A 57,671-nucleotide genomic window follows, 5' to 3' on the forward strand; every position below is an offset into this window, starting at 1 on the left:
TGATTATAGGGCTTGAAATTGATTTGTTTCATGCTTTTAAGATACTAAATATCAGGCACATGAACAAACTAACTCAGCTGTAATCAATTGATTATGAACGAAAAAAGAGGGAATCCGTTTTTGGACACCCTCTTTTTTGTACGTTTAAATTTCGTTCTTATTGTCACTACTTGTCCAGATTTATCGGGATGGAACTCGCCAAAACCGATCATACTCCTGAGCGCGAAGCAATTTTCATAGCTCGTTTCGTATAATAAAAATCCTTTCTATAGCATCTTACGAAAAAGCTCCCACAAAACAATACCAGCACTAACCGACACATTAAAAGAATGCTTGGTACCATACTGTGGAATTTCAATGCAAGCATCGCTTATATCGATTACTTTCTGCTGCACACCCTTCACTTCATTCCCTAACACAATAGCAATCTTCTGCCCATTTTCTGGCGCAAAATCAAGCAACGAAGTGCTATTTTCAACTTGCTCCAAACAACATACGGTCCACCCTTCATTTTGTAGAGCTCGAACGGCTTCTTCAGTATTTTCAGAATAGGACCAGTCTACAGATTCTTCGGCACCCAATGCTGTTTTATGAATTTCTTTATTAGGTGGAGTGGCTGTAATACCGCATAAAATAATTTTCTCAACCTTCAAGGCATCAGAAGTTCTAAATACTGAACCAACATTATTTAGGCTTCGTACATTGTCCATCACAACAGCAATAGGCAGTTGAGTAGCATTTTTATATTCTTCAACAGTTAATCGATTGAGTTCGCTCGTTCTTAATTTTCTCATTCTGCTTATTTTTTACAACAAAAATAGCACTATTCCTGTTTTTATAGGTAATTGAATAATAATCGTACCCAACATTGGATTACTAAATCCCAAAAAATTATGAATATACACGAATATCAAGGAAAGGAGATCCTTAAATCTTTTGGAGTAGCCATACAAGAAGGCATTGTTGCCGACTCTCCAGACAAAGCTATTGAAGCTGCTAAACAACTGAACAAAGACACAGGAACAGAGTGGTGGGTTGTTAAAGCTCAAATTCATGCTGGAGGCCGTGGTAAAGGTGGTGGTGTTAAACTGGCAAAATCATTAGATGAAGTAAAACAAAGAGCCACTGACATTATAGGGATGAACCTAGTAACTCATCAAACAGGGCCGTCGGGTAAATTAGTGAGTAAAGTACTTATTGCACAAGACGTGTATTATCCTGGTGAAACAGAAACGGATGAATTTTACATGAGCGTTTTATTAAACCGAGAAACGGGACGCAACATCATCATGTATTCGACAGAAGGAGGAATGGACATTGAAGAGGTTGCAGAGAAAACACCTCATCTTATTCACAAAGAAGAAGTAGATGCAGGCATTGGGCTCCAAGGATTTCAAGCTAGAAAAATTGCTTTTAACCTGGGACTTTCTGGTAAGGCATTTAAAGAAATGACCAAGTTTGTGACTGCTTTGTATAAAGCATATGTATCAACAGACTCATCCATGTTTGAAATTAACCCTGTTTTAAAAACATCTGATAATAAAATATTGGCCGTTGATGCCAAAGTAGATATTGATGACAATGCCCTTTTCCGTCATCCTGCTTATGCAGCAATGCGAGATCTTGCTGAGGAAGATCCTGCTGAAACAGAAGCAAGTAAAAGCAACCTTAACTTTGTTAAGCTGGATGGTAATGTGGGATGTATGGTAAATGGTGCTGGTTTAGCAATGGCTACCATGGACATCATCAAACTGTCGGGTGGAGAGCCAGCTAACTTCCTAGACGTAGGAGGTGGTGCCAACGCAACAACCGTTGAAGCTGGACTTAAAATCATCTTAAATGACCCTAATGTAAAGGCTATTCTTATTAATATTTTTGGAGGTATTGTTCGATGCGATCGTGTAGCCAATGGTGTGGTTGAAGCATACAAAAATATTGGCGAGATCAATATCCCAATTATCGTAAGATTACAAGGAACCAATGCCGAAGGCGGTAAGAAGATTATAGATGAATCAGGCCTTAAGGTATTCTCTGCTATTACGCTTAAAGAAGCATCTGACTTGGTTCAGGAAATAGTGAACTAACAATTTAATACATAAAACAAAGAGGGCTTATTTGTTGAAATAAGCCCTCTTTAATATTTTAAAAAGTGAGAATTACCACTTAACAGGTTTACGTCGAATTGGCATACTCATACATCGAGCACCACCACCACCTCGCGACAATTCTGAGCCACCAATGGTTACCACATACTTTTCGTATTCACTTAAATTAATTTTTCCATCAATAACATCGTTGGCTTTAATAATTTCAAAGCCATTCTTATTCATTTCCTCCATGGTATATACATTACGTGCATAACCCAACACTTTTCCTGGGCCCATGGCAAAAAAGTTAGCCCCACTATGCCATTGTTCACGCTCTTGTGTCCAAATATCACTTGATCCGCCACAACAGATTGGCTTCATATCCATTCCTAATCCTTTAAGGCAAGAAACCAAGTTCTCTTTTTTCTCAATAGATTGAACTTCACCATTGTCTATCGTTATTAAAATAGTGCTATAGCGACTATCTTTCATAATTAGTGGTTCGTATACCATACAAGCATCCTTATCTAGGAATGTAAACACCATATCCAAGTGAATGAATGATTCTGGTGTATCAGGCAATTCTTGCACCACAACATAATGACGCTCTTTTTTATGCTTCAATTGATTAACTATGAAATCAATTCCTTGAGATGAAGTTCTGGCACTGCTTCCAATCACCAAAATGTCTTCACGAGCAATTTGAACATCTCCTCCCTCTATCATGGTTTCAGTTCCCACGTTATAGAAATTCAAAGGATTGACAGTTTGCGTTTTAAAACGAGCTGAATGATTAAAGATTGCCTCCATAACAATGGCCTCACGCTCACGCACCTTATTCGCCATTTTCGAAATCAAAACCTTATCGTACATCGTTACACTGGCATCTCTTGTGAAAAAGAAGTTATGTAAGGGACGTAAAGAGTATCGATCATCAGACAAAAAAGTCGTAAGTGAGTCTGTTTTCAGGTTAACACCTTCAATCAGTTGACGAGCTAATTCTGGAGCCGGAAGATCAAGTAAATCTTCCTTGATGTTTAAAACCTGCTCATAAGTGCAAATTTTTTCAATGAGACTTAACTTGATTTTAGGCTGCTCTAAAATTTCAGCTAAAAGATTTTTAACCTGAAACGTTTGTGTTACCTTATCTAACACACCTGAAAATTGTCTATACTCCTCTACTGCAACCGACAGGTTCAGAATATCACTATATAAAGCACGCTCCGCATTTGAAGGTGTCATATTCTCCACTTCCTTACCCGGTGTGTGTAATATTACACCTTCTAATTCTCCAATTTCGGAGAAAACACCTGTATCTATGGTTTTAATCATGGACAAATTGGTTTAATTTATTTGGTTATTCTTCTTGCCGCAAATTTAAAAACCAAATGCAATTAAAAAAATGATAGAAGACACTTCTTTAAATTCTTTAAAATAAGTTCGGTATCTATGATGAAAACAATGAAAAACTCATTGCCGGTGGCAAAGGTAATTCCTGCTCAACTTTATCTTTATTCCACCTTTCCATAAGGGCTTTTTGATAAGTCTTGGCACGCTCCTGATCATTAACAAATACGGCAGCCTTTAGGCTTTCATCCATATAGTACAAAAAGCGAGTAATGGCTCCGTGATGCTCTTCAACCTCAGTATCAACTCCGGGCACAACATCTTCGTAGGCTCCGGAGAAAAGGTATAAACCAAACACTTCTGTTTTTAATCGATAAGGTGGTAAAGTATGCGCCTGTGGCTTTTTAAGAATATTATATGCAGCCAATGCTCCCTGGTGTTCAGCTGCATGCCATAAACCAGTTACAACTCCTCTCGCATGCTGAGCAACATCTCCAGCGGCTAAAATATCTTTATTACTGGTTTGCATATATTCATCCACCACAATACCATGTTCTACTTCCAAACCAGCCTTTTTGCCCAAATCAATATTTGGCACTGCCCCTGTACATGCAACAATCACATCAAATTGATAAACCTGGCCTTGAAGATTAACCTTGTAAGCTCCATCAATATGTTGTATGGAGGAAACTGATACGCCTGATAGAAACTCAACTCCCTTTTGCAGCATGGCATCTTTCAGAGTAGCACTTATTTTTGGGGGAAATAATTTCTGCAAAGGTAATTTCATTCTACTTGCCAAAATTACTTTCTTCCCTTTACGTATGAGCTGGTCAGCAGTTTCAATACCTTCAACCCCTCCTCCAATTATTAAAAAACGATCTTTAGTTCCACTTTTTTCTAAGACACGCTCCACATCATGAGCATTCTGAACACCATGAATTTCCTTTTTCTCAACACCGCTGATTTGAGGTATTACGGACACTGCTCCGGTAGAAATGAGCAGTTTATCATAGCTATACTCCACATTATTTCGTGTGCGTATTTTTTTAACTTCCTGATCAACATCAATCACTCTATCATAAATCAAGTCAACATTATTTTCTGAGTACCATTTCTCATCAGCAATTTTAAATTCATCCTTATCAAAACCACGCACCATATTTTTATTAATTTTTGTACGCTTGTAAGGCAGGCGATCCTCACCATTAATGAGCAATACTTTTCGCTTATCACCATGTGACCTCAAGGTTCGGATAAAACTAATTGATGTAATACTCGCTCCTACGGCTATTATTGGGTAATTATTATATGACATATCTCAATATTTATGGACTATTAAAAAACGATTATTAATATCTTTGCAGCTATTATTGAATTATAACAATCCGAATACAATTGGGTTGAGTTTGTTTGAAAAGAATGAAGAAGTATTTAACAATCTCCTTATTGTTTTTATTGGCTGCCAACGGTTTATTTGCACAGGTAGATTTAGATTTAGGACTTTTAGATGGAGATGGGGAACTCCGCACAATATATGTACAACGCCACCGCCTGAATGACCAATACATTGTAAACCTCGATTTAGGGGCATACATTGGTTTGGGTAATAATATTTGGACACGTTGGGGGTACAGAGGAAGTATACTGCGGAATATTAATGATTTCTACAAGGTTGATTTGGGTTTTATGTATAATCGCGTTCATCTGTTCGACGAAATTGACGATGGTGAAACAAAGGAAAAGTTCGATCTAACCAGTCATGAGTTGCGCCCACACCAAACGCTTCATGTCAATTATCCGCGTTTTCAGTCTTCTGTTTTAAAACACCGCTTTCGTTTGGAAGAGCGCTTTTTTACCTATTCCGATAGTGATTATAGAAAATCAAAAGTTAGACTGCGATACAGGGTAATGCATAGTGCCCGTTTCGATGGCAAAACAATTACACCCAAATCACTATTTTATAGAGCATCGGCTGAATTTAATTTTAATATTTACCAGGAGGCAGAAGATGTATTTTGGGTTAGAGGCAGATACACGCTTGGACTTGGTTATCAATTTAGTGCAAAACTTAGTGCCGACATGAACTACTTTTACGAGCATACAAAAGTTGGAAAAGATTACGATCAAATTGTAACACACATATTCCATTTTGCCGTTAGGCACACAATTAATTGGAACAAATAAGCAGTAATATCGCTGTTAAAAAAAATGCTGTTATTTTAGCACTAAATTTAGAGGTATGAACAAACCTGGTACACAAAAAGCGATTACAAAATTCTTATTGCATCTTCACCCGCCTAAGGTAAATGCGCAATCTATTAAGTACACCCGTACATTTGGCCTTGGAGGTATTGCTGCACTGCTTTTCGTACTGCTTTTTATAACAGGCATGTTGTTACGCTTTGTTTATGTTCCATCGGAGAAAGGAGCTTATGATTCTATCCTTTACTTGCAACAAGAAGTTATTTTTGGCCAATTATTACGTAACATGCACTATTGGTGCGGTATGCTATTGGTCATTGTTTCATTTTTGCATGTCATAAGGGTATTCTATAGTCAATCCATTTTCAATGAGCGACGAAAGAATTGGCTGTATGGCTTGTTAATCATGTTCTTAGTAATCATGTCTAACTTTACAGGCTATTTGCTGCCTTGGGATCAATTGGCATATTGGGCTGTTACCATAATGACCAACATGCTGAGCTACATACCTCTCATTGGTGATCCACTTGCTAATTTGGTGCGAGGCGGTGCCGAAGTAAATGAAGGTACGCTACTCAGGTTTTATCATTTTCACACTGGTTTATTACCATTGTTGATGGTATTTCTAATGAGTATCCATTTTTGGTTAGTTCGAAAAGCAAAAGGTGTAACCGTTGCCGATTCATCAAAAAAAGAGATGGTACCTACCACCCCTCAATTAGTTTATAAAGAAATTGTTGTAGCTCTCTCTCTTATTTTAATACTCATACTATTCTCAATGCTGATTGATGCTCCCCTACTAGAAAAAGCGAATCCTCTGGAGAGCCCTAACCCGAGCAAAGCTCCTTGGTATTTCATGGGTTTTCAGGAGTTATTACTACACATGCACCCAAGTTTTGGGATCTTTATTGTTCCGGTTATAGTAACAGCTTTTCTGATCTACATTCCGTTTGTAAAAGATTTACAGGTGAATGTGGGAGTTTGGTTTAACACCAGTGTTGGAAAAAAAGTAACAATTTGGTCGGCCATATACTCTACAGTTTTTACAATGCTCATTATTGTTTCAACGGAGTACCTCTTAAAGTTTCAAAGTTGGATGCCCGATGCACCCGTTTTAATTACCACTGGCCTATTACCACTACTACTTTACGTGTTACCAACTTTTGGTTTTATTTTAATGATGAAAAAACACCTAAAAGCTGGCAAACTAGAGTTAATTATTGGTTTAGTAAGCATATTGCTAACTGGTTATCTGGTAATGACTGTTGTAGGAAGTTTAATGAGAGGTGAAGGCATGCATTTATTTGCATAAGCATACTATATATGGATATTATAAAAAAAATAACTCGTCGAAGCTTCATTAAGAAAGCAATAATTACCCTTGTTTCTTTGGAGTTAGTATATGTGTTTGTCAACCTGCTTAAAAAAGGGGGAGAAACAAAAGTGTCGAGCAATTTATTTGCTGCTGGCGACATTGATCTATTCGAAAAAGGAAGAGTGTATCCGTTTAGTACCGAACGTTTTTATTTATCCCGATTGGATGATGGTGGTTTTTTAGCAATCTCCACTAAGTGTACCCATTTAGGATGTACTGTACAGTTTAAAAACTCCGATAACAAATTCCTTTGTCCATGTCATGCATCAGCATTTAACAAGCATGGCGAGGTACTAGCTCCTCCAGCAACAAGCGCACTGGACCTTTACAATATCACCATCGAAAATGGAGAAATATTTGTAGATACTGCTACTCCTGTAAAACGAGCAAAATATAATAGCTCACAAATAACCTATGCTTAAGATGATTAACACTCAAAAATACAACAACCTTATGCTGGCATTGGTGGGAGCTCTTATCTTGCTATTTCCAGCTTACCTGCTAATCAAAACCTACTCAGATACAGACACAAGTACAGCCAATGCTGAACCTCAATTTGTTGGAGGCGACACTTGTATTGAGTGTCACTTGCCTGAATACAACGATTGGAAAGGATCGCACCACGATAGAGCCATGGACGAAGCCAATGACTCAACGGTATTAGCTAACTTCAACAATGTTACCATTGAGGGCAATGGCATGACACATCGTGCCTTTATGCAAGATGGTAAGTTTATGGTGAATACGGATGGTGAAAATGGCACCATGGAAGATTTTGAAATTAAATATGTGTTTGGTTTTACGCCTCTTCAACAGTTTTTAGTGGAGTTTGATGGCGGCCGACTACAAACTCTACCTTTAACATGGAATACGCTTGATAGCGTTTGGTACCATATGGCAGATTCAACCTATGCCGATCAGGACATACACCACAACAACTGGTTGCACTGGACCAACCAGGCGCAAAACTGGAACAGCATGTGTGCCGATTGCCATTCAACTAACCTGCAGAAAAATTACGATCCACATACCGACACTTACAACACCACCTGGTCAGAAATTGACGTGAGCTGCGAGGCCTGTCATGGACCATCGTCGAACCACCTTACTTGGGCTGCACTGCCGGAATATGCCCGTGATGATTTTGAAAACTACGGCTTACCCGTTAAAACAAGTGGTATTAACAATGAACAATATGTAGATAACTGTGCCCGATGTCATTCGCGAAGAAGTTCCTTAAGTGATTTTGATTACAGCACCCAAAATATTCACAACCACATTATCCCCAATTTGCCGGATATACCAACCTGGCACTTAGATGGACAGATACAGGATGAAGATTACGTGTATGCCTCCTTTATCCAAAGTAAAATGTATACCAAGGAGCGAGAGGTACAGTGTAACGACTGCCACAATGTGCACAGTGGTCAACTATTATTTGGCGATGACTACAACAAATTGTGTCTTCAGTGCCACACCGCAGATGTATACGAAACCCCTGACCACCATTTCCATAAGACGGAAGGCATGCCAGGCGACGCTGTTATTTCAGATTCAGGAGTTAAATTTGATGTAGGATCTGGAACACTTTGCATTAATTGCCACATGCACGGACAATATTATATGGGTGTTGATTATCGTCGTGATCATAGTTTTAGAGTCCCTCGCCCCGATTTATCCATTAAATATGATGTACCCAACGCCTGTAATCAATGCCATGCCGACAAGAGCAATCAGTGGTCGGAAAACTACATTACCAAATGGTACGGGGAAAGTAGAACCTATCATTTTGCCCAGGCCTTTGATGATGCTCGCAATGGCGAAGCACATGCCTTAGGTCGTTTAAAAGGCATTATTAATGATGAATTGTATCCGCATAGCATACGTGCATTATCCATTCAGTACTTGGGTAACTTCTTTCAAGACTCATTGAAACACGAGGTGGAAAGCTATTTAAGCAACCTATACCCCGATATGCGCGTGGCGGCTATCAGATCTATTCAAGTGGCAGGTGAAGAAGACATCAATCTACTTTATCCAATGCTGGTTGACGATACAAAAGCGGTAAGAACAGAGGCAGCTCGTATCCTATCTAGTTTGGGACTAGAGCAAATACCTCAGAAACACCAAAAGGCTTTTGACATAGCCATTTCGGAATATGAGCAGATACTTTTGTACAATGCCGACTTCCCAATTGGTAAATTTAATCTGGCCAATTTCTATTACAACAAAGCAGAATACGGTCCGGCAGAGCAATTTTACCTTAAAGCTCTTAAGCAGGATGAAGAGTTACACTTTGTGAAATTAAACTTAGCTTACCTGTACAACCGCATTCAGAAAAATGACAAGGCGGCCTTACTTTTCGAAGACTACCTGAAACACGAGCCCACAGATGCACAAGCCAGGTATTCATACGGTTTATTACTTTCAGAAATGAAAAAGTATGATGCGTCTTTAAAACAACTGATAAGATCTCATAATTTGCAGCCAGAACGTGCTCGGGTAGCGCATAATATTGCTATGATGTTCGAATTCCAAGGGGATAAGGCTAACACCGAATTGTACTTAAAAAAGGAAATTGCAATTGTTAATGACTACAACAGTAATGCTGAATTACTTCGTTTTTACCTAAGCAACAAGATGACTGCTAAAGCTAAACCTTTGGCTATTCAAATGAACAAAACATTCCCTGACGTCGCTGAATTAAAACAGGTAATCGAACAATTAAAATAAGAAGCGTTTTGTACTTACTACGCTTTAAGCCTTTTACCACACAGGTTAGTATAGCTATTGCAATACTAACCCGTGTGTGCAAATAATCATGTTTTCGCCTCTTTAAAAAAGATATATTTGTCTCCTAATAAGTGTAGAACCATCACTTATAACCTGTCCCAATCAGGAAACCTTATTAGAGTAAAAACAAATAATATAAAATGCGCGTAGGCACTAGTATAAGTCTTACGCCAGGCGAAAATTGAATACATGAAAAAGTTACTATTTTTTGTATTTGCTTTATTTGTAATAAGCAGTACATCGAATGCACAGTACGACCTAAATGCTCCTGTGCCAGTTGACCCATCAATTAAAACAGGGGTGTTAGATAACGGTTTAACGTACTACATCCGTCATAATCAAGAACCAAAAGAGCGTGCTAGCTTTTACATCATTCAAAATGTTGGTGGTATTCTTGAGGATGATTCACAAGATGGATTAGCTCACTTTCTTGAGCACATGGCCTTTAACGGCACCGAGAATTTTCCTGGTAAAGGAGTTATCTCTACTTTAGAAAAGCATGGTATTGCTTTTGGTCGCAACATTAACGCCTACACTGCTCAGGACGAAACTGTTTATAACATTTCAAATGTTCCTGTAGCGCCTAATGGACTAATGGATACCTGCTTACTAATCTTACACGATTGGTCGAATTATTTATCGCTTGAGGAAGCAGAAATTGATTCTGAGAGAGGGGTAATTTCAGAAGAATGGCGTACACGTCGTGATGCCAGCTTTAGAACACGCAACCAAACAATGCCTGCATTGCTTAATAATTCGAAGTATGGCGAGCGCGATGTAATTGGAGAACTGGATGTTATCAAAGGTTTTGAATACGATGAGTTACGTCGTTTTTACCACGACTGGTACCGCACAGATTTGCAAGCGATTGCCATTGTTGGTGATTTTGACGCAGCAGAAATGGAGCAAAAGGTAATTAAATTATTTTCAAAAATACCTGCTGTTGATAATCCTAAAGAACGCTACGAAGTAAAAGTTGAGCCTAAAGCAGAAACAACTTTTAAACTTGCGTTAGACAAAGAAAGTACACGATCTAGTGTATCAATGTATGTACGTCACGAAGCAGAAGCTTCTTCCGATAAAAACCACAATACATTAAAAACAAACTACAAGCGCACCCTTATCAGAACGATGATTGGTGCACGTATTAACGAGCTACTACAGAAAGGAAATCCTCCTTTTATTAATGGCTATGTTAGTTTTTCAGATTACCCGCGTACAGTATCCTTATTAAGCATTGGTACAACAGCCAAAGAAAACGAGGAAGCATTGGCCTTTGAGTCGATATTAACTGAAGTTGAGCGTGTGAAACGTTTTGGATTTTCGGAGGGCGAACTTGAGCGTGCTAAAACTCAAATGCTAATGGGTTATGAGAATTACTACAAGCAACGCGACAAAATTAACCACGATAGTTATTGTAAGGAAATTGCGAGTCTATATCTTGAAAACGTTCCAATGCCTGGCATTGAGTACGAATTTAAATTTGCTCAGTCGGTTATCCCAACAATCACAACTGATGAGTTAAAAGCTTATTTCAACAGTATGTACACGAAAGAGAACCGTGTAGTTATTATTTCTGGACCTGAAAAAGAAGGTGTAGAGCATTTGAATCAGGAAGAAGCGTTTGCCATTATTGAGAAGGTTGAGAATAATGACGCCATTACAGCCTATGTGGATGAAGTAGTAAGCTCATCATTGGTTGAGGAATTACCAGTTGAAGGTAAAATTGTTTCAGAGCGTGCATTACCAGAATTTGATGCAGTTGAATGGACTTTAAATAACAATACAAAAGTTGTATACCGCTATGCTAACTATAACAAAAACCAGGTGGCATTAAGCAGTTACAGTAAAGGTGGTTCCTCCTTGTATGATGTAGCAGACCTTCCATCTGTTAACATGGCATCTGACTTTGTACCTGCCTTTGGAATTGGCAACTACGATGCTATTGCTTTGCAAAAAGCTTTAACGGGTAAAAATGCGAAAGTTCAGTTTAACATCAGTGGTTTATCAGAATACATTAACGGAAGCTGCCGTACCGAAGATTTTGAAACGATGATGCAGCTGGCTTATTTACATTTTGAGCAGCCACGTTTTGACGAGGAAGCATACAATGCATTAATGAGTCGTTACAAGGCTTATGTAGCCAACATGGGTGACGACCCTAAAAAGATAATGCAGGACAGCATTAGCCAAATTCGTTCAAATTACCACGAGCGTAATATTATTTTTGGCCCTGAATACCTGGAAAAAGTATCGTTCAACCGCATGGAGAAGATTTACAAAGAACGCTTTAACAATGCATCGGACTTTACATTCTTTATTGTTGGTGACATAGAAAAAGATGCTGCTAAAGCTTTAGCAACTAAATATCTTGGTGCTATTTCATCAAACAACACAAAAGAAAACTGGAGAGACAACAAGGTGAATGGTCCTGAAGGCATTACACAAAAGACTATTCCAGTAAAATTAGCAGAGCCGAAAGCAACTGTTCAAATCATCTATAACAACGAATTGGATTACACGCCGGAAAACCGCATTGGTCTTTCATTTATCAGTGCTGTGCTTCGTTTGAGATATACAGAAAGCATCCGCGAAAAAGAAGGTGGAACATATGGCGTTGGTGTCAATGCATCAGCAAACCACTATCCACAGTCTAAAGGATCAGTTATGATTCAATTCGATTGCGACCCAGAACGCAGCGGTGATCTAATACCATTAGTGTACGCCGAAATCGACAAAATGATCAAATCAGGTGCTACAACAGATGATTTAGATAAAACACGCAAAAACATTCTAAAAAGTCGTGCCGAAAGCAAAGACCAGAATTCTTACTGGATGGGTAACATTCGCAATTATTACGTGCATGGTGTTAACATGGACTTGGCATCTAACTACGAAGAAATTGTAGAAAACATGAGCGCTAAAGACATTAAAAAGCTAGCGAAGAAATTCTTTAAGAAAGCTGATAAAATTGAAGTTACTTTTGTTCCTAAAGAGAACTAAGATATATCACACCTCATTATTAAAGGCAGCCCATGTGGCTGCCTTTTTTTGGCTCTCAACTTTACCTCCAAGTTACTTTTTAATACATTTGTTTAATATCCATGTTTGTATAAACAGTTTTCCAACTTACACCATAGCTAATGAGTCGATTACTACTACTCCTCCTACTTTTTTTGCCTGCCATTGGCTTAACTGCCCAGGAAGCAAGTGATCAAAGTTCCGACCAACCACTTAAGCTCGATCATGCCGAACCATTGTACATCGACCTCATCCGTGACTTAGGTGCCCACAAAGGTGAAAAAGAATGGAATGTTGGCTTTGGCTTGTCGGATAATAAAACATTTGACAGCTATGAGTTTTTGGTAGAGTACGAGTGGGCTGTAGCCGATCGTTGGGGACTGGAGATTGAACTACCATTCTCATTTTACTCCCCCATAACGGGTATACCAAACGACTCTTTGCCAGCTAATAAACTAGAAAGTTTACAGCTAGCTACCCAATGGACCTTTTGGGTTAGTGAGCCACACCACACCTCAATGGCTTTGGGTTACATGCAGGAGTTTGAATTCTCTGATTTCAGAAATTTTGGTAATCCACTAATCGAAGGTGCTATATACAATCCTTTTCTGGTGGCTGCAAAAGGCTGGCAAAAATATTACCACACACTATTGTATACCGGACCAATACTCGTTCATCATTTTGACGATGCCCATTTGGACTTTATTTATGAATTACACGCCAACTTCCATTACATGATACCAGATAGCCATAATTTTGTTGGCCTAGAAATAAATAATTACGTGGATAATGAACAGTGGGATTGCACGCTTCGTCCGCAGATGCGCCTGGATATTTCTAACGATATAAAAATTGGTATAGTAGCGGGTATACCCATCACTCGCACAGAACAAGGACTTAGTATGTTTACCCGCTTAATTTGGGAGCCTTAACCTATTAACCTGAGTTCGACGTAAAATTTATTGCTCAGATCGCTTATAAATATTGAGTTTTAAGGACTATTTGTGAAGGCATAGCGGGCTATGTCGAACGAATATGACGCAGAAAATCGATGTTTATAAGTGGATACATTAATCTTTTCATTAAATAATTGATCTACTGCTCTAAATTTAATCGCCATAGTTTACTATGCCTCAAAAATTTAGATTGTATATCAATCACTTAATGAAATCTGAAGTCTTAAATTTTAATCGAACTCAGGTTATTTTCTGGTTCGTTTATAACGTACCTGTTGTACCTGATCAAGAAAAACAGAGGACGAAACCAACTCAAAATTTAAAGCTTGATCCAAGTCGCCAAATAACGAAGAACCACCACCTAGTAAAACAGGAATAGTCGTAAGAATAAGGTCGTCGATTAAATCTTCCTGCAAAAAGCTTTGGATGGTGTTTCCTCCATCGATATACAAATTGTGGTAATCCTGACCATGCACTTGCTTAAGTACCTCACTTAAGGAACCATTAACAAGCTGCACTTTTCCAACATATTCTTCTGGTATTGTTTTTAAGGTACGACTGAGAACAAACACGGGCTTGCTATAGGGCCACGGACAATCAAAACCACAAACGGTTTCAAAAGTTGTACGTCCCATAATTATGGCATCCACCTCGTTCATAAATGCTCCATAACCCATATCCACCTGGTCAGTATTAGGAATACTATGCAACCAGTCTAAGCCTCCGTTTTTGTCCGCAATATAACCATCGAGGCTAGTGGCTATAAATACTTTATTTCGCTTTTCCATACATCAATATTTCCGCTAAATGTATGAAGAAAAATAATCAATTGCTTCGCCACTAAAGTTCAAAGATATACCCCACTGATAGATTGAATAAACTGCTTGGATCATATTCGTAAGCAGGATCAAGTGAGCGTGGCCTATTGAACACGTAACTTAGCTCAACATCAAAATTACGGATATTCAATATCAAGGGAATGCATAGTTCTGTATTCATCCAACCAAAAGCTGAATGATAACTTAACTCACCATTGTTGCCTGTATGTTCCACCTCTTCCGAATCATAAAAAAAAGACAGCTCTGGTTCTAGTTTTAAACGATTGAAACGCCCCCAATCAATTAAGGTGAACGACGAATACACTTCCCAGTTCAATGTTAGTTTGGAGTCACTGCCAAATAAATAGTTAAGTCCGGCCCTACAACCAAACCAGTTAAACTTTGTACTCATTCCCCAGTGTAAATTATTACTGTAGGTCGATGAAAAGTCAAAACCGTTGTTGAAACCAAAGTAACGACTATACGTCAGGTTGTATCTAAGCCAGTTGAGCTTTTTTAGTGCTTTTCCGTAGCCAAGCATAAAAGCGTTGTTGTAATTTGCATTGTTATTGGCACTAAACCAAGTACCCGAACTAGTACCTAAACCCATAAAAAAACCATATGAGTTAAAGTAGGAAACCTGCCCCGACAGATAGTACTGCGGATCTCCCACCTCGCGACCTGCGTAATAAGTTCGGTTGCTATAACTACTATTGGCATACACAAAATGAAATGCCTTATCAGCTGCCACCTCCATGTAAAGCAATTCTTCTTCATCGTAGTACATAAGCTCATGCAATACCGAGTCGACATAACTCTCTTGTGACATAACGGAAAAAGCATAAAACAAACTAAAAACAATTAGAATCAAAATTTTCATATACGCTATATTTTGGGGGATAAGTGATGGAGAATTAAACTTAATTCAATGATTAGCTTATATCAGTAACCAGGGAATTCGCTTTTAAGCGTTTTAACCACCTCCCCACTTCGTGGTACTCCTCCTTGCCAAGGAGGAGAGGGATGAAAAACCGTCCCCTCCTGAATTTTAGGAGGGGTGGTATAATTAGTTTTAAAAGGCAATTTCCCTGTATCAGTAACAGGATGAGTAATGATAATGGGCAAAAAAAGTACAGGTAGTAGGCCTGTACTTTTTTTTGTTGTTGAACACTTAAGGTACTATGCGTTTTTTCTGTTTCTATTTTTGCGGGCACGTTGCTTGGCTTGCTTCTTCATGGCAGCTTTTTGCTCTTGTGTTAAGGTCTCTTTTACCGCCTCACGATTTTCTTTTAAAGATTCCATATTGGCTTTTCTTAACTCACGCTGCTCCTCGCTTAAACTGGCTCTTAGTGCTTCTTGCTTCTCCTTCTTACCCATTTCCTTGTCTTGCAAAATAGCCAACTGCTCTTCTGTCAGGCTCTCTTTAAAGGCATCACGATTAGCCTCCTTCTCCGTTCTGGCTGCAGCAATCAGCTCTTTTTGATCATCACTTAATGATTCTCTTAGCTCTTTGCGCTGTTCCTTTTTATGGGCTTCAATAGCTTCTTTTTGCTCATCGCTTAAGGTGGCACGCAATGCCGCTCGGTTGGCTTCCACACTTTCTTTATTAGCTTTTCGCATAGCTTTTTGCTCTTCGCTTAACGATGCTGCAAAAGCTTTCATTTTCTCTTGCTTGCTTAGTTCTTTATTATCTAAAATAGCTAACTGCTCTTCGCTAAGGCTTGCTTTAAAAGCTTCGTGATTAGCTTTTTTCTCCTCTTTGCTAGCTGCAACCATTGCTTTTTGCTCTTCGCTTAAAATTGGTCCTGTAGTTTCGTCCTGCGCACTGGCAACAGATGAATAAGACAATAACATAATAGCTGCTACAAATACTTTTAGAAAATTTTTCATGATGCTTATCTTTTAAAATAATTAACAATGTGTGTTTGCATACATACCGCCGTTGCAGCTTTTCACCCTACCTGAAAAAGCACAACAATTTTAAATCATAAGCATACATTGTAGCTAAATGACTGATCCGATGAAATTAAGAACATGAATATTTTTTCATCAAAGCGATTCTCTAGTAATCGACAATACCATCCCAAAAACCTTTCGGATCTATGGAGCATGGCCTCAATTTTTTTTCATTTTTTTTTGCCCGACAGAAGCTTAAAAATCATAATTATACACATTGATGTAACTATGCGCAACAGCTGTAACGTCTTGTATAGGGGCAAATTATACTTTTAATTTGTATCAAAATTAATAACACAATGATGAACAAATTTTCAACCCTTGCTGTTTTCCTTTTAGTGTTTTCGGCTTTTGGGTATTCACAAACAAAAAGAGATATGAGTAATTTAAATGAACCAGTAAAAACGTATCCTAAAACATTTTCTCACATTGGCATTACTGTACCTGATATTGAAGCAGCGGTAAAGTTCTACACCGAGGTACTGGGATTTTATGTTATTATGGAGCCGACATTAGTAAAAGAAGAAAATGAAACGGCTATTGGCCAAATGTGTATTGATGTTTTTGGAGAAGGTTGGGAAACATTTAAAATCGCTCATCTTTCAACTGGCGATAAAATTGGTTTCGAAATTTTTGAGTTTAATGAGAGTAAAGAATTGAAGCCAAATTTTGAACCATTTCGCTCAGGCCTGTTTCACTTTTCGATACAAGACCCCGATGTAGAAGGCCTTGTTAAGAAGATTGTAGACGCTGGTGGTAAACAACGTATGCCTATTAGGGAATACTACCCTGGCGAAAAACCATACCGTATGTGTTATGTTGAAGACCCATTTGGTACTGTATTCGAAATCTACTCTCACTCATACGAACTACACTACTCGCAGGGTGCGTATAAGTGATTTTGTTTGGCAAAATCTTGTCCCCATTTATTCAATTCAAGAATGATGGGGATTATTGATTTTCCCTCCTCCGTTAAATCATACTCTACCTTTGGCGGCGTAACCGGATAAATGGTTCTTTTAACCAGCTTATCGTTTTCCAATGCTCGTATGGAATAGGTAAACATGCGGTTGGAGATATCGGCAATGCTCTTTTGCAATTCTCCCGATCGCTGAGCACCATCTTTTAAATGGTAAAGAATCAAACTCTTATACTTATCGCCTATTAAATGAAGTGCAAAAGCCAGTGAGCACTTAAACTTCTTATCTTGATATTTTATTATCTCTGAATGCATAGCGGGCTATTTTTCATACTAAAATAACCACAATTAAGCGACAAAAGCATCTTTTAGCATTTTTTGTGCTTAAGCCACGTAGGCACTAACTTTAATTCAATACTAAAAAAGCCCTGCAGTTTGTACTACAGGGCTCACAACTTATCTCCTGCTTTATTATTGTTCTGCTTCTACTTTTGTACTGCGGTTTCTTACGGTGGTATTGTTTTCGGCAATACGATTGGCAGTAAACTGTGTTAACTCCGTGTAAACATCGGCATTCACCTTGCTCATAACAAAAAGGTAAGGCACCAAATCGTCATTTAGCAAGGCAAACAAACGTTTTTTAATAAGCGAAGCCGAATCTAATTCCTTACGCTCGTCTTTCACCGAATAGTAAGCATTTTGCTTGGCATTAAAATTATCCACAGCCGTTTCGAGTTGCATAAAACGCTGCTCGCAACCAGGTAACTGAACCACACAAGCCTGGTAATCTCCTGTTTTGCTTTCACCTAAAAGAGAGGCCAACAAAGGGTATTCCTCGCGGTAGCTCTTGCTCTTAACCTCAAGGCCATATTTTTCGAGCATTTTAAAAAGCAGCTCTGCCGCACCGGCTATTGCTCCATCAGGATGACAGGTATAACCTTTCACCAAACCATGTAACAAGGTAAAAGTACGATCGGTAACATCGTCTAACTCACTAAGATCTGACTCTACCGAATCGCGCATAATGGCAATACTCAATTGCTCATTCAAACTAATCGCACGCTCAAAAGCCGATTTCACGTAGGCATCGTTGCTGTAATCGTTTTTCTGATATTCATCAATTATTTGCTGTAACAGGCCATTCACCTCGCTCACGCGGGTATTGCCTTTTATTCTGGGTATTTTGTTCATTGCATTAAAATTGTAGGTTATACTTGATTTAGTTATGTGGAGATAAGTTGTGAAGCTTCAATACCATTGGTATCGACACTTTTTTATTTTTTTACCGATATCGTTTGATATCGGGCGGTTTACTCTTTGGAAAGCTCGATACAGATTGTATCGGCACTTTTTAATAGTGAAAAGCAACACTACAAAGTGATATCGATGATTTTTGCCTTGTTTTTGGCAAATACCAGATGATATTGGGCGTTCTATTGCTTGGCCAAGACGATACCGCTGGTATCGGTCAATTTTGTTACAATAACACCATTTATTAGTAGATCGAATGCTTGACAACAAAAGAAAAGCATCATAAAGTAGTTTAGCTGTATTCATATTAATTGCATGGGCTTATATATGATAGATGCAAAACAGCCTATAAACTCTTTATGGAAAAGGCATTATTTTATCATTGCTTGACGAACCTTTGGTTTTAATGGATAAATGATGGGTGGCGTGTGACTAATATTAAACACCTATAATTGAGATTGATTTAAATTTTAAAATGCAGGATAATAAAAAAAGGGAGTTTAAAAACTCAATGATAGCATGTATCATCAAGCTTTTAAACTCCCTCTTAAATTTGTAATATCTGACACCACACAATCGTTTTACCGCCTTGGTATCACTCGTGCGTGGCTAACGATCTATACTTAAAAGCGCAAGCCTATATTCACCATAAAACCACTCATTTTGGTGGTGCCCATTTCCATTAGGCTACCTGAACTTAACTCACTAATTGGCGCATTATTAATTCGGTTAACAAAAGGAGATGTTTGCTTTTCGGTAAAATCTCCACTGCCTAAATAATAGATACCCTCAATAAAAAAGGATGTTTTACGACTCGGAAAAACAATTCCTCCGCCCACAAAAGGCTCAAAAGTATCGGTCCATGTTATGTCGCCACTTTCGTTAGTATATCGGTTGCTATAGAACCCTTGCTGGTACAAATTATCCACCAACAAATCCCACTGGGCATAGTAGCCGTGATTTGTCATTAGGCCGGAGCTATTATAGCTTGCTGTTAAAGCATGACGATACTCCATACCTCCCTTTGCAAAAAACTCCCAGTTACCTGCAAAAGCATTTAGCTTTAGGGCAATTGGCACATTTAATAAGGTTAAATCCTGTGTTTCCACCATATCGCTTGATGCAAAACGATACTCCACATTATCGCCCTCAGAGTCAACTCCGTTTTGTGTCGTACTATAAGCGTCAATACTGCCTTCAAAAGACCCCATAAAATACGATGCCCCTGTTTCAATGGCTACATATTTAATTGGACGATATTCGATGAAGAAACCAAAGTTTAAGGGCATAACGGTAAGCGCTTCATAATTATTAAAGTCGTTTTCCCACATCATTTGACCTCCACCGGCTTTAAGTCCCCAGTACACTTTCTTATAGCGTTTGTCGGGTTTTATTTCTTTGCTTTTGCTTGAGGAAGTCTCTTGCCCTGCTGTGCTTACATTTTGTGCACTCACCATGGTGGTGAAGAGCAAGCAAGAAAAAACAATATATAGTATATTTTTCATGAGTCTAAAATTTGTGTTTATTGGCCATATGGAACTCTCAAATAAATTTTTATTCATCAAACTTTCACGCTCAAACGTATTCATGAATACTTCGTATTTCATCCGCCTATGTGTCAATTTGGATAATCAAAATCACATTTTCGTTCCACAGTGATCTTTATAAAGACAGGCCCTTGGTACCTTTTATACCAAGGATCCTCTCCTTCAATAATTTATTTCTGAATAATTATTTTCCGTTTTTCAATTAAACCTTCAGACTGAACTTCGAGTATATACACCCCTGGTTTTACATTGGTATGCTCATAGTCAATTACAAAGGTATTTTCGTAGGTGTGCTGTGCCACAAGGCTTCCTCCCATGCTGTAAAGTCTAACCTGTGTTTTCTCCTTTTGCTCAGGTAATTTTATCACCACATTTTGGTTTCGCTGCACCGGGTTAGGCATCACTTTCACATTTTTGAGTCCTCCATTGGCCAACTCCAAGGTATCGGAGTAAACAGTACAGCCAGACACCAAATCAGTAGCAGTAACATACACTTCTCCTGATTTGCTTACCAAATTCAGGTATTGTGCATCACCGGCTTCTTGGTTGTTGACGTACCATGTATAATCGCTAAAATTCTGCTGACTATTATCGATGAACAAGATATCATCCCACTTATCTTTCAGTACAATTTCGCTGCTTGATCTTGGGCTTATAACAACATCTTTGGTTACTACATTGTCGCACATATCATTTACTACCATGGTAAAAGTACCAGCTTTATCTTCTGTAAAACGATGAATCCATAATTGAGATTCGTAATACGAATGCTTATAAACAGTATCGGCTGCCATCCAGGTATAATTTTCTAAATAATCACCTTCCAATTCAACCAACAAATCAATATCAGCGAACAAACATGCGGATAATGTTGTTTGCTCTGGTTTAATTACCGCCGGCTTACAACTGCGTATGCTAAACTGCAAATGCACAGCTTCTGTTGGAATTTTACTATTGTTGACAAACTGCACCGCTTCTGATGGAATATCTACCGTATATGTTTGATCAAAATCCAACTCTTTGTCATAATCCCAAATTATAAGCGTATCACCACTTTCATTCAATCGCGGATAAAGGTACCCCGCATTTGGTGAAATAGTTATTGACTGACGACTGATGTCTTTAATTGGTTTATTAAAGGCTATTTTAAGGTGAGTACTGTAATCTACTTCACTGGATTCATGAGTTGGTGTAGAACCTGTCACTTCAACTTTACCAAGTTGGTAAACACCAATTTCAAAAGCTCCAATATCAACTTGAGAGTAAAAAGTACGACGTTCATTTTTATGCAAATCCATGTAAGCATAACCTGGCAAGGACAAATCATCTCCTTGGTCGAAGCATGAACTGTACATTCCCAATCGGTAATCGCGCTCTTCAACATCAATAAAATCAGGATCACCTGACACGTTTTCAACACCATCGTAACCACCTTCTATACACGAATAAGTAGCCGCTGCTTCACTTAACTGCGTTCCTTCGTTGGCATAAATGATCGTGTTAATAATGTTACCCGGCGATTGAACTCCTCCTGAATTAGCTGTTACCGTGGCATTCACCATGGTCAAATTCGACGCGGCATCACCAAATACCACCTGAGCTCCTTTATTATTATCAATTTGTGTATTGTATATAAATGCCTCACTCGTGGTATTATAAACAGCAGCTCCGTTGGTGGCAGCGTTATCCGAAACAAAGCAATTCAGCAGTTTGTAATTGGCATGCTTGGCATACAAGGCACCGCCATTACCTTCTTCTGCATTGGCTGATGTTAAGGTCACACCGTCGATTAGTACTCCTTCAACCGGTGCTTCGCTTGTACCAAGCACTTTAATTAAGGTATTGGTATTATCATCGGTACTGCCTTTGGTGCCAATATCGCCGCTTATTATGGTTTTACCCTTGGAGCTATAGCGAGAGCCTCGCTGCGTTTCGTTACCCTCAAAACCACCATAGATAGCACGATAAGAACCTAGCATTAATGACTCGGTTTTATCGTCGCTGGCACTAACTGTGTACTCACCATTGGCTACCCAAATTTCATCACCCTTAATTGAGTTATCAAGAGCCTCCTGAATACTTCCATAAGCCTTATCCCAGGATGTTCCATCGCCCGATGAGCCAAGTTTAACGTGTAGTGGCGTCTCTCCGCCTACGTAAAAAGTAGCCGTATCGGACCAATAGGTGTATGATTCGGTTTGTACACCAACCCGCCATTGATAGCCTTTGCGGTGTTCATAATTAAACGACATAAAACCCCAATATCCAATACCATCATACTCTTCATAAACATTGTCCTCATCATCAACATCCCAAACCTTAAAGCTCATGCTATATGGGCTTGTATCCATTAAGTTAGGATTAGGACTTACACCATCGATATCAGCCCCTAAAGTCCAGGTATAACCTAACACACCCGTTGGGCGTTCAGGTGTTTTATCAGCCGGACGAACCTGTTTCGGATAAGAAGCTTCATAGGCTCCCATATCAACAAGACCCCAGCTTACACGACCAATACCATCCAAATCTTTACGGCATTGTTCTGGTATATAATCGTTACTTCCATTATTGATACATGGCGACGTAATCTTTAAACGATAATTCGCATTTTCGGCATCAACAAATAAAGGATCAATATGCACGCTATTCATTTCATCTACAGATGTGTTATAGCTCCCTTCCGGAATGCATGAATTGTAAAGTTTCCCTCTAAGGTAGTAGTCATAACTGGCGTCGTTGGATGTGTTATTCCACAAAATGCAGTTAAACAAATTTATTTTACCCTTGTAATTAGCGTATATAACACTAGAATTATTTGCTCGATTATTAACAACGGTTGAATTATACACCGAAATTTCATTTTCATTGGCATAAATACCTCCATAAAAATCTCCATTATTATTGGTAATTAATGAATTTATAATTTCGGTAAAGCCTCTGGATGTAACACCTCCACCATTTGCAGCATAGTTGTTTCTAACAACCGTGTTATTAAGAACAAGATACCCTTGCTTATGAAATACACCACCGCCAACTATGTTATCTCCTTGGCCTCCAGTAATGGTTAAACCATCAATAATTAAAGTGTCTTTTTTAGAAAAATTAGTTTCTATAACACGATAACTGTTATCTGCTGGCGCACCCGCCAGACCTATATCTGCACTTAAAATCGTTTTTTCAGTGCTGCCGCTTCTATCTTCAAGGTATACTTCATTACCCTTAAAGCCACCATAAATCGTCAGTCCTTTAGTAATCCTAAAAAACTCATCCCTATCATCAGTAGTACTGGTAAAATAGGTTCCTTCAGCTATCCAAATTTCATCTCCTCGCACAGCTTCATCAATGGCAGCTTGCAAGCTACCAAAAGCATATGCCCAACGATCGCCCCAACCAGACGATCCCTCTTTAACTTTAATAGCATATTCGTGAGTGACAACAAAGCTGCCAATTGGAGATGGATAGGTCTCTTCTCCATTAACAGCCACCACGCGCCACTGGTACTCATTACCATTATCCAAGGCCACAGTATGGCTTAATTCTGTAATAGCATCAACAGATATTACGTTATCTTCAGTGGTCCAGTATTCTAATCTAAAATGATCATACTCCGGAACAGCATAACCTTCGGGCCACTGCCACTCAAAGGTTACATCGGTGCCTAAAAACACGCCCTTTACAATACTGTCATTGCTTAGGTTGGTAATCATAGGTGTTATCACACCACCTTCGAAACAACCCATATCTACCACATCGTTTATAATACGGTCCTTACCGGCCAAGTCGAATAACATATCGATTGGAATAGAGTCGTTTACGCCTGCATCAATACCCAAAGAAGTTATATTAAGCCTAAAGTCCTTATTATCTGCATCGATAAACAAAGGTGAAGCAACAATATTTCCATCTCCATCATATGATTGACCCAATATGGAATACCTGGCCTTTACACCATACACGTCATCACTATTATCGTATCCAGTATTGCCCCAAATAATTGAGTTAACAACTTCTAATCCATTATTTGAGTTATACGACGCGACTCCACCTCCTCGGCCTCCTTTATTAGCATATACAACGGAGTTTAAAACCTGCGTTTTTCCATTATTATGAAACAAGGCCCCGCCATAACTATTGGATGAGTTGTTGTGAATCAATTGCGAATTTTGAATATACAAGTGGGCTCCATTATTATATATAGCCCCCCCTTCATCATCAGAAAAATTATCTGAAACAATTGTATTTCGAAGGAATAGAACGCCATTTTGAGCAAATATTGCTCCAGCATACCTATTATTTGTTGACCAAAGATTGGCATAGCCTTCCGTAATACTAATACCATCAATAATAGTTGTATCTGATAATAATGTTTCAAGATAAACCACATGGGAACTGTTATCACTTGCTTTATCAAGGTCGCCAATGTTACCACTGAAAATAGTTGGATTGCTCTGCCAGTCTCTTTCTGGCAAGGTAGATTCAGTGCCCTTAAAGCCTCCATAAATAGCTATGCTTTTATCAATAGCGAACGATTGATAACGATCACTCTCGGCTGGCTTATATGTTCCTGCAGCCACCCACAATTCATCTCCTCCAACGGCCATTGCGATGGCTTCATTTACATCTCCCAAAGCAGAAGCCCAGCTTGTACCGTCACCAGTTTGTCCTTCTTGAACATAAATTGGATGCAAGTGAGGCAACGAAAATGAACGTTTTAAACCAATAACAGGTTGCTCATTTTTAACATGGGCAATCACTCGCCATTCAACTTTTTGCCCAACATCAAATGTGACACTGGTTTTTAATGCACTAATATCATCTACTTTTGCATAGCTACCATTGTTATACCAGTATTCAATTGAATAACTCTCAACATCAGGAATTGTTACGTTCGTACCCCACTCCCACTCAAACTCCACATTTATGCTTGCAGTTTCGTTTGTAATTATTTGTCCTGCTTTTGGATAAACAATTATCGGAGTAAGCACACCACCCTCACAGATGCCTAAATCAACGTTATTTTCCAATCGTGCATTACCATAGTAATCCTTAGTAATATCTTCCGGTAACTTTTCATTGTCACCAGCATCAATGGCGTGTGATAGATAGTGCAAGCGGTAATCTCCATTCTCCATATCAATAAACAATGGATCCGAATTAATCTCATCACTTGAACGTCCTTGAACACATGAATTGAAAACTGATATATTGCTGGTTGCAGAACTTTCTATCTTGTTATTCCAGAAAATACTATTGGCCACGGTGCCATTGCCGATAATAATTCTATCGCTCGTATTATTAACAAATACACAATTCACAATATCATTTTCGCCATCATATGCTTCAATCACATCATCGTAATGACTTGTATTATTTCTAAATATCGTATTATAACATTCCAATCGAACCTCACTTGCAATAGCCGATCCCTGACCAGCCGTGTTGTACTCAAAAATACAATTGAGAACCTTTGAAGCACCTTCGCTACTATAAATACCTCCACCCAAACTGTAGGAATAGCTATCTCTAAGTGTTAAACCATCGAATACAACCGGACGAATACTTTTTAAACTACACTTAAATAATTGTATCGAATTATCAGCCTCTTCTAAAGGATCACCAATATTACCACTTATAATGGTTGGATGCGATCGCCAATTACGATCTTCTAGTGCTGTTTCGTCACCTGCAAAACCACCGTATAAGTAAATAGCAGATTGAATGCTAAAGTTCACATTCCTATCGTCATCATCTGTTGGGTAATAGGTTCCTTCTGCTATCCACAACTCATCGCCTTCAACAGCAACAGACAAAGCTTCTTGCATAGTGCCAAAAGCATTTTCCCAACTCGATCCATCTCCATTAGCTCCCGATTTCACATAAATTGGCTGATCATTAACAATTGAAAAATAAGAAACAGGTGAATAATTGATGATACCGTTATCTAAAACAACTCCTGCTCGCCAATTGTATTCTATTTTAGCACTTAAAGAAAGTGTTGTTGTTAAGTCACTCTCTGTAACTACTTTTACCTTGTTACCTCCGGCAGGCCAATACTCAACAAAATATTGCGTGATGGCGTAACTTGGAACTTCCCCATCCCAGCCTGCTTTAAACTCAATCTCACAGCTACTTTCTGTCGTTTTAATAACTTCGTATAGTGATGGACTCAATATAAGCGGACATTTCACGCCGCCCTCATAGGCACCCATATCTACTTCATCGCCTTGTATTCGGGTATTTCCATAATAATCAAGAAGTGCATCTTCCGGAACAAACTCTTTGCTCCCTTTTCCAATATATGGCGATCGGCTATTTAATCGGAAATCGTCCATCTCATGGTTCACAAAGGAAGGATCTCCAATGTCCATATTATTTCGACTAGAATTAAACCAGGTAAATTCAAAAGCCGAATAATCAACATCGCCCTTAATAGAAACATCATTATAACGATTGGTTTCATTAAAAGACAAACAGTTATATACTTTCATATAATCATTATAGCCTTCTTCATATACCGAAGATCCACCATTTGCCACATTACCTACAAAGGTACAATTAACAACAAAGCCAGTTCCCGACTCTAAGCTAATCGCTCCTCCATAACTAACCATTGATTTATTATTTTTGAATATCGAATTAAACACAGTAACATCACCACCTTGAATGGAAATTCCCGCTCCAGAACTATAACTTTGATTATCTTTTACCAAGCAGTTTCTCACTGTCACATCGCCATCTAACACAAGCATCCCTCCGCCTTTGTGAGCAATACTCCCATCCTTGGCGTACACATCTTGTAGAATTAATCCGTCGAAAACAACAATTCCCTCTGCATTTACCCTAAACAGTTGCAAGGAGTTATCATCAATAATAGACTCTACACCAATATCTCCACTAATAATAGATCTATTTTTAATATAATCTCTTTCGCTTAAAGCACTCTCATTTCCAGCAAAACCACCGTACAACGTAATGTTATTACGTATTTCAAAGCGCTGTGCTCTAATGTCAGCGTCACTAGGTTTATAAACACCTGCAGCTATCCATATCTCATCTCCATCCACACTCGTATTTATGGCTTCATTTAAGTTGCCATAAGCGTTAGCCCAGGAGCTACCGTCTCCTGTGCCTCCTGTTTTAACATAAATCGATCCACTCTGACGTATAGAAAACGTGGTTACCCTGGAGTAATTAATAGTTCCATCGCTCAACTCAAGTCCCAGGCGCCAAAATACTTTTTTACCTTTTGAAAAGCTTGTTGTATAGGATAAGTTACTATTGATATCAACGCTATTGATGTTTTCCTCATCACTCCAATATTCAATAAAATAACGCTCTACTGTGTAAGGCATTGCTTCTGTCCATTCAGCCTGTAAGGTAACATTAAGCGTTTCCCCCGTCACCACAAAAGCATGTTGATCAGCTGGCGTACTATTAACAGGCACCACAACAGCACCTTCAAAAGGCCCTAAATCAATCGTTTCGTTCAACACACGGGCATTACCAGCATAGTCAGTTGAACTAACCAATTGGTGTGCAATATTACCAGTATCAATGGCCTCAGAACCAATCAGCAATCTAAAATCATAATTTGCAATATCAACAAACCCAGCATCCTTGCTCATCAAAACATTATCCAAATCAACACTACCACTAATAGTTAATTTGGGCGATGTATTGAAATCACTTAAAACCACAATGGAGTTAGTTACTAAACAATCGTAACCATCGGCATATATTTCCGCGTAGCAATTTTGATAGTTATCACTCACCTGATTTTTGTACCATAGACAGTTATAGAATTTCGATTCACAATCATAACTCAAGTATGAAGCTCCCCCATTGAGAGCCTGATTATTAATAAAAAAACAGTTAACAATATTAGGATTTGCACCATTCACTGTAGCCAAAGCTCCACCGAAACGTGACGATTGATTGTCCTTAAAAACAACATTAGCAATAAATGGTGAAGCATTATCAATGAAAAGTCCACCGCCGTTGCGTTCAGACCAGCTAGGGTTATTATTGTAACCTCCTTCTATAGATACTCCATTGAGGATACAATTTTTATCAATAACATTATATTCTGAACCAATGGCTTTAACTACGGTATACGAATTGTCTGTCGCATCGTTTGTTACACCAATATCCCCGCTAAGAATAACTTTATGTTTTTGCCAATTACGTTCTTCTAACGTTGACTCTGTACCATTAAAGCCTCCATAAAGCTGAACATTTGGTTTTAATTCAAAAGTAGCATACCTATCACCAATCTCACTTGGTAAGTACACTCCCTCTGCAAGCCATATCTGGTCACCACTAAATGACTCGGATAGTGCAAGTTGAAGGCTGGTGTAAACATTTGTTTTAGTTTGCCATGCATTACTCACGAGGTTCGGTTTCACATACCGAACTGTTGAAAATGCACTTAACGAAATAAAGCCTAGCAGTATTAAAACCACCAGACTACGCAAGTAGATGTTTTTCATTTAGTTAAAAATATCAAGGTTTAGAATCAAAAAAAACGACACAAATATACATTTGTTACGTAAAGTAGACTTATACGCCATTACATTCAAATAGTTAGTTGAATCATAACCAAATAAGGCATTACGCTTTATCATATAAGAAAAACCACTAATAACCAATCACATATGGAATTCTTTAAAATAGAAACCTAATCTATTTAGACCTTTTCTATTTTATATATTTTGATAAACAATCATCTCCAGTGGATAAACTCAAGAAAAAGCATCTTACGCCAATAGTTTCATGCATCATCAAAATGATGTATTTTTATAACTCAACAAATCAAATATACCATGACAACAAAAAAACAAACAGCTGTTATCCTTTCGGGATGTGGCGTATACGATGGTGCGGAAATACATGAATCAGTTTTAACATTACTGGCAATAGCCAAGCAAGGAGCTGATTACACCATTTTTGCACCTGATGTGGAGCAGTACCATGTAATAAACCACCTTAAGGGTGAGCCGGTTAATGAGAAGCGAAATGTTTTAGTTGAGTCGGCTCGTATTGCACGTGGTGCAATTAAACCACTAAGCGAATATAAAGCAGCTGATTTTGACGCACTTATTTTACCTGGTGGCTTTGGCGCTGCCAAAAATCTAAGTTCGGTAGCTTTTGAGGGCCCTAACTGTAGTGTTGAGGCAGAAACAGAGCGCGCCGTGAAAGAAACGCATGCAGCCAACAAACCCATTGGTGCACTTTGCATTTCCCCTGCGGTGATTGCAAAAATTTTAGGCGAAGTAACGGTCACTATCGGTACAGACGAAGGTACAGCACAAGCCATTGAAAACATGGGAGCCAACCACATGACTACCAATCATGGCGAAGTAATAATTGATGAAGCAAATAAAATTGCCACCACTCCATGTTACATGCTAGATGCTAATATTATTCAAATTGCAGAAGGTGCCGACAATGTGGTTAAAGCAGTTTTAGAAATGGCATAACAACAGTTACTCCAAATATAATTCATAAAAAAAGGTTGCAACTAACGCTGCAACCTTTTTTAGTGTAGATTTTTTGGACTTATTATCTATTAAATAATAACTCACGGTATTTTGGTAATGGCCACATCTCATTGTCAACAATAAGTTCCAACTTATCAATGTGGTAACGAATATCATCAAGGTAAGGACGCACCTGCTTGTCGTAAGCATAGGCTTTTTCCGTTTCATCCTCAATTACATTGCATTTCTTACGATCTTCAATCATCTCCGCTACTTTAGCTTTGATGGTTGAAATATGATTTGAAATTGTTTTGATCAATTCTTTACGAGCACCAGCCAGTTCGTTAAATTCTTTCTCGTCAAAGATATCACGCATACCCTGTACATTGTGTATCAATTCTGTTTGATACTGAATCGCAGTAGGTACAATGTGATTAATGGCTAAGTCACCAAGAACACGTGCTTCGATCTGAATCTTTTTGGTGAATTTCTCCATCTCAACTTCAACACGAGCTTCTAACTCACGCTCAGACATGATTCCTGTATCAACTAAGCTCTCTTTAGATGTTTTATCTAAATACTTAGACAATGATTCTGGCACAGAAGTAATGTTCGTCAAGCCACGCTTAGCTGCTTCATCTTTCCATTCATCAGAATAACCATCACCATTAAAGCGCACTGGATTTGATTCCAATATCACTTTCTTAATTGTCTGGAAGATGGCTTCATCTTTCTTAACACCACTTTCAATTAAAGCGTCAACATCCTTTTTAAATTCTGTCAACTGAACAGCCATAGCTGCACTCAATGCGGTTAAAGGAGCAGCACAGTTAGCAGTAGAACCTACAGCACGGAATTCGAAACGATTACCAGTAAAGGCAAATGGCGACGTTCGGTTACGGTCAGTGTTATCCAAAAGAATTTCAGGAATACGACCAATACCTAACTTTAAGGCTGTTTTTTCATCTGGCGACATTTTCTGATCTGTAATACGCTCAGCAAGATTATCTAAAGTATCGGCTATTTGCGAACCTGTAAACACAGAAATAATAGCTGGCGGTGCCTCGTTGGCTCCCAAACGGTGACTGTTAGATGCAGTTAAAATAGTAGCACGTAACAAATCCTGATTTTTATATACAGCGGCAATTGCATTAACAACAAACGTTAAGAACTGTAGGTTACCCTTAGGATTCTTACCTGGGGCTAATAATACAACACCCGTATCTGTTTGCAAGGACCAGTTGTTATGTTTACCAGAACCGTTGATGCCAGCAAATGGCTTTTCATGAAGCAACACTTCAAACTTATGACGACGCGCGATACGCTTCATCAAATCCATTACTAACTGGTTATGGTCATTGGCAAGGTTTGCTTCAGCATAAATTGGCGCTAACTCAAACTGGTTTGGCGCTACCTCGTTATGACGAGTCTTAACTGGGACACCATGCTTATGTGATTCTATTTCTAACTCAATCATAAACTTAGACACACGCTCAGGAATAGACCCAAAGTAGTGATCGTCTAACTGCTGATCTTTCGATGATGAGTGCCCCATCAAGGTACGACCAGTAATCATTAAGTCAGGACGCGCCTGATATAAAGCTTGATCAATTAAGAAATACTCTTGCTCCCAACCTAAGTTAGTATGCACTTTCTTAACATCTTTGTCGAAATATTGTGCCACACCAACAGCTGCCTTATCAACAACCGAAAGTGCTTTTAAAAATGGTGTTTTATAATCTAAAGCTTCACCAGTATACGATATAAATACCGTAGGTATACATAGTGTAGTACCCATAATAAATGCAGGCGACGAAACATCCCAGGCTGTATAACCACGTGCCTCAAATGTCTGACGGATACCACCGTTAGGGAAAGATGAAGCATCAGGCTCTTGCTGTGCAAGTAATTTACCCGAAAAGGCCTCTATCATCGTATCGTTATCACCATAATCAATAAAGCCGTCATGCTTTTCTGCTGTTCCATCGGTTAATGGCTGAAACCAGTGTGTATAATGTGTTGCACCGTGTTCCATAGCCCATGCTTTCATACCAGAAGCAACTGTATCAGCTATTTTTCGGTCAATCGACTCTCCTTTATCCATAGCAACCTTAACAGCTTTGTAAGCATCGCCTGATAAGTATTTTGCCATTGAGTCTTTGTTAAAGACTAAATCACCATAATAATCTGTTGCTTTTGTAGAAGGGAAAATCACTTCTTTTGGCTCTCTGTTCATTAATTCAGCTAGCGCTTGAAATCTTAATTTTGCCATAGTATTTTATTTTTTTATCGAATCAGCATTGGCAAAAATATACTTTTTTACATACGAAGCATCATTTTTAAGCCCTAAATTGAATATTTTTCCATTTTTTATTGATAAAAGGTGATTTTTCAATGGTCAATATTGATTTTTATGCGTTTTCACCAATAAACACCCCGTTTTTAATCATGTAACTATTTCTAATTCCAAAAGACAATAAAAAAGCCACCCACTATTTTAGCGGATGGCTTCTTAAATAAAATACATTTTTTTCAGGAGACACCCATCAGGTAACCTCCCATTTTAAAATATTATTATTTTTCCATTTCAGAAAAATACTTGTAAAAATAAGGTATTGTATTGATACCATTAAAAAACTGCTCCAATGGGAAGTTTTCATTTGGAGAGTGAATAGCATCAGCTTCTAAACCAAAGCCCATTAGAACAGACTTAACTCCTAAGATTTGTTCAAAAGTAGATATAATAGGAATAGATCCACCACTACGAACAGGCACTGGACGGGCGCCATAAACTTCCTCACATGCTTTTTCAGCAGCCTGGTATGCAGGCAAGTCAATTGGACAACCATAAGCTTGGCCACCATGCAAGTGTTTTACCTTCACCTTCACACTCTTTGGCGCTATCGATTCAAAGTGCTTACTAAATAAATCTGCTATCTTCAAATGATCTTGATCTGGCACCAGGCGAGATGAAATCTTAGCATATGCTTCTGAAGGCAAAACGGTTTTAGCACCTTCTCCAGTATAACCGCCCCAGATTCCACAAATATCAAATGAAGGACGAATACCAGTACGCTCATTGGTAGAATATCCTTTTTCACCTGCTAACTCCTCAACATCTAAGGCTTTTTTATACTCCTCTTCGCTAAATGGCGCTTTAGCCATCATCGCACGCTCATCATCCGACACTTTAATCACATCATCGTAGAAGCCAGGAACGGTAATACTTCCGTTCTCATCCACCATCTGTGTTATCATCTTAGCTAATACATTTATTGGGTTCGCCACTGCACCACCAAACAAACCAGAGTGAAGATCACGATTAGGACCTGTCACTTCTACTTCCCAGAAACAAAGACCACGCAAACCAGTAGTAATGGTTGGAACATCCGGAGCTATCATTCCTGTATCAGAAACCAAGATCACATCGGACTTAAGCAACTCTTTGTTATCCTCACAAAACTTAGGCAAACTTGGAGAACCAACTTCTTCTTCTCCTTCAATTAAAAACTTAACGTTACACTTTAACTGATTGGTTTTCACTAAGTATTCAAAGGCCTTTGTATGCATAAAACCTTGCCCTTTATCATCATCAGCACCACGCGCATAAATTTTACCGTCGCGCACCTCAGGTTCAAATGGAGGGGATTTCCATAACTCTAATGGTTCAGCTGGCTGAACATCGTAGTGAGCATAAACTAAAACTGTTTGATAAGATGGATCTAATATTTTTTCTCCGTAAACAACAGGATTACCTTCTGTCTCCATAATAACGGCCTTATCTGCACCACCATCAAGCAACAACTGCTTCCATTGCTCTGCACATTTGTACATATCATCTTTATGCTCAGGTTTTGAACTAATTGATGGGATACGAATCAAGCCAAATAATTCTTCAAGGAAACGATCCTTATTGTCTTCGATGTATTGTTTTAAATCTTGCATGATATTATTATTAATTTTATTTTCAGATTGAAAAATACGTATCTAATTACCCATTTGCAAGGATAAACAACATGCTTTACAACAAGCCTCTTACAAATTGATAAAACTCATTAAAAGAAGAAGCGGCAATCCGAATTGTTCGAATTGCCGCTCTATATTTTTTAATGAAGTACGCCTATTTAATATTATTAAATACGTTCGTTACATCATCGTCCTCTTCAAATTTAGCCAATAGCTTTTCAATATCAACCATTTGTTCTTCACTCAATTCCTTTGTATCCTGAGGGATACGCTCAAATTCAGCCTTTTCAATTTCAAAACTGTTGTCCTCAAGGTATTTCTGAATAGGTCCAAACCCTTCGAAATCACCATAAATAAAGATAAACCCTTCGTCCTCAAATATCTCCTGAACACCTGCATCAATCAATTCCAACTCCAACTCTTCCAAGTCAACGCCATCTTTCATCAACACTTTAAAATTGCATTTGTGCTCAAACATATAATCTACACAACCAGAGGTTCCCAATGAACCACCCATCTTATTAAAGTAAGAACGTACATTAGCAACAGTACGGGTTGTATTATCGGTTGCCGTTTCTACCATAAAAGCTGTTCCAAAAGGTCCATAGCCCTCATAAACTACCTCCTTATAATCGGCTGTATCTTTACTAGTCGCTTTTTTGATGGCACGCTCAACATTATCCTTAGGCATGTTAGCTGCTTTGGCATTCTGTATTAGAACACGTAAACGCGAGTTTGCATGAGGATCAGGACCGCCATCCTTAACAGCAATCGTAATTTGTTTACCAATTTTCGTAAATGTCTTAGCCATCGTACCCCAACGCTTCAGTTTTGAGGCTTTTCTGTATTCAAATGCGCGTCCCATTATTCTGTAATAAAATTCATACTTATATTATATCGCAAATTTATAAGCCTTTTTTGATTAATCTATATTTCACCTGTTTAAATTTATTTTCTTTTGCCTAATGATACTCCTCTTCTATCGGAATACAATTGACTTATTTTATTACTTTTGCACTCGTAATCACGACTTCTGAATGGCTAAAAAGGCAAAAAAAGATCATCAAAAAGTTTTATCACGCGAAAAAGCTCTAAAGCGTCAGCATAGAGCTACATTTTTGCTTAACGAAAAAGAAAAAGAGGCCGTTAATGTTTATTGCAAGAAGTATAAAATTGGAAACAAATCAAAGTTTATGCGCGAGGCAGTTATGCGGGTTGTTATGGAACAATTCTTGGATGATTACCCGACGTTATTTGAGAAACAAGATTTGGATCGCTTAATAAGTGATTAATAGCAACAAGCTATCTATCTCCATTCTGGCATCTCGGCATTCTCGAAATACAATTCACGATTACTACCATCGACATCCATTACATATATGTCTTTCTGTCCTGTTCCGGTATTAGATGTATTAACAAATATCATTTGCGATCCATCAGGCGAGTATATTGGCTGTAAATCATTAGTACCATTTACTTTATTACCTCCCGAGAGATCAACCACTTCACCACTTGAAATATTATAGGTATAAATTCTCGAATCAAACATACGCCCATAAGGATCATCCACATTGGCATTATCATGGGTATAAACAACATGCTTCCCATCTATACTAAATGACGGCCACTCGGTACGCCCGTCGGCATTATCAACTATTAAAGTCTGATCACTACCATCGTGATTCATTAAATACACTTCACTATCGTAAATGTTGACACCACGAGTTTGCACTACAATTTTATTAGAGTGTTGAGTCCAATCAACAAAAACATAATTACGCCCTGCCGGTGCAGTTGAAACAGAAAATAAACCACTACCATCTTTATTTATTCGATAGAGTTTATCGTAGTGACAGAACAAAACCTGATCACCCGTTGGAGACCAGCAGAAACCAGCACCTGAGTGATGATTACCATCAACTGGCAAAGGTGAAATCCTTTTAGTAACCTGATCCTCTCCATAGGTTAGGAAGATGTAATTTTGAGAATTATAAGTTGCAGAATAGATCACCTCGTCAGTTACTGGGTTCGCTCTTGGAAAACGATTCAAAATAGTCTCATTGGTCATTCGGTGTCTCGAACCTGCTTGCTCTATAGAAAGGTATATTTGTGCATCATCAGGATTAACAAACATGAATGGCAAACTCGAGCTACTAATCGTTCTAAAGTTCCAAAAGTCGCTTTGACCTATCTTCTCGTCGTTTTTTTTTGCTACAACAGTCCAAGAATGGTTTTTCGAATAACTTAAATTTTCGGCTACATAGAATGTATCCACTAAATCTTCTACATAAATTACTGGATCAACCGATTCTGGTGTACGTACTGTTAACTCAAAATTGATGTCGCTTGAATCACTTACTCCAGAATACCCCCAAGAGAAAGTGATTGGAACTCCAACTTCATCTTCATTTTGAGCAGGTATTGGACTATCAAATTTAACTGTATTCGCAGCTAAATCCCCATCCTCTAATTGCATTATAATTTCTGTTACCTCATTGGGTCTAACTTTAACAGCCAAAGAAGAATTTGCATACTCGTGCTTTGAAGCCGATACTACGTAATCCCCTTCCTCTAACTCATCTAAAGTAAATCGACCATTAACATCAGTCTTTACAGAGCGACTAGCAGGATTAGTGGTAATTAAGGCTCCCTCTAATGGCATCCCTTCTACCTTACTCTCAATAACACCACTTATAGTTCCATAACTCTTGTTTTCAATGCCATCCTCACAAGAGGTTATCAAAAACAACGCTGCGACAATTACACAACTACTTAAAATATATTTTATCATTTGATCTATTATTTACGTTTTAGCAAAGTTTTCTTATACCAGCCACTACCTATTTGATAACTAACACCAATATTTCCCTCCCATAACATATCGTTATAACTTCCTCGTACTAAACCATCCAAATCATCTCTAGCAAAGTACTTGTTACCAATCGCCACATTAATCTTCACTCTTTTGGATAGAACATAATCAAAGCCAAAGGTTCCGCTGCCATATGAATAGGTATTTTTCACGGCAGTGTCATCTGCCATATACTTATTCGTAAGCACTCCATATCCAATAGATAAATAGGGGCTCACTCTTTCATTTGGCAACAAATCAAAACGAAAAGATGGTGTATAGCTTAGAAATTGATTATTTCCAATCACATCACTATCTAACTGGCCATAGTTTACTTCTTGATTAAAGGAAATAACAGGCGATAATCTTAAGTTCACATTTAATCCAGCCGTATAGCCCGCATTAGATCCTTCAATATCAACATCTGAATACGCAAAGCCACTCACCAAACCAATAGATAACATACTTTCTCTATCATCGAAACGACGTCCTAAATGATCAATTTCAGCATTCTCCTTTTTTTCACTTAAATAATCATTAGCTACTTGCTCAATATACGCCACATTGCCACTTGAATTCCATAAACCATCAACAATCCCCTCAACAACTAAACCATAAACTGCCTTTTCAATAGCCTCTGTTACTGCCATTTCAGAGGGTTCGTTATAGGTTATACCTGTTTCAGCTTCTAAGAGGCGCTTAAACTTGACATACCTAAAAACTGAGAAATCTATTTTTTGAGATAAAATAGATTTAGTACTATATACAGTTTTTAAGATTTCCCCATTTTTAGTAGATACAGCTCTCAGATAAATACTAACCCGATCTTCACGATACTGCCCTGACGCTCCCGCACCAAAATATCTCAGGCCAGCACCACCTGTACGTACGTTTGTTTCGTATGAAATAATACCACCTTCCAAGATAATACCTGCAAATAACAAAGGACTCAAGGCAGTTTGCCCCTTACCCTCGTACGCGGCTAAAGTATTTGTAATAATCTGTCTCTCTGCGCTTAAGTTCCCAAGATTCTCTCTTTCCAGTGGTCTAAACCAGCCTGATTCCTCCAATGATCGAATAAGAATAGTAGTAGCTCCTTGGGTTACAGCTGTTGACCAACTTGAGCCATATTCTGTCGGCTTATACTGACCTGTTTGGTCTCTAAATTTATAAACAGCAGCAACCAACTTTTCTTGGGGCGGAGGCAAGCTTTTTAGCTCAGCATGAAAAGGTGTTTCAGCACCCAAGCGCGCAGGCTCAGTTTTTTGAGTCTGATGAATTGTTGGACTACACCCCCAAACGAGTACAACAACCAATATCTGTGCGAGGTATATTCTCATTCTAAAAATCTTTATTTTTTCTTTCTATCTACCAATTCAGACATCGCCAAACAGGTAATACTTCTAGTTATTTGGAACAGTAACACTTGTCTGTCCACCATTCACAACATCTAAGATCGAAACATTAACACCTTCAGCTCCTTCTCCAACTTGAATATGGTAATCACCAACATCATATACCCCTGGTTGTAAATCACCATCACCAAATTGATCTTGTACTAACTTTCGGCTTAGTTGATACAAAATTTGCCTATTTAAATCCTCTTGAAAACTAGCTAAAGGATCATCATTAGTTATCGCATCAGGATCTTTAAATGTATCCTGCGCTTGCGCCTGACTTAATAACCAAGAATAATTGTAAGTATCTCCTCCAAATGCTGGGTTTATAGGCTTATAAACAAAATCCTGAGAATAAGCGGTCATACCAAATAACAAACCCAAACCAACTAATACCAATAACTTCATATCCAATTGTTTTACTTATCGTTTTGCAGTTTTTTCTGCTGCTCAATAATGGCCCTTTGGGCAATAATTTCCTTATATATCTGCTGCTGCACAATACTCACAGCTACTTTTGCCATTGCCTCCACTTCATCATATCGTCGCCTCATCATTTGCTGATATAACAATTGCTCCCTTAAATACACTTCAATAACCGTATTATTTAACTGAAACGGTCTCTCCTTCACTTTTACGTAATAATTACGATACCCTTTTGGCTTTTGCCAATACGAAAAAAACAGTTCATAAAACTCGCGACCAGACTTTGACATGGTTTCATCCATGATGATTCCGTCAATTTCTAAAGTCGCTGGTTTTACAAGCTGTTGTTTTCTATTCTTCTCGGCTTCTTTAACCTGCCGATCATATTCTTTTACTAAATCAATTATCGCCTGTGGCACCTCTTTTCTTACACTATCCTGCTCCGTAGAGTCATTACTCTGACACAGCGCAAAACTTTTTATAAGAAAACTATACAAGACAATTACTATCCATTTATACATACATATCAGCGATGTTCGACACTTGCTTTTGCAGCATTACCCGTTTGCTTAATGTCTATTCCCCTATAACCAAAATACTGATTATATTCTAATTCATGTCCATTACCTTGTTGAACAACAGTTGTTGGCTGCTTATTTACATCCACAATATAATGACCACCTACCACTTTATTACCATTACCTTGTTGGCGAATATTTACATCATAATTAGAGCCTAGAGTATTTGTTGTAACAGAATTCCCTTTCCCTTTTTGTTGGATCGTAATATCATTCTTAGAACCCAACGCAATTGTATTCTTAATGGAATTACCGTTACCTCTTTGGGATAAACTAATATGATTATCATTTCCTAGCAACACATTATTAGTAATAGAATTTTGTTTTCCACGCTGCTGAACATTAACATTATTTTGATGCCCAACACTAACGCTTTCTACTTTATTTCCATTACCTTTTTGCAATACAGCGGTAACATTTTCATGACCATACTGATCAATAAAAGCTTCATGTCCTGTGTTTTGCTGGGAAACAACAACTGAATTATTAGTTCCTACTTGTTGAATAAAAGCAAGATTTCCCCGCTCTTCTTTTTGATGCCCTTTATTTTTTGGCTCATCCTTAGACTGTGCCGATAATAAACCAAGCACTAGCACAAATGATAGTAGAAAATATACTCTTTTCATGGCATCGTTTCTTTTATGAGTTAATAAAATTACTAAAAAAAACTACTTACAATAAAAAGTTTGATAACCTACAGTAAACTGTAGATGAACAAAGAAATTTCCATTATAAATAAAAAATTGAAGGAGCAAAATCTGCTCCTTCAATTACTTTTATAGAACCTATGGCTGCACTACATTTCCACTTTGAAGTACTGTAGCCGAATGATTTGAACCTGTTTGAGAAATAGTTCCCATATGACCACCATTACCTGTTTGGTCAACTAAGGCATTATTATTACCACCAAATTGTTGAGTAATAATAGCAGTATGATCATCACCTGACTGCTGAACCATAGCGGTACTTCCTGATTGTAGATACTGGCTAATTTGAGCATCTAAATTAGAACCACCAGCTACACCTTGAATACCTTGGTAAATAGTTGCATCATTGCCACCACCTAGAGTTTGTAAAATACCAGCTGTTGAACCTTCAACACCCCATCTTTGCCATACATATGCTTCTGACTCATTTTCCATTGCCTGTGCAACACCAGCAATGTTACCATCACCAACCTGCTGAATAGTTATTTTCGACTTGTAAGTCATCAGTTGACCAGTAATTGCTAAGTTATCATCACCGGCTTGAATAACTGCTGTTCTAGACATTTCTGACATGGCTTGGCCAACTAGGGCTACTGAAGTTTCTCCAGTTTGACGTACACCTGCATAATTTTTAGAACCACCATACTGACCAATTGCTGCAACGTTCAATTCAGAACCATCCAATTGCTTAACAACAGCTTTATTACCATAACCATCAACTTGACCTACAGCAGCCACACTTGCAACACCAAACTGCTCAACATCTGCTACCTCAAACGAACCAGTTTGCGTTACAACACCAGCATTATAAAGACCTTTTTGATGCACAGTTACATCACCATCATTACCTGACTGATTAACCCATGCAACTGCAGAGTATCCTAACAAAGCTTCTCCACCTTCTGCATCTTGAGTTACTTTTGCTGTATTATTTGTTCCTGTCTGATCAACCCATGCTCCTAATAAATTACCATTCTGCTCAATAAGTGCATCGTGAGATTCTCCACTTTGAGAAATAGAGCCTAAGTTATCTAAATCACTTTTTCCCCAATTGGTTTGCTGATCAATCTTTGCTACGTTTGACTCTCCAACTTGAGTAATACCAGCATAGTTATCACTTTCAGTTTGAATAGTTTCTGCATCATTACCTGTACCAGTTTGGCTAATTTCAGTTACATTACCACCTTGAACTCCATTTTTATCCTGGTAAACACGAGCATCATTTGATTCACCATCCTGATAAACAGTAGCATCTTGACCATCACCTTTTTGATACACATCAGCATCATTGCTTAAACCCATTTGATCAACATCAGCGACATTTTCACTACCACTTTGCCAAACATAAGAATCATTTGCTTCCCCATCTTGATAAATATCAGACATATTCAAATTGCCATCCTGTAGAGTTTTGGCAACATTACCTTCTCCATCTTGATAAATTGTAGATGTATTTTCAACATCTCTTTTACCAATATTGCTCTCTTGATCAATTTCAGCAACATTAGACGTTCCCATCTGAGTAATATAACCTTTGTTATCATCTTCCGACTGAAGAATTGTGGCATCATTACCAATTCCTTCTTGAGTTACGTTACCAACATTACCACCAGCAACCGTTGCAATATCTTGTGAAACCAAAGCAGTATTAGATGTACCTGTTTGCACAACCTCTGACTGCTGAAAATCACCAGCTTGGTTCACATCAGCTTGATTAAGATCACCCGACTGAGTAATTGTACCAACATGATTAACACCACTTTGAACTACATTTCCATTGTTTTGTGCGAAAGCAACAACTGCTAAAGCGCTAAGCGCCACACTAAAGAGTAACTTTTTCATGATTATTTGTTTTAGGTAAAACATTAATTATTAAATATTTATTTATTGTTTTTGCTCTACTAAAGCATTATTTCTATTTCCAATTTGTATCGTTGTACTTTTATTTCTATCTCCTTGCTGATCAATATTCGCCACATTACCCTCTCCTAGCTGAAGAGCATTCATCATATTGCCGGCTCCTTTTTTCTGCACAACACTTGCCTTATTGGATACTCCTATTTGAGTGACATTAGCCTCCTGGCTCTTTCCATATTGATCAATGTCAGCCATATTACCTTTACCACCTTGATAAAGGGCAGCTTTACTATTAACTACGTCTCCACTTCCCATTTGATAGATATCACCAACATTATCCTCTCCCACCTGGGTAATAAAGACCTGGTTACCTCGGTAATACTGTTTTACTTTTGCTTTATTGGCAACTCCTCCTTGAATAATTGTGGTTTCATTACCTCCTCTATTGTATCGATCTTTTTGAATCAACTCTACTTCGTTACCAACACCTACTTGCAAAACATTATTACGATTACCTACTCCCTCTTGCTTCACATTAAGCAAATTCATCTGACCAACTTGTGACTGAAGACTTACGTTATTATTCCCACTACTATTAACTTCAGCAACATTGCTTTTTCCATATTGAAGGGTAGTGTTCTGGTTAGCATCTCCACTCTGAAAAAGGTTAGCCATATTTAAAGTACCAATCTGAGCATTTACTAATTGGTTGTTAGTACCTTTTTGCTCTACACGTGAAGAGTTAGATACTTGAGAATATCCAACTTGCGACAAGAGCATAAGACTTAATATTAATAATGTGTGTTGTTTCATTTCTGAAATCATTTTTAGGTTGCTTGTCATATAACAACAGATGTGCCAATACATTCATTAGACTGATTAATAGATACATAGCCAAAGTAAAGCAAGAATGAGTACTATACAACCGACCATTTTTGGTCATCATCCAAAAAAACATGCAATCCAAAATCACATTAAATACCTATATATGTGATGCTTAAAATTGTAAAATAACACAATCAGCTTTCTGACCTAAATCGGCCACTACCTACTTTATTTATTAATTACAGAGGAAAAATTCAACTAATCCATTTTTTCAGCAAAACGTAAAATAGGATAGAAACACTCTATTCAAAGACTAAAATGGAAATTTTATTGACGAATGAACTTGCACAAAACAAAGAGTAAAAAAGACCATTCTAGACTGTAGTGATCTCCACATTTTTTGGGACAAAAAAAAAGCGACCAAAAATGGTCGCCTCTATTCTATTCCGTGTTTTTTAAGCTTTCGATTGAGAGCTTGCCGTGTAATATTGAGCTTTTCAGCAGTATGGGTTTTATTATGACTACAGGCTTTCATCGCCTTCAGAATAGTTTCCTTCTCCACGGTTTCCAAGCTATAATCATACCCATCACCAATGCCATTATTAGTCTGTTCGGTAAAATTTAAATGCTGTGCTTTTATTACATTAGAGTCACACATTAATATGGCACGTTCAATTAAGTTTTTAAGCTCTCGAATATTCCCAGGATAATGATGATTTACCAACAAATTCATTGCTTTTGAGTGCATACTAACAATTCCTTTGCTATGAGTCTCGGAAAACAACCGAACAAAATGATTTACTAAAACAGGAATATCTTCATTTCGCTCACGCAATGGGGGAATATGAATATGAAAGGAATTTAATCGATGGTACAAGTCTAAACGAAACTGACCATCTTCAATCATTTTTTTCAAATCCTTATTCGTGGCACACACAATTCGCGTATCAACATTAATAACATCATGTGATCCAATCCGTGTTACTTTACGCTCATCTAAAACTCGCAGCAACTTAGATTGCAAAGCCAAATTCATATCTCCAATTTCATCAAGAAATAAGGTTCCTCCGTTAGCTCTCTCAAACCACCCTTCATGATTCGCTAAAGCACCTGTAAAAGCACCTTTTTGATAGCCAAAAAATTCACTCTCAAATAAAGAATCCGGTATGGCAGTACAATTAACTGGATAAAATGGTGTACCACTTCTCTCACTCATACTATGAATACCGCGTGCAATCAACTCCTTACCACTACCACTTTCTCCTGTTATCATTACGGAGGTTGCATCTGCTTGCGCTACCCTTTTCATTAAGGTATTTATTTCTTTAATCGACTGACTAACACCTATAAACTCGATCCCCCAATGTGCTTCAAACTTTTTTCTAGACTCCTCTAATTGACGATCAGCCACATAGTTTTTAACACGAAACTGCTTATAACTCTCACACTTTTCAATTGCAGCCCTTATATCTTTAGCTCTAAATGGTTTTTCAATATAATCGCGAACACCTAACTTAACAGATGCAATGGCATTTTTAACACTGGCTTGCCCTGTAATTATAATCCCTTCAATATCAACATATCGCTCTTTAAGGTCTTGAAAAATAGACAAGCCATCTTTACCAGCCAGATTTATATCGAGAATAGCTAACTTGGGAGTACGCTCCAGCTTGGTAGCAACAAATTGATCCCACGACTCAAAAGCGCAAACTTCAACACCATCAAGCAAAATACTTTCCTTAATCTCTTGCCTAAGCTCTACTTCATCCTCAAATAGCAATATTGAATATTTCATGTGATTATATTTTGTTTTTTATTGCCACATGGAACTCTCAAATAAATTTAATCATCCTCCTGTGTGAAAATTTAGATAATCAAATTTACATGGTCATTTCATCTGTTTATAATTTTGTTTTAATTGCCATATGGAACTCGCCAAAATCATTTATTCTCATGGCTTGTTTCATAATAATCTAGCAATTACCAGTCATCGCTTTATCACTTCACATTGCAAATCTTCTTTTTACTCTTTGGCGACAATATTCTTAATGATAAAATTTAACTGGTTATGGTTCGTTGATTTGCTTAGTATAATTACTGATCAATTTCTTTAATCATAGGGAACGAGAGTGTTGTTTTAAAATATTTTCCATAAATAGAGTCAACACTTAGTGCCCCATTCATTTTACGCATGAGATTGTTAATAATAAACAAGCCTAAACCCGTTCCGCCGATATCCTTTTTTGTTGTGAAGAATGGCTTGAAAACATTCTCAACATCTTCACTTTTAACGCCCAAGCCATTATCGATAAAAACAATCTTTATTAAATCATCTTCAATCTTAAATACAACTTTAAGCTTTGGCTTAAATCCTGATTCTGCAGCTTTTTTCAGCTGTAAAGACTGCAAACTGTTGGTTAGAAGATTTACAAAAACCTGTTCTAATTCATTCTCCGAACCATTGATCTTAATGTCATCCAAATGACTTACGACCAAAATTAAGCCATCAACTTGCATATACCTGACATCTTCTAAAGCACAATTCAGCACCTTACGAACATTCACAAGGTCATCTCTACGATCTGGCACTGTTGAAAATAATTTCATCTCATCAATAATACCTCGCATACGAGAAATTTGCCTTTGAATCTGCTCTGTCTTTGACATTAAATAGGCCTCATCAACTTCCCCTCTACTCCAACGATCAATCATATTATCAATCTTCAGGCTTAAATGCGTTAAGGGCTGATTAAGCTCGTGGAAAATACCAGAAGCTATTTCGCCCAAGGATTCCAAGCGGTTTTTCTGAAGAAGTTTTATTTCATAGGATTTATTGATTTCAAACTCATCCTGCACCTGCTTTCTTAATTCCTGATTCTGATCTTCTAAATTTTGTTGAACCTCGATGAACTGCGTTAAGTCTTTTATGGCAGCTAAGTATAACTTATCATTCGTCAGCTCTAAGGGTATCAAGTTCAATAAAAACGTTTGATTATTCTCAGTTCCTTTAAAATGGCAAAGCACTGCTCTACTGTTAGCATCAGACTCAGTCATTTTTAAATAATCAAACTTCTCTGGAGAAAGTACATTCGTTTTTATAACGTCCTGAATATACACCGGCATTACAACTACAGGACTATCAATAAAGAAATCAATAAACAAGCGGTTAAAACGACTTATTTCGCCGTCTTTTTTAACAATCGCAATAGGATAAGGCAGCTTATCAATTGAAATACTCCCTTTTAACTTATCCTGCGGCTTTATATTTCCTTTTATTTCACACGCTCCGCCTTCATTCAAAACAAAAGAACACTCAACAAGGGCTAACTGACCTTTAACACAAATTGTTAGGTCCTTAACAAAAGGCCCATCCTCACTCTTCAGAAACTCCTTGTACATATCTAACAAAGCAGGCACAAGCTTTGCACTCCTTTGCTCATCAGGGATGGCAGAACACCAAGGTACATTCTCTCGAATAGAAGACATTTTTCCATTATTATCAATTATATAATAGAATGCTTCCAAGGGGAACGATTCGGCACTAATTAAGTGATCATTTAGATACATACAAATAACATCATCTGTTCATTGAACAAATAAAAGTATGTCGAATAAATTAATAATACAGGAAAAATTGATTTACGGCTACTTTCCTAAGACTATCGTAGAATTTTCTTAGACAAACAATCAATCTAAAGGTACTTAATAATAACTAAAGCTCTCTAAAATGGCAATTGCTTAACCCAGTTTCGAATTCTTGAATCGGACAAATCAGGCTCATTATCTTCATCTAAAGCCAGACCAACAAATTCCTCTCCGATTACGGCTTCCGATTCTGAGAAATCATATCCTTCGATAGAGGTTTTTCCTACGACATTCCAGCCTTTATCAACCAGCAACTGATATAACTTACCCATTCCATTACAGAAAGTATCCGGATAAGTATGCTGATCTCCCAAGCCAAAGAGTGCAAAGGTTTTTTGCGACATATCCAAAGACAACAAAAGGTCAACAAACAACTCAAAATCATCTTGTAAATTACCTATACCCCAAGTTGATGTGCCTAATATCAAATGATCATATTTGAGCAACTGACTTCCCAATAAGTCATTAACAGGAAGACAATCGGCATGAGGTAATTCCTTACTGATTTTTTCAGCAATAAACTGTGTATTACCAAGAGAAGAACCAAATAAAATTGCTGTTTGCATATTTTCAAATATTATGTCGCATTTAGATATTGAAACACCAATCTGCTAAAAAGGTTCTTATTTTTTACGAATCATAAAGATACCATCTCTAAAAGGTAGAATCACTTTCTCTACCCGGGCATCATTTTTAACCATTTTATTAAAGGCCAATATCTCTTGAGTATAAGCATCATTCGGCGGTACTTCCTGAACAACCTTGCCATCCCAAAGGATATTATCAGCCAAAATATAGCCTCCATTATTTAACTTATCCAGCACCAAATCGTAATAAGCACTATACTGTCGTTTATCTCCATCCATAAACACCAGGTCATACTTCTTATCCAAGTGGGGAATTACATCAAGAGCACTGCCAATATGCAGGTTAATGACTTGCTGCATTTCTGCTTTTTCAATAAAGGAACGAATAAATGGTTCATTTTCATCATTTAGCTCAATGGTGTCAATACACGCATCCTTATTGTTCATCCCCAAAGACATACTAATAGCCGAATATCCAGTAAATGTGCCTATTTCCAACACATTTACAGGCTTAATCATTTGACAAAGCATTTTTAGAATTTGGCCTTGTAAATGCCCGCTTAACATGCGAGGCTGTAACATTTTTATATGCGTTTGCCTATTCAACTCTTTTAACAACTCATGCTCCTCGTCAATGTGCTCCAGTATGTATTGCTCCAGGTCGATTGATAAATTAGTCATGACTACTTATAAATTAAATATGATAGTTTGTTAGGGTTAAATATTTCGTTGGCCACATCCTGTAAATCCTGAGCAGTGATGCTATCAATTTTTCGATACACATCTTCCAATGGATCAACTTGATTGTACAGCAAGTAACTTTTTCCGATGGCCAACATTAAGTTTTCACGATTATCATTTGAAATGGCTATTTGACCTTTCATTTGCCTCATTGCTTTATGCAACTGCAGGCTACCCAACTGTTTGTCGCGAAGATTTTTCAACTCACGATCGATGATATTAAATGATCGAATCAGGTTCTCTTCATCCGTTCCGAAGTAAATATTAAAAACGCCTGTTCCATAATAAGGCACATAGCTAGATTCAACATTATAAGCTATTCCATTCTTCTCACGCAAGGATAAGTTGAGCCTTGAATTCATACCTGGCCCACCCAATAAATTATTTAACAAATGAAGATGCAAACGCTTATCGTGCTTAAAGTCATAAGCCACATTCCCCATAATCACATGACACTGATGTGTATCCTTTTCGAAAGTTTGGGACTCGGGAACATATGTTTTTACTGGCGGACGCTTATAGGATCTTACATTCTCCTCAACCTGTCCAAAATATTTTTCAAGCCACTTGATAATCTTTTTAAAGGACACATCCCCAACAGTACAAAAAACCATTTGATCGGTATTGTAGTTCTTTTTCATGAACTGACGGATCATGGCTTCATCAAACTTCTTTAATTGCTGTTCGGTGCCTAAGATATTTCGCCCCATGGGGTCATTCTTAAACAGCATCTCTTCAAATTCATCAAAAATAAGCTCTGCAGGACTATCTTTATATGAGTTTATTTCATCTACAATAACTTCTTTTTCTTTGGCCAATTCCTTTTCCGGGAAAACAGAATTAAAGGTTATATCATGAATTAACTCAATGGCTCTTTCAAAATCTTCTTTTAAGAAAGAAGCATAAATACAGGTCTCTTCCTTGGTGGTATATGCATTTAACTCTCCACCCACATCATCTAATCGACTTAAAACATGGTAAGCTTTTCGCTTTTTTGTGCCTTTAAAAATAACATGCTCGATAAAATGTGCCATACCGTGCTCCTCCACTTCTTCGTCACGAGAACCCGTATTAATTGTCAGACCACAATAAGCTACAGCCGACTTATCTTGCTTATGAATGATGCGAATGCCATTTGGCAGAGTATGTATTTGATATTCCATTAATTTTTTTTGAGGGTGCAAAAATACTAAACATCAGGCAAATTCACACACTTGACAAAAAAAAGCAACACTAAAATTTAAAAAATATTTTTGCGGTCTAAAATCTTTGCCTATATTTGCACCGCATTTCGGAGGAAATGTTGCTAAAAGCCCCAATACGTGGGGTGTTTGCGAAGATTGGTGCCATAGCTCAGTTGGTAGAGCAACGGACTGAAAATCCGTGTGTCCCTGGTTCGATTCCAGGTGGCACCACCAGTCATAAGGCTGATTTTAGGGTTTATTAATAAGCTGTGGGGACAGCTTATTAATCCAAGGGTAAAGGGTTATTGTTTATGTTATTTTTACTTCGGTGAAAGTAACTGGGTGCCATAGCTCAGTTGGTAGAGCAATGGACTGAAAATCCATGTGTCCCTGGTTCGATTCCAGGTGGCACCACCCAAGCAATAGAAAAGGGAGTAACGAAAGTTATTCCCTTTTTTTGTATCTAAAAATTCATCATTGATTAGGATCAGAAGGATCAGAACCAAATTCTGGGTCTAGGCATAAATTTTACAGAGTCTATACAGGAAAAACTTCACATCGCTCACACCTCTAAACTGCCGACGAAATTCTTTGATTTTAGCATTAAATGATTCTGCGGCTGCATTGGTGCTTCTGCCATTAAAATAATTGATAATGGTATCGCGATGCGCTTCAAAGGTGCGTCTTATTGTGGTAAAAGCATCTTGAATCAGATCTCGTTTAATTATAATTTGATTGGTATCACACAAATTAAACTCCAAGCTTTCTTCGGTACTTCTTTGATGCTTGGTTGGGTCTTCATCGGGTCTGCTTCGTACCTGCATCGTACCTGCATCGGTACAACTACGCTCCCAGCGAGGTTATACCGGAGCAGACCACTAAATGGTACGGAGCAGTTAGTACGTAAGGGCGACACACCCAACTACAACAACCACTATTAGGATAACAATAAACATTTTGAAGTTCTACTCGATGCGGATACCATCATTCGCTGTATTATAAATTGCTGCTTCATCAAAAGAGGTCATTTTATTTAACATCGCTACAGAACCTTTAATTATCGAATAGGCAACAGCCGATCCAGTACCTTCTCCTAATCGAAATCCAAGATCAAGAATGGGCTCTCCCTGAAGAAAATCAACCATTTTCTTGTGCCCCTGCTCCTGCGACTGGTGAGAAAAAAATGCATAATCAACCACCAAAGGATCAATAGCGTGCGCCACTAGCAAGGCTGAAGTTGTTATAAAACCATCGGTAATAATCAACATCTTTCTTGCCGCAGCCTCCAGCATACCTCCTGCTATCGTTGCGATTTCCAGGCCACCAAAGCGCGCTAAATTAACAATGGGATCATCACTTATTCCATGCTTCTGAATGGCTTCTTTTAACACTCTGGCTTTCTTCTTCACTCCTTCTACATTCAAGCCAGAGCCAGGCCCAACACATTCTTCTATTGGATAATTAGCAAAGACCGATAATAATGCAGAAGCAGGAGAAGTATTACCAATACCCATCTCTCCAAAACCAACTACATTTGTGCCCTCCAAAGCCAAGCTAGCCACAATTTGTCTACCGTTTTCGATAGCAAGCAAACACTCTTCAATTGTCATGGCTGGCTCGTGCAAAAAATTACGAGTCCCTTTTCGCACTTTGGCGTCAATCAAATTCGGATGCGGTTTAAAATCAAAATCAACCCCAGCATCCACGACCTTTAGCTCAAAGCCATATTCACTGGAAAAGAGCCCAATGCCCCCACCTCCGTTTAGGAAATTCAAACACTGCTGCCATGTTATTTCAACAGGACAAGGACTAACTCCTTCTTCACAAATATGATGATCAGATGCCACCGTAAGCATACTTGGCTTGCTTAGCACCGGATTTAGCGAGCCTTGAATTAAACCTACGCGCTTGGCTATTTGCTCCATTTGTCCTAGCGATCCAATGGGTTTTGCTTTTTGATCAAGTTTATATTGTAAAGCCTCAGCCAATGACTCTTGAAGTGGCTCGACGTTAAGGTTATTTAATTTTATCATTACGTTAGAGTTATCCATTTAATTGCGATACACAACAATACACTTACCAATGTTACCAAATGATTGATACGTGCCGTTTTTTGCGCATCGTTCAGTATAATTTCACGATCACTATTCCCAATAAATGGTTTGTTGAGCACTTGCCCATGATAAGTATTGGGCCCGCCAAAGCGTACATTTAAGATTCCGGCTAAAGCAGCCTCGGGAAAACCTGCATTTGGACTACTATGCTTATGACCATATTTGAACACAAAGCGAAAGCCATTTATGGAACCGCCCAGAACCACCATCAATAAGGCGGTAATGCGCGCAGGAATGTAATTAGCAATATCATCGATGTAAGCTGCTATTTTCCCGAATAAGAAATACTGCTCATTTTTATAGCCTATCATTGAATCTAGTGTGTTAATCATTTTATAGGCCATCATACCAGGGATGCCCAACAACGCAAACCAGAAAATGGGCGCCACAACGCCATCACTTAAATTTTCAGCCATTGTTTCAAGACTTGCTTTTTTTATCTGTTGCTCTGTTAATTGCGAAGTATCACGTCCAACTATTCGAGCCAATTGCTTACGCCCAGCTTCTAAGCCATCGTTATTTAAAACCTTAAAAACCGCGACTCCTTCCCTTATTAAAGTTCTATTGGCCAGGCCATAAAAAAAGAACAGACCAGTTAACAAACTGTACAAAGCAACCGAATGCAGCAAACTATAATGCATTAGCACTTGAAAAAACACAAAAACAAAACCTATTAGTATTAAACTAACCAAGGCCCCTTTTATCAAGCGCCATCGCCCATAATTAAACTGATTATTTGAGCAAGTAATCATCCTACCAAAGTAAACAATTGGGTGCGGCAAAGAAATGGGATCTCCAACTAGCAAATCAAGTATATATGCAATAAAAACGGCGATTATCAAGCCAATTACATGCTCTTCCATTAGGCAAAAATTTCGTTAAAAGCATTAACCAAAAGTGCATTAGAAGCCCGCGTTAAACTGGCTACCCGAATATGGTATTCGCTTAATGTTCTAAAATTGGATGCATCTCGAATTAACAAACCATACTTCTCAACCAACAAGTGCTTTAACTCAGCTGCCTTCATGGGTGTTTTTAATAAAAAGAAACCCGTTGAGGAACCCTGCACTTCTACCTGATCAATGGTATTTAATTCAAGCATTAACTCGCGCGATAAGCTCAAATATTGCAAAAGGCTATCTTCTGATATCAATGGATTCTTTAGCGAAAACTCTCCTGCCTTTAAGGCCAAACTGTTAACCGACCATGGCGGACGATAAAGTGCAATTTTTTGAACAACACTCTGGTGCCCCATTACATAACCCAAACGCAAACCTGGCAAGCAATAATTCTTGGTCATTGATTTCAAAATCAAGAGATTCTTATACTTGCCTATATATGCACTTAAAGTTACCTCTTCCATACAAAAATCAGCATAAGCCTCATCAATAACGAATAAGGTTTGTGGGTTTTGCTTTATAATACTCAATAAAACATCGCGACCAAACACTTGTCCCGTGGGATTATTTGGGTTACACAACCACATTAGGCCTTCGGGTGTATTCATCGACTCGGCGATAAAACCAGCACCACAATAACTAATATGGTGCTCAAATATTTGACATGCATGCTCGTACTCCGAAAAGGTAGGAGTAACAATGCGACTCGATGCTTTTTGGTAAGCCTGGGCAATTAGGTAAATTGCCTCTGCCGTGCCATTACACAGCACAATTTGATCGGAGGAAACATGCCAATTGTCGGCCAATTGCTCTGTTAACGATTCTCCATGCAGTTGCGGATAATTGGCAACACAATCTATTTCTGCTTGTAAAAGCTGTATTACTTTCGGATGCGGCCCCAAATACCAGGTATTGGTACTGAAATCTGCTTTAATTTCATTGGTATATCGATAAGCATCGTTACCGTGGGTAAACTGCCCTAAGTTACTCATCTGCATTAAGCCTTGCATTTTCATAAATTGCATTTACATTGATATGCTTTCTTAAATGGTCGGCCAAGCGGTTATATTCATGATCCTTAAATTCGGCATATGAAAACTCCTTAACTTTCTCATTTGTATATGGCAACAATACTCGGTCGATAACATTTTTATTATCTAATACACCATGCATATAAGTCCCCCAGCACTTATCAGAGTGATAAATACCATCGGTATGACCATCATTGGTTTTAATTAAGGGTTGCGCAGAAGCCGCAACTTCGCTTAGCCCCATATGAATTTCGTAACCACTACATAAGGAGTCATCGCTAAGAAATTTAAACTGCTGCTGAACAGTTTTCTTATCCTTGGTAATGACAGTTTTTAAAGGAAGTAAACCTATTCCCTCAATATGCTTTACAGATCCCTCTATCTCGTCAGGATCAGATATTTCAATACCCATCATTTGATAACCTCCACAAATACCCAGCACCGTTTTCCCATTCTCGTGCATTGACTTTAACAAGGGAGGTATATTTTTTTCCTTTATAAAGAGTAAATCCTTGATGGTACTTTTTGAACCTGGCAATATTACAATATCTGCCTTTTGAATCTGTTCAACATCATCGGAATAGAAAAGATGAGCTCGCTTATCAAAACCCAAAGCATTAAAATCGGTAAAATTGGACATCTGAGGTAATTTCACAACAGCTACATTCACTTTGCCCTCAATGGCGTAGCTATTTCGCGTGTCAATAACAACGGAATCTTCGTCTTCGATATAAATATCTTTGAAGTATGGAACGACTCCTACAACTGGCACACCCGTCAGGTTTTCAATCATATTTCGGCCCTCATCAAACAAACGCACATCGCCACGAAACTTATTGATAACAATACCTTTTATAAGCTTTCGCTCTTCATCATCTAACAACATAATGGAGCCATAAACACTGGCAAAAACACCACCTCTATCAATATCAGCTACCAAATACACATCAGCACCAGCTCGTGCCGCCATGCGCATATTAACAATATCGCGTTTCTTAAGATTTAATTCCGAAATGGATCCTGCTCCCTCCATCACAATGGGCGAATAACAGCTACTTAATCGTTCAAAAGCAGCAAAAGCCTCATCAAACAAGCGTGCATTATCATCCTTGCGAAAGTACTCATAGGCCGAACGGTTACCCACTGGCTTACCATTCAGTATTACTTGGGACATCATTTCTCCACTCGGCTTAAGTAATACTGGGTTCATGTCGGTTTGACAGGCAATACCACAAGCCTCAGCCTGAGTTGCCTGCGCACGACCAATTTCACAGCCATCGGGCGTAGCATAACTATTCAACGACATGTTTTGTGCCTTAAACGGTGCTGGCTTATAACCATCTTGCGTTAGAATACGGCAAAACCCAGCGTTAACAACGCTTTTACCAGCATCAGAGCATGTACCAACAAACATAATTGGCTTTAGCTTTCTCATTTAAAAAGGGGTTAAAATTTTGCCAAATATAGCAATTATAAGCAGTTCGATAACATCAAAACAAAAGACATTACTAGTAGCTATAAACATTTAAGAAGCTCTTTTTTTTAGACTAATTGTTTAAACATTATTAAACAAAGAATTATATTTAAACCCGTTTGTAACCTCATCCAAGCAAAATCATGAGTACAGAGCAAAGCCCTATTGAACCAGAACTTTTATCTTGCCAAAATTGCGAACATCAGTTTGTTGGGAAATTCTGTCCCAATTGCGGCCAGTCGGTTAAAGAACTGGAACGCCCCATTCGTTTTATGATTGCGGATTTTATGGGCACCATAATTACCTTTGATACCCGCTTAGTTAAAACCCTGGTAACCATTCTTTTTAAACCAGGCTTTTTAACCATTGACTTTTTAGCTGGACGACGTGCTCGCTACATGCCACCGTTTCGCTTTTACCTCTTCATCAGTTTTGTTATGTTCCTGTTGATGTCGGTAATAACCAACAAATCCATACACAATGGTAATACCAATATAATTGGCGATACAACTAATACAAAAGAGGAAATCACGGCTGTTGTTGACTCAATAAAAAACAGCAACGACTCTATTTATGTTGCCACACGAGAAGCTATTACCAGTGAATTGGATAGCAGCAACATAAGCATGGAAGACATTGACTCGGTAGATAACTTTATGTCATCATTTGAAAATGTGATGGACCAAGTGGAAGACAAAGAATCGAAGTATGCCAAAACCGTTAAAATGATTCGGGAGTACCCAGAATTATACATCAATAAACTGTATCAATTCATCTCTTGGTCACTCTTTTTATTCATGCCTATTTTTGCATTTTTCCTATGGATATCATTTTATCGAACTAAAAAACTTTTTATTGGACACCTGATTTTCTCACTAAACATCCATTCATTTATTTTTACAATAACGGCCATTGTTATGGTGGCCAACCTCATTTTTACCAACTACTCCATTGCATGGATTAGGTACCTATACCTGCTGGTGCCAATTTATCAGGTTATTGGTGCCAGACGCTTATATCAGCGAAAATGGCGAAACACATTTTTTAAAATGACTTTTGTTTGGATGATGTACGGCTTTGTTTGGATTTTAGGTCTGATTATTATTGCGACCCTCTCGTTTTTTGGTCTAAATTAATAAGCTCACATACAAATACGCTGAAGAAAATATTACGATGACCAACTCAGAGAGTAATTCAACAGCTGTACAATAAATTTCAAATCTACTTTTCAGCTATTTTTCTATCTTTGCACCTCAAAAATTAAAAGACAAAATTTAGATGATTCAGATTGACGATAAGATAATTAGCACTGATATATTTGAAAAACGATTTGTTTGCAATCTGGACAAGTGCAAAGGAGAGTGTTGTGTTGAAGGCGAATCAGGCGCTCCGCTTGAGGATGAAGAAACAAGCATTCTGGAAGAAATATACGAGATTGTTAAACCATATCTGAAACCCAAAGCCATTGAAGAAGTTGAGAAACAAGGGAAGTGGGTTATCGATTCTGACGGCGACAAGGTAACACCAATCATTAATGGCAAAGAATGCGTCTATACCTATTTTGATGAAGATGGAGTATGCAAATGTGCCATTGACAAAGCCCACCAGGAAGGTTTGATTGATTTTAAAAAACCGATCTCTTGTCATTTATATCCTATCCGCATTACAAAATACCCAGACTTTGAAGGCTTAAACTACCACAGTTGGCATTTATGTGGACCAGCACGCGAATTAGGAACTAATTTGGGTGTTCCAATTTATAAATTTCTGAAAGAGCCATTAATCAGAAGGTATGGACAAGCTTTTTATGATGAAATGGAAGATGTGGAACAAACACTAAGACAACAAGGTATTCTTAAATAAATTATCACCCACAATTAATAGTGCATTTTAAGATTAGGGTCTTTAATTGAGCGGAGTTGTAATGGCTTAAAAACGATTCTGACTATCAGGACACCACCACTTCAACTCTACTCAATAATACGAATATGAACTATTATTCCTATCGCTTATTTGTCTTTTTTACATCAAGTAAACCTTACTTAATAGGTATATAAATAGCCGTTAACCAGTTGGCAGGATCAGTTTCTTTAGTTGGGTCATTAAGGTACAATTCTATCGGATCGATTTTTTTATTGGCTTTTAACTTTTTATAACGCAAATAACTGTAAGCTGCTGCCCAAGCATTACCCAAATGCTCGTAATCACCCTTAAAACTAACCTTTACCGCTTTAATACCAGGATAAATTCCACGCTTAAACTCATCGCCACATTCTACCTCGTGTTTCAATGGCACTCCTGATGAATAATTACAATCGGGTTTAGTAAAATCAAATTGATGGTAGATAGAAAAAGCCCAATCGTGCTCTATACTTTCACTTTCACAAAGTGTATTTATTTGCCCAAAAGCTTCTTTCATACTTGACCCCACGTCAGCCATTAAGCAGGTTTTATTAATGGCTACATAATTGAAACTCTCCAATTCATCAACTCCATTTATTGTTATTTCGGAATCAATTTTCCCTTTCTCAATTTGGTCTTTAATCATTTTTAAACCACGCTCGTAGTCCATACCAATCCATGGCTCCATCTGTTTGGCCATAAATTTTAAAAAGAAAGGCATGGCCCCTTTCATACCCCACGTAATTTCGCAGCCACTCTCAAGCTCTTTAAATTGCCAATAAACATCAGACTTTGATTTAAATGGCTTGATAAAACGTATTTGCTGGTTGATATGCTCATTTTCTTTCAAAGCAATATGCTCAATTTCACCTGATCCCACCAAGCTACCTACCCAACTATTAATAGCTCCAACTCCTTTGCCGTTGTTGGATATTTTAACGTCGGCCTCTGCCTCCATACACAACCAAGGAGACCAACTTCTCCAACTATTAAAATCTGAAATTAATTGATAAGCTTTCTCTTTAGAAGTGTCAACTGCAATACTTCGTTTGACATGGTAGTTGCCATTTATACTTAACAACCAACCAAAAGCAACAATTAGTATTACTCCTATAATTCCCAATACTATTTCCATGATGTTTGGTTTAAAGAATCAATAATCACCTAATATATTGAAGTTTGAAATACAAATCAACTACTCGCATGCTCACTTAAGAGCATCGATTCGGATCATCAAAATCCAAAAAACACTTTCTAATACCACAATTGCACTGGCGAACTTATGCTTTCTTCAACATTGCTCTCATTCAACACAGCTACACGAATCAAATAATCTTTTCTTAACTGGCTATCCTTTTTAGGCAACTTGTATTTTGTATCGTATGTTACATCCATAATAAATTCAGGGTTATCTGGATTAAAAGCCTCAAACGGCCGATGACAATAAATAACATACTTAATTGGCTTTTTCGAATTATCATCATCCGTTTTCCAACGAATAGTGCGAGCATTGGCTTTTAACTTATAAATACTTCGCGTTTGCTTTTGAGTAGCCACACTTTTATACTTTGGCAACAAAGATGGATGCTTGTAGAAGTCATTGACTAAGGTATCTTGCAAACCTAATAAATCACGCTTAAAATGTTTGTAACTAAAATAAACGCTTCCATGCACATGCGAGTGCTCTCGCAAAATTTCTATTTGCTGAGGTAATTGCTGACGATTTTGCCAAT

General features: G+C 38.0%; 44 protein-coding genes and 2 tRNA genes (1 of these 46 running past the window's edge). 14 read left to right on the forward strand and 32 right to left on the reverse strand.

Annotated features, from left to right (window positions below):
* Positions 1-266: 266 nt before the first annotated feature.
* Positions 267-794, reverse strand: coding sequence for an RNA methyltransferase (locus FNN09_RS13025; protein ID WP_143302808.1), 528 nt, complete (start codon positions 792-794; stop codon positions 267-269).
* Positions 795-893: 99 nt separating this feature from the next.
* On the opposite strand from FNN09_RS13025, the gene sucC reads away from it, so the two are divergent.
* Positions 894-2,084, forward strand: coding sequence for an ADP-forming succinate--CoA ligase subunit beta (gene sucC, locus FNN09_RS13030; RefSeq protein WP_143302809.1), 1,191 nt, complete (start codon positions 894-896; stop codon positions 2,082-2,084).
* Between the two features lie 72 nt (positions 2,085-2,156).
* On the opposite strand, the gene FNN09_RS13035 is transcribed toward sucC, so the two are convergent.
* Positions 2,157-3,419 carry an arginine deiminase family protein gene (locus FNN09_RS13035; protein ID WP_143302810.1) on the reverse strand — a complete coding sequence of 421 codons (1,263 nt, stop codon included), beginning with the start codon at positions 3,417-3,419 and terminating at the stop codon, positions 2,157-2,159.
* A 115-nt stretch (positions 3,420-3,534) separates the two neighbouring features.
* A complete protein-coding gene (locus FNN09_RS13040) occupies positions 3,535-4,752 on the reverse strand; it encodes an NAD(P)/FAD-dependent oxidoreductase (RefSeq protein WP_143302811.1) in 1,218 nt (405 codons plus the stop codon).
* A gap of 104 nt (positions 4,753-4,856) precedes the next feature.
* On the opposite strand from FNN09_RS13040, the gene FNN09_RS13045 reads away from it, so the two are divergent.
* The 6 genes from FNN09_RS13045 to FNN09_RS13070 all read left to right on the forward strand — a co-directional run bounded on the left by FNN09_RS13045 (position 4,857) and on the right by FNN09_RS13070 (position 13,760).
* On the forward strand, positions 4,857-5,621 hold the full coding sequence (locus tag FNN09_RS13045) for a DUF2490 domain-containing protein (protein ID WP_143302812.1): 765 nt from the start codon (positions 4,857-4,859) through the stop codon (positions 5,619-5,621).
* A 55-nt stretch (positions 5,622-5,676) separates the two neighbouring features.
* Positions 5,677-6,951 (forward strand): cytochrome b N-terminal domain-containing protein, encoded by a 1,275-nt coding sequence (locus FNN09_RS13050; RefSeq protein WP_143302813.1) that lies wholly within the window; start codon positions 5,677-5,679, stop codon positions 6,949-6,951.
* Positions 6,952-6,962: 11 nt separating this feature from the next.
* Positions 6,963-7,436, forward strand: coding sequence for a ubiquinol-cytochrome c reductase iron-sulfur subunit (locus tag FNN09_RS13055; protein ID WP_143302814.1), 474 nt, complete (start codon positions 6,963-6,965; stop codon positions 7,434-7,436).
* 1 nt (position 7,437) lies between these two features.
* Positions 7,438-9,747 carry a multiheme c-type cytochrome gene (locus tag FNN09_RS13060; RefSeq protein WP_185968987.1) on the forward strand — a complete coding sequence of 770 codons (2,310 nt, stop codon included), beginning with the start codon at positions 7,438-7,440 and terminating at the stop codon, positions 9,745-9,747.
* A gap of 249 nt (positions 9,748-9,996) precedes the next feature.
* Positions 9,997-12,810, forward strand: coding sequence for a pitrilysin family protein (locus tag FNN09_RS13065; protein ID WP_143302816.1), 2,814 nt, complete (start codon positions 9,997-9,999; stop codon positions 12,808-12,810).
* A gap of 140 nt (positions 12,811-12,950) precedes the next feature.
* A complete protein-coding gene (locus tag FNN09_RS13070) occupies positions 12,951-13,760 on the forward strand; it encodes an HAEPLYID family protein (RefSeq protein ID WP_143302817.1) in 810 nt (269 codons plus the stop codon).
* Between the two features lie 269 nt (positions 13,761-14,029).
* On the opposite strand, the gene FNN09_RS13075 is transcribed toward FNN09_RS13070, so the two are convergent.
* From FNN09_RS13075 to FNN09_RS13085, 3 genes are all read right to left on the reverse strand, one after another.
* Complete coding sequence (locus FNN09_RS13075; protein WP_143302818.1) at positions 14,030-14,572, reverse strand: dihydrofolate reductase family protein; 543 nt, start codon at positions 14,570-14,572, stop codon at positions 14,030-14,032.
* Between the two features lie 52 nt (positions 14,573-14,624).
* On the reverse strand, positions 14,625-15,482 hold the full coding sequence (locus FNN09_RS13080) for a hypothetical protein (RefSeq protein WP_143302819.1): 858 nt from the start codon (positions 15,480-15,482) through the stop codon (positions 14,625-14,627).
* Positions 15,483-15,781: 299 nt separating this feature from the next.
* Entirely contained in the window at positions 15,782-16,492 is a 711-nt protein-coding gene (locus FNN09_RS13085) for a hypothetical protein (protein WP_143302820.1), read from the reverse strand.
* A 443-nt stretch (positions 16,493-16,935) separates the two neighbouring features.
* Between FNN09_RS13085 and FNN09_RS13090 the strand changes: the two genes are divergently transcribed.
* The gene (locus tag FNN09_RS13090) at positions 16,936-17,457 is read left to right on the forward strand and encodes a lactoylglutathione lyase family protein (protein WP_143302904.1); all 522 of its coding nucleotides are present in this window, start codon (positions 16,936-16,938) and stop codon (positions 17,455-17,457) included.
* Here FNN09_RS13090 and FNN09_RS13095 read toward each other — a convergent pair.
* The 4 genes from FNN09_RS13095 to FNN09_RS13110 form a co-directional block, all read right to left on the reverse strand.
* Positions 17,433-17,792 (reverse strand): helix-turn-helix domain-containing protein, encoded by a 360-nt coding sequence (locus FNN09_RS13095; protein WP_143302821.1) that lies wholly within the window; start codon positions 17,790-17,792, stop codon positions 17,433-17,435. The genes FNN09_RS13090 and FNN09_RS13095 overlap by 25 nt on opposite strands.
* 156 nt (positions 17,793-17,948) lie before the next feature.
* Positions 17,949-18,668, reverse strand: coding sequence for a DUF6261 family protein (locus FNN09_RS13100; protein WP_143302822.1), 720 nt, complete (start codon positions 18,666-18,668; stop codon positions 17,949-17,951).
* Between the two features lie 683 nt (positions 18,669-19,351).
* Complete coding sequence (locus FNN09_RS13105) at positions 19,352-20,233, reverse strand: hypothetical protein (RefSeq protein WP_143302823.1); 882 nt, start codon at positions 20,231-20,233, stop codon at positions 19,352-19,354.
* Positions 20,234-20,445: 212 nt separating this feature from the next.
* Entirely contained in the window at positions 20,446-28,764 is an 8,319-nt protein-coding gene (locus tag FNN09_RS13110; protein WP_143302824.1) for a choice-of-anchor Q domain-containing protein, read from the reverse strand.
* 333 nt (positions 28,765-29,097) lie between these two features.
* On the opposite strand from FNN09_RS13110, the gene elbB reads away from it, so the two are divergent.
* Positions 29,098-29,754: an isoprenoid biosynthesis glyoxalase ElbB gene (gene elbB, locus FNN09_RS13115; protein ID WP_143302825.1), complete on the forward strand. Its 657-nt coding sequence runs from the start codon at positions 29,098-29,100 to the stop codon at positions 29,752-29,754.
* An 82-nt stretch (positions 29,755-29,836) separates the two neighbouring features.
* On the opposite strand, the gene FNN09_RS13120 is transcribed toward elbB, so the two are convergent.
* From FNN09_RS13120 to FNN09_RS13130, 3 genes are all read right to left on the reverse strand, one after another.
* Entirely contained in the window at positions 29,837-32,026 is a 2,190-nt protein-coding gene (locus FNN09_RS13120) for a glutamine synthetase III (RefSeq protein WP_143302826.1), read from the reverse strand.
* Between the two features lie 302 nt (positions 32,027-32,328).
* Positions 32,329-33,699 (reverse strand): dipeptidase, encoded by a 1,371-nt coding sequence (locus tag FNN09_RS13125; protein WP_143302827.1) that lies wholly within the window; start codon positions 33,697-33,699, stop codon positions 32,329-32,331.
* Between the two features lie 175 nt (positions 33,700-33,874).
* Positions 33,875-34,585 carry a YebC/PmpR family DNA-binding transcriptional regulator gene (locus FNN09_RS13130; RefSeq protein WP_143302828.1) on the reverse strand — a complete coding sequence of 237 codons (711 nt, stop codon included), beginning with the start codon at positions 34,583-34,585 and terminating at the stop codon, positions 33,875-33,877.
* A 172-nt stretch (positions 34,586-34,757) separates the two neighbouring features.
* Between FNN09_RS13130 and FNN09_RS13135 the strand changes: the two genes are divergently transcribed.
* Complete coding sequence (locus tag FNN09_RS13135; RefSeq protein WP_143302829.1) at positions 34,758-35,012, forward strand: hypothetical protein; 255 nt, start codon at positions 34,758-34,760, stop codon at positions 35,010-35,012.
* A 14-nt stretch (positions 35,013-35,026) separates the two neighbouring features.
* On the opposite strand, the gene FNN09_RS13140 is transcribed toward FNN09_RS13135, so the two are convergent.
* From FNN09_RS13140 to FNN09_RS13195, 12 genes are all read right to left on the reverse strand, one after another.
* Entirely contained in the window at positions 35,027-36,511 is a 1,485-nt protein-coding gene (locus tag FNN09_RS13140) for a carboxypeptidase regulatory-like domain-containing protein (RefSeq protein ID WP_143302830.1), read from the reverse strand.
* 8 nt (positions 36,512-36,519) lie between these two features.
* Positions 36,520-37,911, reverse strand: coding sequence for a CsgG/HfaB family protein (locus tag FNN09_RS13145; protein WP_143302831.1), 1,392 nt, complete (start codon positions 37,909-37,911; stop codon positions 36,520-36,522).
* A 63-nt stretch (positions 37,912-37,974) separates the two neighbouring features.
* Positions 37,975-38,376 carry a curli production assembly/transport component CsgF gene (locus tag FNN09_RS13150; RefSeq protein ID WP_143302832.1) on the reverse strand — a complete coding sequence of 134 codons (402 nt, stop codon included), beginning with the start codon at positions 38,374-38,376 and terminating at the stop codon, positions 37,975-37,977.
* A gap of 11 nt (positions 38,377-38,387) precedes the next feature.
* Positions 38,388-38,915 (reverse strand): CsgE family curli-type amyloid fiber assembly protein, encoded by a 528-nt coding sequence (locus FNN09_RS13155; protein ID WP_143302833.1) that lies wholly within the window; start codon positions 38,913-38,915, stop codon positions 38,388-38,390.
* Positions 38,916-38,920: 5 nt separating this feature from the next.
* Positions 38,921-39,598 (reverse strand): hypothetical protein, encoded by a 678-nt coding sequence (locus tag FNN09_RS13160; RefSeq protein WP_143302834.1) that lies wholly within the window; start codon positions 39,596-39,598, stop codon positions 38,921-38,923.
* Positions 39,599-39,757: 159 nt separating this feature from the next.
* Positions 39,758-41,521, reverse strand: coding sequence for a hypothetical protein (locus FNN09_RS13165; RefSeq protein ID WP_185968988.1), 1,764 nt, complete (start codon positions 41,519-41,521; stop codon positions 39,758-39,760).
* 42 nt (positions 41,522-41,563) lie between these two features.
* Positions 41,564-42,349 (reverse strand): hypothetical protein, encoded by a 786-nt coding sequence (locus FNN09_RS13170; protein WP_185968989.1) that lies wholly within the window; start codon positions 42,347-42,349, stop codon positions 41,564-41,566.
* 448 nt (positions 42,350-42,797) lie between these two features.
* Positions 42,798-44,156 carry a sigma-54 dependent transcriptional regulator gene (locus FNN09_RS13175; protein ID WP_143302836.1) on the reverse strand — a complete coding sequence of 453 codons (1,359 nt, stop codon included), beginning with the start codon at positions 44,154-44,156 and terminating at the stop codon, positions 42,798-42,800.
* 299 nt (positions 44,157-44,455) lie between these two features.
* On the reverse strand, positions 44,456-45,928 hold the full coding sequence (locus FNN09_RS13180; RefSeq protein WP_143302837.1) for a sensor histidine kinase: 1,473 nt from the start codon (positions 45,926-45,928) through the stop codon (positions 44,456-44,458).
* Positions 45,929-46,083: 155 nt separating this feature from the next.
* Positions 46,084-46,572, reverse strand: coding sequence for a flavodoxin (locus FNN09_RS13185; RefSeq protein WP_143302838.1), 489 nt, complete (start codon positions 46,570-46,572; stop codon positions 46,084-46,086).
* Between the two features lie 57 nt (positions 46,573-46,629).
* Positions 46,630-47,274: an O-methyltransferase gene (locus FNN09_RS13190; RefSeq protein WP_143302839.1), complete on the reverse strand. Its 645-nt coding sequence runs from the start codon at positions 47,272-47,274 to the stop codon at positions 46,630-46,632.
* Between the two features lie 2 nt (positions 47,275-47,276).
* A complete protein-coding gene (locus FNN09_RS13195; RefSeq protein WP_143302840.1) occupies positions 47,277-48,497 on the reverse strand; it encodes a pitrilysin family protein in 1,221 nt (406 codons plus the stop codon).
* 179 nt (positions 48,498-48,676) lie between these two features.
* Between FNN09_RS13195 and FNN09_RS13200 the strand changes: the two genes are divergently transcribed.
* Positions 48,677-48,752, forward strand: a tRNA-Phe gene (locus tag FNN09_RS13200).
* A 107-nt stretch (positions 48,753-48,859) separates the two neighbouring features.
* Positions 48,860-48,932, forward strand: a tRNA-Phe gene (locus tag FNN09_RS13205).
* A 101-nt stretch (positions 48,933-49,033) separates the two neighbouring features.
* On the opposite strand, the gene FNN09_RS21590 is transcribed toward FNN09_RS13205, so the two are convergent.
* The 5 genes from FNN09_RS21590 to FNN09_RS13230 all read right to left on the reverse strand — a co-directional run bounded on the left by FNN09_RS21590 (position 49,034) and on the right by FNN09_RS13230 (position 53,997).
* Complete coding sequence (locus FNN09_RS21590) at positions 49,034-49,342, reverse strand: transposase (protein WP_366520169.1); 309 nt, start codon at positions 49,340-49,342, stop codon at positions 49,034-49,036.
* A 141-nt stretch (positions 49,343-49,483) separates the two neighbouring features.
* Positions 49,484-50,551 carry a nicotinate-nucleotide--dimethylbenzimidazole phosphoribosyltransferase gene (cobT, locus tag FNN09_RS13215; protein WP_143302841.1) on the reverse strand — a complete coding sequence of 356 codons (1,068 nt, stop codon included), beginning with the start codon at positions 50,549-50,551 and terminating at the stop codon, positions 49,484-49,486.
* On the reverse strand, positions 50,551-51,495 hold the full coding sequence (gene cbiB, locus FNN09_RS13220; protein WP_143302842.1) for an adenosylcobinamide-phosphate synthase CbiB: 945 nt from the start codon (positions 51,493-51,495) through the stop codon (positions 50,551-50,553). The genes cobT and cbiB overlap by 1 nt, the downstream gene beginning before the upstream one ends.
* On the reverse strand, positions 51,495-52,547 hold the full coding sequence (locus FNN09_RS13225; RefSeq protein WP_185968990.1) for a histidinol-phosphate transaminase: 1,053 nt from the start codon (positions 52,545-52,547) through the stop codon (positions 51,495-51,497). The genes cbiB and FNN09_RS13225 overlap by 1 nt, the downstream gene beginning before the upstream one ends.
* Positions 52,516-53,997 (reverse strand): cobyric acid synthase, encoded by a 1,482-nt coding sequence (locus tag FNN09_RS13230; RefSeq protein WP_143302844.1) that lies wholly within the window; start codon positions 53,995-53,997, stop codon positions 52,516-52,518. The genes FNN09_RS13225 and FNN09_RS13230 overlap by 32 nt, the downstream gene beginning before the upstream one ends.
* A 182-nt stretch (positions 53,998-54,179) precedes the next feature.
* Here FNN09_RS13230 and FNN09_RS13235 point away from each other — a divergent pair, with 182 nt between their 5' ends.
* Both FNN09_RS13235 and FNN09_RS13240 read left to right on the forward strand, forming a co-directional pair.
* The gene (locus tag FNN09_RS13235; protein ID WP_143302845.1) at positions 54,180-55,172 is read left to right on the forward strand and encodes a DUF3667 domain-containing protein; all 993 of its coding nucleotides are present in this window, start codon (positions 54,180-54,182) and stop codon (positions 55,170-55,172) included.
* A gap of 142 nt (positions 55,173-55,314) precedes the next feature.
* Complete coding sequence (locus FNN09_RS13240; RefSeq protein ID WP_143302846.1) at positions 55,315-55,899, forward strand: DUF3109 family protein; 585 nt, start codon at positions 55,315-55,317, stop codon at positions 55,897-55,899.
* A 175-nt stretch (positions 55,900-56,074) separates the two neighbouring features.
* Here the strand turns inward: FNN09_RS13240 and FNN09_RS13245 are convergent, their stop codons facing one another.
* On the reverse strand, positions 56,075-57,073 hold the full coding sequence (locus FNN09_RS13245; protein ID WP_143302847.1) for a GyrI-like domain-containing protein: 999 nt from the start codon (positions 57,071-57,073) through the stop codon (positions 56,075-56,077).
* 119 nt (positions 57,074-57,192) lie between these two features.
* On the reverse strand, positions 57,193-57,671 hold the end of the coding sequence (locus tag FNN09_RS13250) for a glycoside hydrolase family 10 protein (RefSeq protein ID WP_143302848.1). 1,048 nt of this gene lie beyond the right edge of the window; 479 of the gene's 1,527 nt are visible here — the last part of the coding sequence; its start codon lies off the right edge, out of view; it ends in the stop codon at positions 57,193-57,195.

Origin of the sequence: Carboxylicivirga sp. M1479 (assembly GCF_007097485.1) — a bacterium.
Taxonomy (GTDB): Bacteria; Bacteroidota; Bacteroidia; order Bacteroidales; family Marinilabiliaceae; genus Carboxylicivirga.

Coding starts and splice junctions, on each gene's coding strand:
- FNN09_RS13165 (WP_185968988.1), bottom strand. CDS start 41,521: ATGAAAAAGTTACTCTTTAGTGTGGCGCTTAGCGCTTTAGCAGTTGTT.
- FNN09_RS13140 (WP_143302830.1), bottom strand. CDS start 36,511: ATGATAAAATATATTTTAAGTAGTTGTGTAATTGTCGCAGCGTTGTTT.
- FNN09_RS13040 (WP_143302811.1), bottom strand. CDS start 4,752: ATGTCATATAATAATTACCCAATAATAGCCGTAGGAGCGAGTATTACA.
- FNN09_RS13060 (WP_185968987.1), top strand. CDS start 7,438: ATGATTAACACTCAAAAATACAACAACCTTATGCTGGCATTGGTGGGA.
- FNN09_RS13100 (WP_143302822.1), bottom strand. CDS start 18,668: ATGAACAAAATACCCAGAATAAAAGGCAATACCCGCGTGAGCGAGGTG.
- FNN09_RS13045 (WP_143302812.1), top strand. CDS start 4,857: ATGAAGAAGTATTTAACAATCTCCTTATTGTTTTTATTGGCTGCCAAC.
- FNN09_RS21590 (WP_366520169.1), bottom strand. CDS start 49,342: ATGCAGGTACGAAGCAGACCCGATGAAGACCCAACCAAGCATCAAAGA.
- FNN09_RS13195 (WP_143302840.1), bottom strand. CDS start 48,497: ATGGAATATCAAATACATACTCTGCCAAATGGCATTCGCATCATTCAT.
- FNN09_RS13230 (WP_143302844.1), bottom strand. CDS start 53,997: ATGAGAAAGCTAAAGCCAATTATGTTTGTTGGTACATGCTCTGATGCT.
- FNN09_RS13070 (WP_143302817.1), top strand. CDS start 12,951: ATGAGTCGATTACTACTACTCCTCCTACTTTTTTTGCCTGCCATTGGC.
- FNN09_RS13055 (WP_143302814.1), top strand. CDS start 6,963: ATGGATATTATAAAAAAAATAACTCGTCGAAGCTTCATTAAGAAAGCA.
- FNN09_RS13150 (WP_143302832.1), bottom strand. CDS start 38,376: ATGAAGTTATTGGTATTAGTTGGTTTGGGTTTGTTATTTGGTATGACC.
- FNN09_RS13090 (WP_143302904.1), top strand. CDS start 16,936: ATGAGTAATTTAAATGAACCAGTAAAAACGTATCCTAAAACATTTTCT.
- cobT (WP_143302841.1), bottom strand. CDS start 50,551: ATGATAAAATTAAATAACCTTAACGTCGAGCCACTTCAAGAGTCATTG.
- cbiB (WP_143302842.1), bottom strand. CDS start 51,495: ATGGAAGAGCATGTAATTGGCTTGATAATCGCCGTTTTTATTGCATAT.
- FNN09_RS13105 (WP_143302823.1), bottom strand. CDS start 20,233: ATGAAAAATATACTATATATTGTTTTTTCTTGCTTGCTCTTCACCACC.
- FNN09_RS13080 (WP_143302819.1), bottom strand. CDS start 15,482: ATGAAAATTTTGATTCTAATTGTTTTTAGTTTGTTTTATGCTTTTTCC.
- FNN09_RS13240 (WP_143302846.1), top strand. CDS start 55,315: ATGATTCAGATTGACGATAAGATAATTAGCACTGATATATTTGAAAAA.
- FNN09_RS13160 (WP_143302834.1), bottom strand. CDS start 39,598: ATGAAAAGAGTATATTTTCTACTATCATTTGTGCTAGTGCTTGGTTTA.
- FNN09_RS13130 (WP_143302828.1), bottom strand. CDS start 34,585: ATGGGACGCGCATTTGAATACAGAAAAGCCTCAAAACTGAAGCGTTGG.
- FNN09_RS13225 (WP_185968990.1), bottom strand. CDS start 52,547: ATGAAAATGCAAGGCTTAATGCAGATGAGTAACTTAGGGCAGTTTACC.
- FNN09_RS13025 (WP_143302808.1), bottom strand. CDS start 794: ATGAGAAAATTAAGAACGAGCGAACTCAATCGATTAACTGTTGAAGAA.
- FNN09_RS13235 (WP_143302845.1), top strand. CDS start 54,180: ATGAGTACAGAGCAAAGCCCTATTGAACCAGAACTTTTATCTTGCCAA.
- FNN09_RS13170 (WP_185968989.1), bottom strand. CDS start 42,349: ATGAAACAACACACATTATTAATATTAAGTCTTATGCTCTTGTCGCAA.
- FNN09_RS13075 (WP_143302818.1), bottom strand. CDS start 14,572: ATGGAAAAGCGAAATAAAGTATTTATAGCCACTAGCCTCGATGGTTAT.
- FNN09_RS13155 (WP_143302833.1), bottom strand. CDS start 38,915: ATGTATAAATGGATAGTAATTGTCTTGTATAGTTTTCTTATAAAAAGT.
- FNN09_RS13145 (WP_143302831.1), bottom strand. CDS start 37,911: ATGAGAATATACCTCGCACAGATATTGGTTGTTGTACTCGTTTGGGGG.
- FNN09_RS13125 (WP_143302827.1), bottom strand. CDS start 33,699: ATGCAAGATTTAAAACAATACATCGAAGACAATAAGGATCGTTTCCTT.
- FNN09_RS13095 (WP_143302821.1), bottom strand. CDS start 17,792: ATGCATTCAGAGATAATAAAATATCAAGATAAGAAGTTTAAGTGCTCA.
- sucC (WP_143302809.1), top strand. CDS start 894: ATGAATATACACGAATATCAAGGAAAGGAGATCCTTAAATCTTTTGGA.
- FNN09_RS13120 (WP_143302826.1), bottom strand. CDS start 32,026: ATGGCAAAATTAAGATTTCAAGCGCTAGCTGAATTAATGAACAGAGAG.
- FNN09_RS13035 (WP_143302810.1), bottom strand. CDS start 3,419: ATGATTAAAACCATAGATACAGGTGTTTTCTCCGAAATTGGAGAATTA.
- FNN09_RS13050 (WP_143302813.1), top strand. CDS start 5,677: ATGAACAAACCTGGTACACAAAAAGCGATTACAAAATTCTTATTGCAT.
- FNN09_RS13135 (WP_143302829.1), top strand. CDS start 34,758: ATGGCTAAAAAGGCAAAAAAAGATCATCAAAAAGTTTTATCACGCGAA.
- FNN09_RS13065 (WP_143302816.1), top strand. CDS start 9,997: ATGAAAAAGTTACTATTTTTTGTATTTGCTTTATTTGTAATAAGCAGT.
- FNN09_RS13085 (WP_143302820.1), bottom strand. CDS start 16,492: ATGAAAAATTTTCTAAAAGTATTTGTAGCAGCTATTATGTTATTGTCT.
- FNN09_RS13185 (WP_143302838.1), bottom strand. CDS start 46,572: ATGCAAACAGCAATTTTATTTGGTTCTTCTCTTGGTAATACACAGTTT.
- FNN09_RS13110 (WP_143302824.1), bottom strand. CDS start 28,764: ATGAAAAACATCTACTTGCGTAGTCTGGTGGTTTTAATACTGCTAGGC.
- elbB (WP_143302825.1), top strand. CDS start 29,098: ATGACAACAAAAAAACAAACAGCTGTTATCCTTTCGGGATGTGGCGTA.
- FNN09_RS13245 (WP_143302847.1), bottom strand. CDS start 57,073: ATGGAAATAGTATTGGGAATTATAGGAGTAATACTAATTGTTGCTTTT.
- FNN09_RS13180 (WP_143302837.1), bottom strand. CDS start 45,928: ATGTATCTAAATGATCACTTAATTAGTGCCGAATCGTTCCCCTTGGAA.
- FNN09_RS13190 (WP_143302839.1), bottom strand. CDS start 47,274: ATGACTAATTTATCAATCGACCTGGAGCAATACATACTGGAGCACATT.
- FNN09_RS13175 (WP_143302836.1), bottom strand. CDS start 44,156: ATGAAATATTCAATATTGCTATTTGAGGATGAAGTAGAGCTTAGGCAA.